Raw genomic sequence first — 57671 nt, forward strand, 5'->3', positions numbered from 1 at the left:
ATTCCATGTATTAACAGACATCACAAGTTTTTCCTTTTCTTCCTGAAGAGATAAAAAAATATTCTTCATCTCTTCATATGAAGTAAATGGGTGAACTACCCCACCAAGAGCATCCAGATGATAACCTTGTGCTGTAACAATTGTTTTTACTCCTGCAGCCAAAGCATCAATAAAACCCATTTGGCCTTCATCCATACCCATGTATAAATAATAGTCCAGCGTAGGAATCATTGTTATGTATTCATCATAGATAAAGCGGTCTGTATACTCCACTTCAAATCCATTTTTAAGAAGTGATGCAACTTGTGGTTCCCAACCACTGCCCATGATTTTGAATTTGAAATATCGACAGTCTATATCCCCAGCCAGCCTATCAAAAAAGTACTCTCTCTTGCGCCCATCATCATGCACGCGTGATGCAATGCCAACTACAATCTTTTTTACAGAAACCACCCCATCGTGAGCTGGATTTATATAGCATAGTTTATTTCGTTCTAATCCTAATTGTGAAAGATTAATCACACTCTCCTTTGACATACAGATAGCTGCTTCTGCAGTTTGAAGTTGTTTTTTGAGAAGCTCCAGTTTATCTATATTGTCAACATGCGTGATCATAAGGGTATCTATGGAATTCTTTTTCCCCTCATAATCCAAAAAGATTATGTGATGATTAATATCCGCAGAACTGTCAGGCTTCTTTGCAATGTCAGTGTCAATGCCCATATTGCAGAGATTTTCACGTAATTTTAATGCAAACTTTCCCAAAATCCAGCCGTCAACATCCTCATAACATACAATTCGAACTTTCATTTTCTGGTTAATTTCTTTTTTTTGTAGCTACACAACATACACCCCAAGTAGAGGCAGAAGGAGTGTTTCCCGACATCCATTCATTAAAATATACAGGATACATACCTGCACGATCCAATAATAATTCAATCTCAGGCTTAAAAAAGTAACGCATTGGATGAGTCTCTTTCACTACACTAAATTGATTATTCGGCTTGTCTTGAATTACCAATTCAAAGTTCACATCAACAATATTCTCATTTATCTTTAAAACAGGCTCAGCAATTCGGGTTACTTTTATTTCATCATCTTCTAGTCGCTTAACTTTAACAGAGGGCTTTTCAGTCAAGACTGCAGGACCATACCAAAAATCAAAAATAAATATTCCTTCCTCATTCAAATGAGCACTGGCATTTTGTATCATATCCAACGCATCTTGTGTAAGAGTTTGATAACTCAATACATGAAACAAAGAAGTTATTATTTCAAACTTTTTATCCAATGAAAAGCTAGTCGCATTTTCTACATGAAAATCTGCATTAGGAATTTTCTTTTCCAAAGCCTGATTAACCATTTCTTGCGCACTATCAATTCCGGTCACCTGATAGCCTAATTGAGCCATATAATAAGCATGTAATCCAGTGCCACAGCCTATATCCAATAAAGTTTTGGCTTGTGTTGGTGCATACTGTTTGATTAATGACTGAACGTAATCAGTTTCAGAATTGTAATCCTTGTCTTTGTAAAGCAGATTGTAGTATTTAGCATAATTATCAAATACCATAAATTATACCCCCCTAAAACTTATAATTTCATTACAAATAAATTCAATGGTTTTCTCTTTTAAATTACTTGCTGACGGCAGATAAAAACCATTGTCTGTGAGCCAGTCTGTAACAGGAAAACTTTCTTGTGTTTCACATCCATAATTTTTCAAAGCAGGCTGCTTATGCATTCCAACAAAAAGCAATCGAGTGTCAATATTCTTAGTTTTAAGATATGACATTAGTTCATCCCTCGTTTTCCCATATTCAACAGGATTGATTACTATAGTATTCATCCAATGAACATGTAGCACATTAGAATCTGTATGCTGAAACCTAATTCCACGTACATCCTTCAAATATTTCCGATACAACATCGCATTGCTTATTCGCATCTCTTTATACTCATCTGCTTTTTCCATTTGAGCCAATCCAATTGCCGCATGAATATTAGTCATACGATAATTAAATCCAATTTCATTATGCAGATAGTTTCTGGGGCCTTCTAAAGGGAAACAAAGGTTTTTAAAATACAGCGCCTGTTTATATAAGTTTTCATCATTGGTAACAACCATTCCGCCTTCACCAGTTGTAATATTTTTATTTGCAAAAAAACTAAAGGTACTAATGTCTGCAAGGTTACCAGTTCGTTTGCCTTTGTATTCTGCGCCATGCGATTCAGCAGCATCCTCAAGTACAAATAAATTGTATTTTTTTGCAAGAGCATTTATTTCATCCATTTGACAAGGGTGACCGAAAATTGAAACAGGCATTATTGCTTTCGTTCTAGAAGTTATTTTCGCTTCTATTTTAGAAACATCAATATTCCAAGTCTCTTTATCGGCATCCACAAAAACTGGCATAGCTCCTGTATAACATACAGCAAAGGCTGAAGCTATCATTGTGAAATTAGGTATGATCACTTCATGCCCCATTCCAATCCCCATAGCTGTCAATGCTAAATGCAACGCTACCGTACCATTACAAACTCCTACAGCATAGCGAGTCCCGCAATAAGAAGCAAAATTTTCTTCGAATTCCTTTACATATTTCCCAGCAGAAGAAATCCACCCCGTTTCCAGACATTCTAAAACGTACTCTTTTTCTCTGCCAGCAAGGTATGGCTCACATACCGGAATAAACTCGCTCATATAAATCTTACTTATTCAATAATATTTTTAACCATTTATTTGATGCGCTTCTACCTTGGGCTCAAACCTTGTTTTGTCTGAATCCCCAGCATAAGGGCCCTGCTTTACTTCAAACATTTCAAGATCTTCTAAAACTTCAAATCCATGTCCACCTTCAGAAAGTAGAATTACATCTCCTTCTTCAAGGATTCTGCTTTCAAGGTAATCGTGGTTATCTGTATAAAAGTCAACCCTTAGCTTGCCCTTTTTTATAATCAAAACCTCCTTTGTATAATGTACTTCCCTCTTTACCGGATTATGAACATGTGGTTGAATAACTTTTCCCTGTGGATGTTTCATATAAGCAAGTTGTTGAGAAAAATCTCCAGGGGTAAAGAAAGATATCCCGTCTTTACGATATTGGTTACTAATGATTATTGCTAATAATTTATCATCAAGTTTTATTTCTTCTACCATTTATTTATTTTTAAAGTATCGAAGTCTACTATACAAAATTTTGGCTGAACGCTTAAAAAGGAAAAAAATATTTTTAGATAGCTTATGTGTAAGCAGAACCGCTTTCAAATATTTAGGCCGGCTATTATAGACAATAGAAATTGGCTTTTGATCGTCTTTTCTTTTATCTACAATATTTAAATAACTGTTTATTATCCCATAAGTTCTGGCAAAAACCTTTTCCTCAGTATAATCAGACATTACTCTCTTCCAGCCATTTGCAGCTATCTCCCTACGTTCATCATCATGCTCTAAATAATAATGGCATAGATCTATACATTCTTCTACGGTGTCAAATCCAACTACTTCCTTGTTTAGCTCAAACAATTTTCCCAAATGACTTTTATTGTCACATATTTGCATTACTCCATTTGCCGGCAAATAAAATGTTCGAAGATTTATTGGACCAGTTGAGTTATGAATATTAGGGCCAATTTTTGTTCTTGCTAACATTCCAATTTCTTTTTCCCTGGGCAATAACCCACGCTTCCACCCCTTTCCATAAAAATGAGCATCGGGAAATGCAGTATCGATTTTGTTCAATCTTTCTTTACGCCACGGTGCAGTTTTATCAATCATCATAAACAAATCGACATCCCGATCTCCGTTCAGTATGCCTTCATATGTAATGCTTTTATTGAAGATTCCATGCATTAGTCCGAGACATGTCCAATCTACATTTTTTACACCCCAACTTTTATATGTATCCACTTCAGCTATATTACCCACTAGAGATAAATCATAGGAAAATGCAGTAGGTTTAGAACGATGTTCAGAACTTTCGGGATCATCGAAGCATTGATAAACGGTAAAAACTGGCAAACGCTCAACAAACCTTGGATGCAAATTGACCCCCGAGGCATTTATAAGTACGTCTTTACCATCAATTTTCCTTTCAAGCTCCTCATACATTTTGAAAAGCGTCGGGTCACCCCATTTCCATTTTCTATCAAGATCTTTAAAGGTTAAAGCATCGTTAGGTGGATCAAGCGTCAGACAAAAACCTTCAACATTAAACCCAGATTTATTGAGATCACTAATGTATTTCTCATTCATTGCACGCACATTACCATACGCTGCAGACCTAAAAACAGTATAGGCGTATACTATTTTTAACTTATTATAACTTTCCATGCGCTACACCCGATAAATTCCTACCCAAGAATCCTTAATATGATAAATACGATCAGTGATTAATCCATCCCGACAAAGTTGATCAACCCCTTTACAAACTGTGTGAATCCAATTAAACTTTTTAACCAAAGAAGGATTGAAATCATGCCAAAGAATAAAACTGCCTTTCTTAGCATGTTTCAATATTTTCTTAGTATCGTTATAGACGAATTTTGTATCATGACAACCATCTATTATTGCAAAATCTATAGTACCAATATTGGGTTCCCAATAGGCTGTGTTAGCATAAATTTGGTGAATGTTTTTGCTAAATGGAGTTTCTTTAAATGCTGAACCGATTTCTTCCCTGTCAGGCGCATAGGTTACCAATTTCCCCCCTTGCTTTATCTCTTCAGGAGGAATATTCACGGTGTATATTTGGGAATCTGGTGAATTTTTAGCAAGCAACAATGTACCCATTCCATCTGCAGTTCCAATTTCCACTGCTGTTTTGGGTTTGGCATTTCGCATAATCGTAGCAATGCTTTCTGTATCTCTCAATTTCCTTTCATTCAAATCCTCTACATAATTACAATTATACATATCGTCCCTATCTAGAATAGGATCATTTTCCCAACGAAACAGCTTTTTCAATTCACGGAAATCATTTACTTCAATAACTTGTCTATCTAAAAATTTAAAAGTTGAGTATTTATAGGACGTTGCTGATAAATAGCGCCTAAGTTTTTCCATAAATGGTGATTTTTTATTTTGAGAAAGCTACTTTCTTCAAAATTATCTTTTGAATATTATAAAAATGTATGCTTGTCTTTGTATAGTAATTCAAGATGATTAAACAACTAACGATCCAAGTAGCATATAGAAAAATATTAAACTCGATTTCACTTTTTAAAAGAAACCAAATTGGTAGATTTAAAATTAGATTTAGGCCATAAATTCGAAATACACACTTTATTATCCCTATTGAATTTATTAACGGCATTCGCAATTGAAACAATAACGGAAATAAGATTATCACACTACATCCTAAGTACGTTGATATAGCTATTGGGTACCCTATTGGGCCTAATAACTGGACAAACAAATACATTAGTAATAAAAAGATGATATTGACAAAAAGAGATGAATAAAAAGCCAATTTCATTTTCTGTAAGGCAATAAATACCCTGCTATAAAAAGCATTCAATGCAATAAAGGGTATACTTATTCCAAAATATTTAAGAAAAAGTGCCGTTGATTTTACAGATGAAACATCAAAACTTCCCCTCATGTAAATGATCTCAACAATTTTCTCGCTATACAAATAAAAAGCAAAGCTAAATGGTACTACTATAAATAATGTTGACGAAACAACCTCCAATAAGATTCTGTTCAACTCATTGTTTTGTTTGTTTACGTTTAGCTCATTCAATTTAATACCCAAAACTGAACTTGTTTGCGAAATAATAAGTTGTTCTGGAATCTGATAGAGTCTTTGGGCGTAATTAAGTGATGTCATAATTCCAGATGAAAAACTACTGATAAGATAAATAGGGAAAAAGCTTCCCAAAAAAGTAGTCACCTGAGATAAGTAAGCATAGGCTATATTCTTACGTACTTTTTTTTGAATCTTAAAATTTACAGAAAGGAAATTCCACCTTAGCTTTTGCAATAAAATATATAGCAGCCAAAGCAAATTGATGATATATCCCACATAAATACCAATAATAGCGCAACTAACTCCAACATACTTATGCAACACAAAAACGGATAAAACAGTCAACAAACTATTTATTGAATTAACAATAAGAGGTAAAGCAAAATATTTTTTTGATGTTAGAATATCTGTAAAATAGGTTGTCAACACTATTAATAGCAATACGGGCATAAATAGCGTCATTGTATGCATTTCGCTTTTCAGAATACTGCTATCTAATTTGGAGAAAGTTTCAAAAAACTGTATTGGGTCACAATAGAAACATATTTCCAACAATGAGACTAAAAAAATAAAAATGTATAAGAAAAAATTTAAGAAGCGCTGCGATGCTATTTCAGACTCTTCACTAGATATTTTCATTGCCTCTGGAATTAATACCAGATAATTCAATGATATAATGTATGAAGCAATTAAAGTAATCGTTGTGTAAACAAAAAAGTATACATCTGTATGAAAGTTAGAACCGAAATAAAAAGCAATTACTACACTTTGAAAAAAAGCAAGCCCCTTTGCAATACCACTGAAGAATATTGAGGTAATAGCCCCCTTTTTATAACTTTCAGATTTAAGAAAACCCATTTTTTATACTTTAGCCTACACCTTAGTTATTCACGTATAATAAATAAATCATCTGTTATATCTGTTTTCTTGTACTCTAAGGAAGTAAAGAAAAATACCAGAAATATAAATTGCGCTAAGTCCCACTAAAAAAGTAGCTACCCAAAATAGCCGCCCTTTTTTCTTATCTACTAACAAATACCCAGGTCTATCCAAAATTTGTATAACAGGCATCTGTTGCGATAACACCAGTTTGCTAGCTTCTAAGTTCTTGGTAACCTCTGTATACAACGTAGCCAGAACAGTCTTATCCCTGGTAGCAATCTCACTTGGCACTACCCCTGTCCGTATTCCCGGATTTATATCCAGCGGCAGACTGGCCGCTGCTGTAAACGATTTCCTATTTAATAACATTAACAATGAATCCGAGCGGCGTTGCAATTGTTGGATATTGGCCTCCGCAGTACCTGTTTTAATATCAAAATATAACTTAGAAGCTTCTTCAACCAAACGTTCTGTCATAAGTCTAGCAAACAGACTGTTTTCAGCAGTGACCTGCACCTTAATAATTGACCCTTGCTTACTAGTACGATCTGTAGCTATATTATTTTTAGTTATTGCTTCATATATGATATTCAACACACTGTCTTGAAGTGGGCTCATTTGCTTCTCAGCACCTACAAAACTGAATTTAGCCAATAAAGGTTCTTCTTGCCATGCCTTTTTAATCCCAGAAAAATCTAAATATAAATCGCTCAAGGTCTGTCCACCGTATGTAGTATCTTCAATCTTGGTTAACAAAACTCTTTGAATAACATTCTTTGACTTCAAGATATTTAGTATGTTATCTCCAGAAAACATACTTCCACCACCACCTAAACCGCCCAAATTAACGCCGAATTGGGAAGCTAATCCAGCCAAACCTCCGCCACCAGAAGATTTTTCTTCCAGAATGAATGTAGTTACAGCTTCATACTTTGGCTTTTGCTTATAATAAAAAACAACGCCTAATCCAGCACCTGCCAACATAACAATTGCCAATAGCCACCATCTTTTAAAAAGATATTGAGAAAAAGATTTTAGTATTTTCAAAATATCAACCAAAGAATATTCCTTATTTACTTCCATGATCGAACTAATTTATTAATCAAGTTTCAATAGTAAAGTTGAATTGTTACCATCGAAAATATTTCGTTAACAGGCAAAGCTTCGCCTCCTGAGTCCCATGTCAAGATTTTTAAGGACTCACTTAATACCAAAATTTCTGGCACCTTCAATTAGTCCGGACTATTCATTGATTCGAATAGTCCGGACCATTCATTGTAAACCACTTTCGAAATGATAAAGAAACGTAATGCCAGCCAGAATGCGATGGTTCATCTAATTGCATTAAAACTATCTGGCCATCAGCGAAATAGCAGTAATCAAAGCAGTGACTCCCGAAATCAAAATACCTGCCTTTCCAGCATCAAACGAATTCTTTTTAGCTACCTGCGGCACAAATATGCTTGATCCAGGTTCCATCTGCGGGTAAATCCGAAATATACCCAGTGCCTTTTTAATTTTTGCAGATCTACCATTTGCATAAATCACAAAGGCCTTATTTCTTTTTCCTAACTGCGTTACTCCTCCAGCATCAGACAAATAATTCTTCATGCTCTTTCCTCTCTCGTACATAATATCAACAGGCTTAAATACTTCACCACTCACACTAACAGTATTGTTGATACGCGGAATAATCAGTTCATCACCTTCTTCTAATGTAATATCGTCTTTGCTACCAGGGTGTCTTAAGATATAATTCAGATCAATAGCTACTTCAGTAGTTTTCTTCGAAGCCAATTCCAGTTTCAACAAGGTAGAATCCTTACCCAAAGCCTTTACATTGTAATCCATCCATTGAGAGCTATACTGGATTGCACCATCTTTCGCAGACAGCTTTGTATCATTTAACTTATCCTCAGCTAAAGGATTTGCTTCCTTATTAAGAGCCTTGAACAAGCGACGGATTTCAGCCGAATCTATAGCCTCAGTCTTCTTCCTTATCAACTTAGCCCCATTAACATTCGCTGTATAAAGCAATCCGCCAGAACGTTGAATTAATGAACTTAAACGCTCTTCTCTGCTTTGCAGGGTATATACTGCAGGCATTAGCACTTCGCCAGATACTTTAACACTGATCTGCTTTTTGTAATAAGGATCTTCTTTGATTGTAACGATATCAAACGGCTTCAACTCAACATCTGTTGAACTGTTGGCGAGCTCCTTATTGTCATCAATTTTGATGATTTCAACAATACTGCTACCAGACCTGCTAACATCTACGTCACGTTTACGGCGAGAAATTTCAATACCCAATCCTGTTGCATGATCTGTATATCCTTCAGCCTTTAGTATTAAAGATTTAAGAGAAAGACCATCTTCATAACGAAATACGCCGGGCTTACGCACAGCACCATTTATAGTGACTGTCGTTGTATCCTTCAAATCAAAAATAGAAGCAACATGTATACTGTCTTCTTTACGTAGTACTAAGCCATCTACATGACCAGCAATTATAGGTTTTAATTCTACAGCAATATATTCTTTACTTAGATCTTCACGTGTACGCACCACTAAAGCACGGCCAGTAAATACATCCTCTTTAAGGCCATGGGCTTTATTGATCAACTGCTTTAAGGTCATTCCACTTTCCAAAGCATATTGGCCTGGCTTAAACACCGCACCATCAATAAGCACACGATTTTGATAACGATTGATAACGGAATCAATGAAAAACTCATCTCCGTTTTTAGGCTTGAAATAGGCCAATGAATCGCCTGAAATATCTACAACCGTTCTGTCATAATCTAAATAACGCTTACCGGTAACCCTTCCTTTGAAGGCTTTACTTTTGAAACCACCTGCAAACTCCACAGCATCTTCCAGCGTTTCATTATTGTGCATTTCAAAAATTCCCGGACGATTCAGTTCTCCATCCAGAGTAATCATCGTCTTGGCATACGGAACACGAATAACATCATTATCTTCTAATCGAACATTGCTACTTTGATTACCTTTTAATAAAAAGTTATACAAGTCAGCCACCTCTACAACCTTATTATTTCGTATCAATTCAATATTTCTGAATGAACCGTTTTCGGCAGGCCCACCACTTACATATAACGCATTAAATAAGCTAGCTAAAGAAGGTAAGGTATAGGTCCCAGGGCGATTAACCGCTCCAATCAATATAACTCGAATACTGCGAATATTACCTAGGGATAATTCCAGTTTTGTTTGCCCACTACTCAAACCTGGATAGTATTTTATTAATCGACTTCTTAAAAGTGCAGAAGCGGCCTCCATAGATAGCCCATTGACTTTAACTACACCTGCATACTTTACATTTACAGTGCCATCAGGCGACACTTTTAAAGTCTGCTGAGATATGTTTAAGCCATAAACGTTTAGGATCAATTCATCTTCAGGGCCAATAACATAGCTCTTAGGCGTAGCCATTTTCATATCGGGTTCAAATGTCAGATTTGAGTTAGAAAATAACTCAGACCCAAAAATCTTTGAACGCCTTCTCAGGCTTTCAAATGATTCCGCATCTAACAGTAGATTTCTATTGTAAGTACGTTTCCCATTTTCTTGTGAAATCCCAGTTGGCATATCAGCCGGTGAATCCCCACTTGCACCAGTTTGGCTAAGTTGCTTCATGCGCAGTTTCAATTCGGCCATTTCACTTTGGGGTAAACCACGGCGCAGCATTTCTGCCTCAAGCTGATCCAATGTAATCCCCTTAGCTTTTGCTTGGGCCAAGTATTGTTGTAATTGAGCATCAGGTATTTGAGAAGCCTTTATGGCACTAAGATCAGAAGGAATTTGCGCGAAAGCAAAAACACTAACAAAACAAAGCAGAAGTACAAATAGGCCCCTAAAGCAGTTCATATGTTATTGGATTTGAACATTCATTATTAGGAAATACAACTACATATTTCTCATAATCAGAAATGTAACCACCGTATCGCTTTGAAAATTAGCTCTACAGCAGGGCGCAAAGGTATAGTTTATGACTAAAAAAACGAGAAATAGATGAGGTTTCCGCTTAAGAAAGTCTTAAATTTTTATTGAGGAAAATCAATTACAACTGAATTCTACCCCATAATAGGTATTGATAAAATTGTACTTGCTATTCTATTGATATCTAAGGAATTGTAAAATGTCTATATTACCATTATATAACCTCACTTAGTTTAATCGTATAATATATCCCTTCCGTTTCCAGAAATACCTCGTTTAATACAAATACTTGCCTTAATGAATATTTATACTGCTTATAAGCAATTAAAACTAGTTTCAGGGATAACTCAAGGATAATCTGAGTATAACCCGAGGATAAAAAGATGATAACCTGAGTCTATATAGATACAGGTTATCAACCGGTTACCTACTCCTTATAAAGAAATTAATTAGAAAAAATATTAGGTATTTAACTTAAGAAAGCATTTAGATGAACCCTAGTAAGTACTTTAAAATGTTACTAGTTTGCTTAAGTCGGCATCTTTAATTAATAGCACGATTCCTATTATTGTTCTTTATAAGTAACCATATTTCAATAGAAACATTATTGTATTTTCGCTGCTGAATTATCAAACTAACTTCATATTAACTAATTCATTTTCAATGTCGAATGTTGCATTACTAACGGGCGTGACGGGTCAGGACGGCGCTTATTTAGCCGAGCTTTTACTGAACAAAGGATACATGGTCCATGGCATCAAACGGCGGGCCTCGCTGTTTAACACCGACCGGATTGATCACCTCTACCAGGATCCCCACGAACGCCACGTGCGCTTTAAACTGCACTACGGGGATTTGACGGATAGCACTAACCTGATCCGCATCATCCAGGAAGTGCAACCCGATGAGATCTATAACCTGGGCGCCATGAGCCACGTAAAGGTGAGTTTTGACACCCCCGAGTATACTGCCAATGCCGATGGCATCGGTACCCTTCGCATCCTGGAGGCCGTGCGTTTGCTGGGCTTAACCCAGAAAACCCGTATCTACCAGGCCTCCACCTCGGAGCTCTACGGGTTGGTACAGGAGATCCCCCAGAAAGAAACGACTCCTTTCTATCCAAGGTCTCCTTATGCGGTGGCCAAGATGTACGCCTACTGGATCACGGTGAACTACCGCGAGGCCTATCAGATGTATGCCTGTAACGGTATCCTCTTTAACCACGAAAGCCCGCTACGGGGCGAGACCTTTGTGACAAGAAAAATCACCCGCGCAGTTGCCCAGTTGGCCTTAGGCCTGCAGGATTGCCTGTACATGGGCAACATCGATGCCCAGCGGGACTGGGGACATGCTAAAGACTACGTGGAAGCCATGTACCTTATTTTACAACAAGACCAGCCGGAGGATTATGTCATTGCCACCGGTATTACCACCCCGGTGCGTGAGTTTATCCGTATGGCCTTTGAACAGGTGGGCGCGGAACTGGAGTTTAAAGGCTCGGGTGTCGACGAAGTCGGGGTGATTAAAAGCTGCACGTCCCAGTTTGCCTTCAAGACGGGCCAACAGGTCCTGAAGATTGACCCCAAGTACTTCCGCCCCACCGAAGTGGACCTGCTCATTGGTGATCCCACCAAGGCACAGACCCAACTGGGCTGGACGCCGAAGTACAGCCTACAGCAACTGGTCACCGAAATGGTGGAAGCCGATCTGCAAACCTTCCAGCGCGAGCAGCTGCTGATTAAAAACGGCTTCCAGGTAGCGCGCCAGTTTGAATAAGGTGAGCTAAGGCACAAGGAACAAGAAGGGAGCGCAGAGAAACCAAGCGGGAAAAGCAAAAAGAAAAGCGAAAGCAACATGAACAAAGACAGTAAAATCTATATAGCCGGTCACCGCGGGATGGTGGGCAGTGCCCTGGTCAGAGCGCTTGAAAAGAGAGGCTTTACCAACCAGCTGACCCGCACCTCTAAAGAGCTGGATTTGAGAAACCAAGCCGCGGTTACCGCTTTCTTTGAAAGGGAAAAACCCGAGTACGTCTTTTTGGCCGCCGCCAAGGTCGGCGGTATTGTAGCCAACAATACGTACCGCGCCGACTTTTTGTATGAAAACCTGCTGATCGAGAGTAACATCATCCACCAGGCTTACCAGGTGGGGGTGAAAAAGTTGTTGTTCCTGGGTTCCTCCTGTATCTACCCCAAGCTGGCCCCGCAACCCCTAAAAGAAGAATACCTTTTAACTGGATTATTAGAACCCACCAATGAACCCTATGCCATTGCCAAGATTGCCGGCATCAAACTCTGTGATGCCTACCGCGACCAATATGGCTGCAATTTTATTTCGGTGATGCCCACCAACCTCTATGGGCCCAACGATAACTATGACCTTAAGAACTCGCATGTCCTGCCGGCCCTGTTGCGGAAGTTCCATGAAGCCAAGGAAAAAGGGGATCAAGAAGTAATGGTCTGGGGATCAGGCACTCCGCTCCGGGAGTTTTTGCATGCCGATGACCTGGCCGACGCTTGTCTGTTTTTAATGGACAACTACAATGAAGCCGGGCTGGTAAACATCGGCGTGGGTGAAGACCTTTCCATCAAAGACCTGGCGTACCTGGTGAAGGATGTCGTGGGCTATGAAGGCCGCATCACTTTTGATACCACCAAACCCGATGGCACGCCTAGAAAGTTAATGGACGTCTCTAAGTTGAACGCGATGGGCTGGAAAGCTTCAATTGGCCTCAAAGAAGGTATACGAAAAGTCTATCAGGACGCGTTTATAGAAAAAGAAGAACTAAAAGCATCCAATTAAGATCTTTCTGTCTAGTGTTGCGTACTATTAAAATACTATTATAGAATAAGGGCTTTAGGTTTTTCGAAGGACAAACGGTAAATTTGGATAGGACTTAACTATGAAACAAATATTTATCCTCTGTATAGGTGCGTTAGTTTTTGCTGCTTGCAACAAAGACAAATTTCAAACCAAGCCTCATATAAAAATAGAATCGCAGAACTATGATTTTGTTCCCCGAAACCAAGATCTAAAAATCGTTTTATCATTCACAGATAAAGAAGGCGATGTTGATGACTCCTTGTATGTTGTAAGAACACGGCTTAACAAAAGAGGACCTTATACCGACATAAAGCCCCAAGGCTTTAAAATCCCTTCATTTCCTGATAATCCCAGTGGAGAAATGACCCTTACACTCACATATGGTTTTGGTCTTACAGCCGGCATCTCTACTATTAGTATACCTGGTTCTACCCAAAAAGAACCAGACACTATGGCTTTGAAAATAGTAGTTCTTGATAAAGCCAAAAACGTAAGTGATACCGCTACTGCCAATGTTATCGTAGAACGATTTTAGAGGTTTGCTTAAATCAATTAAAAAAGGTTTTGATTTTTTACTGTTTACCAGCTTGTATATAGCTGGCTGTACGGTAGTGATGACGTATCAAACCTTCTTACTTTTCGATTATCCGATCAATTTTACCCTATTATTCTTTGTATGGTTTAGTACGCTATGCAGTTACAACTTTCATTGGCTACTGACACCTGCCCCTGCCACCACTGCTATTAAAGCAAACTGGCACTATAAAAATCGGCGCTTACACATCACTTTGGCCGGAATGGGTCTGATTGGCGCCACCTACTATGGCCTTCATTTACTAAACTATTGGCCTTGGCTGTTATCCATTGCCTTTATTACCTTTCTATACTCAGCTCCGAAACTTCCTTTTTCTCCTTTCAACCAATTGCAAAAAATTGCTGTTGCAAAAACTGCATTCTTAACCTTAGTTTGGACTTACGTAACTGCCATTCTACCATTAGTTGTAAATACAAATAACTGGAGTACAGCTCAACACTTGTATATATTTAATCGCTTTTATTTAATTTATTCTATTTGCATTCTCTTTGATAATAGAGATAAAGAAACGGACCGACAACAAGGCATCAGAAGCTTGGTAACAAACATAACAGACAAGGGTATTTCTGTTATATTCTGGATTTCTATATCGGTTACACTGCTGAGTAACTTAGCCCTATTTTATTTCTTGCCATTCAATGTCGCAATAACGTTTTTCGTTCCACTATTGATCTTAGTACTGTTAAACATCCCTATTAATAAAACAGAATCAGATTATTACTATTATTTTCTTTTAGATGGCTTAATGATGCTATCAGGACTGCTATTATTCTTGATTTAGATTTAAGTAAATTTGATATTTAAAGAATAATGACTATGGCGAAAGGAACGAAAAAGATAGAAACGAAAAGCACTTCCATTTTAACGAGCAAGTCTTTAGATTTTTTAAGAAACTATATTAATAACCCCTCTCCTGTTGGATTTGAAACTGCTGGTCAAAAGCTTTGGCTAAATTACATCAGCCCGTTTGTTGATGAAATCATGACAGATCCGTACGGGACAGCGGTAGGTATCATTAATCCCAACCAACCGTTTAAAGTAGTTATTGAAGCACACGCTGATGAGATCAGCTGGTTTGTCAATTATATTACTAATGAAGGATTGATCTATTTAAAACGCAACGGTGGTGTAGATCATCAAATCGCACCTAGCCAGCGTGTTATTATTCATGGAAAAAAAGGGCCCGTAAAAGCTGTATTCGGCTGGCCGGCTATCCATACTCGTATTAATACTCCAGATAAGGAGCCTGCACCTAAAGTTGAAAATGTGTTTTTAGATTGCGGAGCCAGAAGTAAAAAGGATATAGAGGACCTTGGCATTCACGTAGGCTGTGTGGTTACTTATGTTGATGGCTTTGATGAATTAGCCAATGATTTCTTTATTGGAAGAGCCTTTGATAATCGTATCGGAGGCTTTATGATTGCAGAAGTTGCACGACTTTTAAAAGAAAATAAAACAAAGCTCCCCTATAGCTTATACGTAGTTAATGCCGTACAGGAAGAAATTGGTTTACGTGGCGCAGAAATGATTGCACGTCGTATAAAACCAAATGCTGCTATTATTACAGATGTAACGCACGATACAACCACTCCTATGATTAATAAGGTTATTGAGGGAGATACAACATGTGGCAAGGGCCCTTCACTTTCATTTGGGCCTGCAGTACACAACAAACTACTAAATCTAGTTCAGGATGTAGCTGCAAAGAATGGAATTCCGGTACAATTGAGAGCGGTTTCTCGAAGTACTGGAACAGATACTGACTCCTTTGCTTATGCAAACGATGGCTGCCCATCAGTGCTCATTTCTATTCCTCTACGTTATATGCATACAACAGTTGAAATGTTGCACCGTGCAGATATAGAGCAAACAATACAATTAATGTTTAAAACTTTACAAACACTAACACCTAAAACAAGTCTTAGTTATTTCGATTAAAATAAAAAGCCCCTGAATAATCAGGGGCTTTTTATTTATATGGACGATTATAAATCGCTGGATTGTATCAGTGAGTTCAACTTCAGATTGAGACCAAATTGGTTATATGCCCCTGCGCGTTGGAAATACGCACGCGCATATTGAACTTGTAATTTCTTAAATGAGGCTTTAAAACCTGTAGAAAAACCATTTAACCCATTCCCTCCTGTATTGATATTTAATTCAGTTCTCCGTAAGCGGTTATAACCGGCCATTACTTCAAGATTCTTTCCTATATACACGTGGGTTGCTAAAACAAAGTGGTTAAAGAACTTGTTGAACCCTGTTGTTGTCACCAATGAATCTTCATAGCCTACAAACCAGCGGTGCACTTGTTGTAAAGTAGCTGAAAAACCTAAAGGGGCTTTTTCTAACCGTTTCGTTATTCCTAGCTGTAAATCAAAAGGAAGCTCCTCCTTCTCTCCATAATAGGTAGACAGTTGCGTACCCATATTCTTAGCCAAAAAGGCTGCACTGAATAGCTTTGAAGAATCTGAATAATGAACTCCTACATCAAATGCAATTGCAGAAGACTGATAGATGCCATAGTCAGAATGAATAAACTTGCCAGTGACACCATAATGCCATTTCTCTAGATAACTTTTACCAACCGATAACTGAAAAACCATATCTCTTGGGCGTAAGCTACCCGTTACATTCCCTCCGTCGTCAGCTTGGGTTATATTACCGTAATCAATAAAGAATAAGCTACTTCCTATTGTTAGGTCACGCTTTTGATTATAAGCAGCCCCTGCTAATTGATAGGCCTTAATACCAGCAAAAAAAGCATTAAACGATGCACCCAGTTGACTATGCAAGTTACTTGTTAATTGAGAAGGGTTGTTGGTAGCTAAACCTACATCATTATTGTTATAAGAAATGTTTACACCACCTAAAGCAGACAGCGATGGTGAAGCAGGCAAGTTTAAAAAAGAATAAGCCGCTTTTCCTCCTAATGTCTGAGAATTAGAAGATAAAGCGGCTAATGTGAATAGGACTATAAGTAAAAAACGCAATTAGGGTATTGTTTAATCTTGTAAAGCTAAGTCCAATACTTGATTCATCGTCTTTACATAATGAAACTTTACTCCTTTAATATATTCAGGATTTATATCCTGCACATCTTTTTCATTTTGCCAGCATAAGATCAATTCTCTTAGTCCGGCACGTTTTGCTGCCAATACTTTTTCTTTGATTCCCCCTACTGGTAAAACAGCTCCTCTAAGTGTAATCTCTCCAGTCATTCCAACATAAGGGCGAACTTTCCTTCCTGTAAATGCAGATGCTAACGCCGTTAGCATTGTTACACCAGCACTGGGACCATCTTTTGGTGTCGCACCTTCTGGCACATGTATATGCGCCGTTTTCTTCTCAAATACCAGTGGGTCTATTCCTATTTTTTTTCCATTGGCTTGTAAATAAGACAATGCTGTTGCAGCACTTTCCTTCATCACGTTACCTAGGTTACCCGTTAGCTTAAGATCACTCTTTCCGTCACTTAAAGTCGTTTCAATAAATAAAATATCACCGCCCACATAAGTATATGCCAAACCTACAGCTACACCAGGCATATTTACGGTTTTATAGATCTCATTAGAATATCGGGTGCGCCCCAACATCTTTTCTATGTCGGCTGCAGTTAAACTAGTTTTGATTGTACCTTTTAAAGCTAATTGCTTTGCTTGGTAACGCATAATAGACGCTAACTGACGATCTAATTCCCGTACACCACTTTCTCGTGTATAGTCTTCAATGATCTTTTCTAATATCTTATCCGATATTTTAAACTTTGTCTTACCTAAGCCGTGAGCATCTTTTTGCTTAGGCACTAAATGTTGTTTTGCAATTTCTATTTTCTCTTCAACGGCATAACCATTCAATTCAATGATCTCCAAACGGTCACGAAGAGCCGGTTGCAAAGTTTGCAGGTTATTCGCAGTAGCAATAAATAATACTTTACTTAGGTCATATTCTAATTCAAGATAGTTATCATAAAAAGTATGATTCTGCTCCGGATCTAACACCTCCAATAAGGCGCTACTAGGGTCTCCTCTATGATCACTTCCAACTTTATCAATTTCATCAAGTATTACAACCGGATTTGAGGATTTTGTCTTTCGAATGGACTGTACAATCCGGCCTGGCATGGCACCTATATAGGTTTTCCGATGCCCACGAATTTCACTTTCATCATGAATACCCCCCAAGCTTAAACGCACATATTTTCTACCAATAGCATTGGCAATACTTCTTCCCAAAGAAGTTTTACCAATACCGGGAGGACCATAAAAGCATAAAATGGGACTTTTCATATCTCCTTTTAGCTTTAGGACTGCCAGGTATTCTAAAATCCTTTCTTTTATTTTATGCATTCCATAATGCTCTGCATCCAAAACCTGTTTCGCCTTTTTTAGGTCATATTTATCTTCCGTATATTCTTCCCAAGGCAAGTCCAGCATTAAATCCAAATGGTTATACACCACTGAATAGTCTGGCGTACTCGGATGCATTCGCTCAAGTTTCTCTATCCCCTTTTTAAACATCTCCTTTGCTGCATCAGGCCATTTTTTACTTTCTGCCTTTTTCTTCATCTCGGCTAGCTCACGATCATTAGCATCACCTCCTAACTCCTCTTTAATACTTTTTAGCTGCTGCTGCAAAAAATATTCCCGCTGCTGCTTATCTATTTCAGCCTTGGTTTTGTTGGTTACTTTATTTTTTAACTCAGCAAACTGTAATTCCTTTTGCAACAGTTGCATTAACAAGTCCGCACGCTCTCTAATATTATTTAACTGCAACAGACGTTGCTTTTCTACGATTGTCGTATTTAGATTGCTAGCTACAAAATGAATTAAAAAGGAAGGACTTTCTATGTTCTTTAAAATAACCGAAGCTTCAGATGGTAAATTGGGTGACAACTGTATAATTTCTGTTGCCAGGTCTTTAATATTGGAAACATAAGCAGCAAAATCAGGTTCAGTTGAGATCTCCTCGTCATCCAGCAAGTTAATCGTTGCTTTAAAATAGGGTTCTTCTGCGGTTATCTGCTCAATTTCAAATCGTGTTTTGCCCTGTATGATTACGGTAATACCGCCATCCGGCATTTTAATTTGCTTTACAATCTTTGCTACAGTTCCAATCGATTCTAAATCAGCAATGGTTGGATCTTCTACATTGCTATCTTTTTGTGCAATTACCCCAATGTATTTTCCACCTTTATAGGCATCATCTACTGCTTTTATACTTTTATCCCTACCAACAGTAATTGGCAGCACTACACCAGGAAATAATACTGTATTGCGTAGCGGTAATAATGATAATTCAGAAGGAACATCCTTTTTATTAAAACTGTCGGCTTCACTTTCATTAAGTGGAATAATGGGAAGGAAGTCCATTTCATCTTCAGGCTTCAATATAATCTTCAAAATCAAACATTTAATATGTGACAATAAGGCACGTAAGTACAGTCAAACGGCAAAGGTACGTGCGTTAGGTCTAGTGGTCAAGATTAATGCCACCCTGTTTTAATGTCCAAATTGTCAGTCAACGAAAAAACCCTTGCGTTAAAGCAAGGGTTTAAGCTATAAAACAATTTAAATACCTTCTAGAAAATGGTCAAACCTACAGAAAGCTGAATTGCTTGATTCTTCCATTTGTCCTGATTATCAATATCGCTGATATTGTTTAATCCTACAACATAGCGAGCAGAAGCTACAGCTTTCAATATTTTAACCTGTGCACCAGCTGCAAGAGAGAAGTCACCAGACTTAAATGCATTTTGACCATTTTTACCAGCGTCTCATCATTGTTTAACAAGATACCGAATTGTGGACCAGCTTGTAATGCTAAAAAGTTGCCAGCCAATTTATAATTCAGCATTATTGGTATAGAAAGATAGTTGAGCTTTACTTTTTTGTTAGTAATATCAGATCCTGCATCTGCCCAAATATCAGATGGATTGCTACTTGTCTTTGTTTGATATTGACTGAAAAGAACCTCTGGCTGAATACCTAATTTACTACCCAAGCCTATTCTGGCAAATCCTCCTAAAAGATAGCCATAATTGAATTCATCTTTAAACGTTTTCCCTTCAACCTTATTGATGTTTGCACCAGCCTTAATACCCACATCAAATTGAGCTTTTGCCGCATTCATAAAAATCACACAAGCAAAGAGCACAGATAATTTTGTTTTCATAATCCTAAATGATTTTCTATTTGACTCCAAGTTTAATGCCATGTAAAAAAATAAACGTGTTAAAAAAAAACACATGTTTATTGATTTGATGCTAATTCTTTGCTAAAATGTAGCGCCAACGCTTACTGCAAACGCAGTTGTAAAATTGTTCTGTTTAGCTGGCAGATAGTAGTCAAATCCTATTTGCGGTTGAATGTAGAATTTATCCCAACTAGCCTCCGATTTGAAAAAAGCGGTTACAGATAATGGTTGAAATCCATGTCGACTATCCAACTGTACATTCTCGGTATTGTACAAAATATTATTACTGGACTTTTGAGGTAGCAAATAAGAATTGCTTGTTTGATTAAAACCAAAGCGCTGCGTACCAGATGTAAATACAAGCAGTGGTGTAAAACGTAATGATGTTCTTGGCCCCAATTTATCCAGCCAGTAAAAGTCATGGCGAACAGATGCAGAAACAGTAAAGTCATTGACCTTTTCAACAGTCTCTACTACTGTATAACCTGCGTTTGTACGTTTACGCAGTAGTTTGATCATTTTCTCTTGCTGTTCATAAGCAGTTCTACTACCCCATCCATAAATAGCGGTAATGGATGGTTTAACCCATGCTTTTTTATAGGTAAAATAAACGGAGGCCTCATTTTCTAATGGAGAAGTATAAAAGGACAATGAGTCCTTAGTAAAATAATGCGTTAAGCTAGCCCCAGTAAAAAAATCCTTATTCCTTAAATAATCATATGAACCGCTGATTAAATATTGAAAAGCATTCCATTTATCACCATCATTAGCAATGACTGTAGAAGCACTTAAACCTAAACCGCTTTTATGGTAGTATCCCAAAGATGGTGTCAAGCTCATCTTTCTATCTACCGCCATTAACGTACTACTCGTATTGGTAAAATTGAAGTAGTTATTAGCAATAGTAGCATTTACTATAAAAAATGTTCGGGGAGCAGTTAAGGAATCTAAAAAGTTATCCAACTCATTAAACAGATCGTTATAATATTCAGTACTATCTATAGGGGTAGCTTTCTTTTGCGCAATACTACTGTTACTGAGCAGTAGAAAACTTAAAGCACAAAAAAATGTTTTATACATAGTATTATTTATAGCGTTAAGGATGCTAGATTCTAGAATTTATATTCACCTAAATAAATATAGACGGCGCAAATATCCATTTAGTTTGCCAATTAATTAAGTTCAAATAAAGTAATTTCTGGCAAAATCCCCACACGCCCAGGATAGCCCAAAAACCCAAACCCCCTGTTTACATACAGGTGCTGCTGATGGTTTTTATATAAACCTGCCCACTGTTTATAAACATACTGAACCGGGCTCCATTTTAACCACGGAATCTCTACGCCAAATTGCATGCCGTGTGTATGTCCGGATAACATCAAATCAATATCCTTATACTTTTCAAGCACTTCTGCCTCCCAATGAGAAGGGTCATGACTCATTAACACTTTAAAAGGTATGCCATCGGTGCCGGCATGAGCAAGATTCATTTTACCATATTTAGGGAAACGAGCTTTTGCACTCCAGTTTTCAATGCCTAATAAGGCTATTTTTTGCCCTTCGCGCTCCAATATCACATGTTCATTCATAAGTAAACGCCATCCCATTTCAGCATGTGTGCTTTTTAGTCTTTCCAGGTTTTGTTCTTTTAGTTTCCGGCTTTCCCATTGTACGTAATCGCCATAATCGTGATTCCCTAATATAGAAAATACCCCCATTGGAGCCTTTAACTGGCTAAAAATGTCTTTATAATCATTCATTTCTTCCGCACGATTGTTCACAAGATCACCTGTAAAGAGGATAAGATCGGGGTTTAACTTCTGGATCATTCTAATACCATGGTGAACAGCTTCCTTATTTGTAAAGCTCCCGCTATGAATATCTGATATTTGAACAACGCGCATGCCTTTAAATGAAGCTGGTAAGTTTTTAAAGCTGATAGGAATTCTTTTTATCCGGTAATTGTATTTATTAGAAAATCCATAGATCAAAGAACTAAATAAACCACCGCCGGCAGCTATCCCTAACCAGTTTAAAAATACCGATCGGGAAATATGCTCCCCAGATTCTATATCTTCTCCCTCCGTATTTGGAAAGAATAGCTTCCCCGAAGCCCATTGAAATAGCCGGCGTATGTCATCGATCAACAGGAATAATGCAGTTATTAATTTGGCAAAGAATAACCCAATCAAAACCGCAAATAAAACACTACATACTTGACCATGAAACCTTTCCAAGTTTAAATACGGCAAAAACACATACGTTAAGAGCGCTAATACAGAAATAGTCCAATAAATAATGGTTACTGCAAAACGCACCTTAGGCGATGCCCCCTGTGCTACAAATCGCACTGCCTGGTACACATAAATGTCCAGCAATAGCATTAAAATCGCTAAAACAAGCCCAAAAGAGGAATTCCGCATAGTATGGTATAATAAGAGTGCAAATAAGTAAAGTTTTGGAAATCATAGGTGTTAACTTCTATTTCTGCTATTTTGCATAAGTAAAATGTATTTTTGCGAGGCTTTATCCTTAAATCTGCTATTTTATGAAGTTGACTTATTATGGACATGCTTGTTTTGCAGTAGAGGCTGGCGGTAAAAACTTGTTATTTGATCCCTTTATTACGCCAAATGAGTTGGCTAAACACGTGGATATCAATAACATAAAAGCCGACTATATTCTAATTTCACATGGCCATGGGGATCATGTGGCAGACTGTACAGCTATTGCTAAAAATAACGATTCCACAGTAATAGGTGCTTTTGAAGTGGCAGAATGGGCAGGCAAACAAGGTATTACCAATACCCATCCTATGAATACTGGAGGTAAAAGGGCATTTGATTTTGGTACAGTTAAGTGTGTTAATGCCATTCATTCCTCAGTTATGCCTGACGGCAGTTATGGGGCTAATCCTATGGGCTTTGTAATTACCACTAATGATAAAAACTTTTATTACAGTGGCGATACAGCTTTAACTATGGATATGCAACTCATACCTCGCTGGGCCAAACTAGACTTTGCAGTCCTTTGCATCGGTGATAACTTCACGATGGGTTATGAGGATGCTATCGAAGCGGCACGTATGGTTCAGTGTACAAAAGTGATAGGAGTTCATTACGACACATTTGGGTATATTAAAATAGACCGTGATAAAGTAAAACGGGCATTTACAGATGCAGGAATCATTTTATACCTTCCAGAGATAGGCGAAAGCGTAGATCTCTGATCTATGGATATCCAACCACTGAAAGCCTCAATTTTGCGGTTGAAGTCGCAATACTAAAGAAAAACAAACACAATACAAGACACAAAAACCCCCTTCTGGGATAGGATTTAATATGGCAAGAATTATTGGTGTAGCCAATCAAAAAGGCGGTGTAGGTAAAACCACCACAGCAATTAACCTGGCAGCTTCTTTTGGCGTTTTGGAATACAAAACTTTGTTGGTAGATGCTGACCCTCAGGCAAACAGTACAACAGGGGTTGGTTTTGACCTCCAAAACGTTACGCAAAGCCTGTACGACTGCATGGTCAATGAAGCTACAGCAAAAGATGTCATCTTGAAAACGGATATCCCCAATCTAGACCTCATCCCTTCTCATATTGATCTGGTAGGTGCGGAAATTGAAATGATCAATTATCCTAACCGGGAAGCTGTTTTAAAGCAACTGCTTCAGCCCATTAAGGACGACTACGATTTCATTGTTATTGATTGTTCTCCGTCCCTTGGCTTGATCACGGTAAACGCTTTAACCGCGTCAGACTCTGTTATAGTACCTGTACAGTGTGAATTCTTTGCCTTAGAAGGTCTCGGTAAGCTATTGAACACGATCAAGATTGTACAAAGCCGCTTGAATACCGACTTGATTATTGAAGGTATTTTAATGACGATGTACGACGGTCGTCTACGCTTATGTAACCAGGTTGTAGGCGAAGTACGACGTCACTTTGAAGAGCTGGTTTTTAGTACAATCGTTCATAGAAACGCCCGTCTAAGTGAAGCTCCAAGCGTGGGCAAGCCTGTCATTCTATATGATGCACATAGCAAGGGTTCTGCTAATTACCTTAACCTGGCAAAAGAAATTCTTCAAAAGAACAATTTAACCAAGATCAGCCAGGAAGAACGTACACTGGAACTATAGATTTATGATTTCAGATGGAAATTTCTAACGGCTGAATCTTATACTAAAACTAATTTTGCATGCATTTCAGTATTCTTTTTGATACTGAAATATAGAAATCTGATTATAATAATGAGTACTCCCAAACAAAATAAAGAGGCATTAGGCAAAGGCATTCGCTCGCTTTTGCAAAGCATCGACTCCGATCTTAAAACAACTGCAGGCAGCTTAAAAGCCAAGGTAGTAGAAGAAGCTACAGGAGTTATCCGCATTCCCATTGAAAACATAGAGGCCAACCCAAAGCAGCCTCGTCGTGATTTTGATGAGCAAGCTTTGCAGGAATTAGCCAGCTCTATTAAGCTGCACGATATCATTCAGCCAATTACTGTTTCAAGAATTGCTGGTAATAAATACCGCTTGATCTCTGGTGAACGTCGCTGGAGAGCTTCTAAAATAGCTGGTCTAAAAGACATCCCTGCCTATATCCGTCAAGCTAACGATCAGGAATTACTGGAGTTGGCATTATTGGAGAACTTACAGCGTGAAGACTTAAATGCAATGGAAATTGCATTAAGCTATAAGCGTATGATGGAAGAATTAACCCATACCCAGGAACAAGTGGCTGAGCGTATGGGGAAAGATAGAAGTACGGTTACCAACTACATCCGCCTTTTAAAACTGCCACCAGATATTCAGGTTGCTGTTAGAAACGGTGAAATAAGCATGGGCCATGCGCGCGCATTGATTAATGTTGATACGATCGATAAGCAACTTTATATTTTTGATGAGATCAAATCAAAAGGACTCTCTGTACGCCAAACTGAGAACTTGGTGCGTAACCTTTATAAAGAGGGTGAAGAAAAGAAACCCGCTACTACTAATAGCCTACCTGTAGTTTATCAAAAGATTGAAGATAAGTTGGCTTCACATTTTAGTACTAGAGTAAAACTTCGTCATAGTAAAAATGGTAGTGGACAAATCACTTTCGATTATTACTCGCTGGAAGAAATGAATAAGCTGTTGGATTTAATGCAAATTACCATTGACTAAAAAAATCCTACATAGCTTTTTTCTGATAGGCCTACTTCTTATTGTATTTAACAACAGAGCTAGGGGGCAAGTTATTCGCGATTCTGCTGGAAGGCGGATTGAAGTGGGTACAACACCTGATCAAAAAATAGATTCTGTTTTAAACACGCATTCGCCCAGAAAGGCAGCCATCCGCTCTGCTATCATTCCAGGGTGGGGACAAGCATACAATAAAAAATATTGGAAGATTCCAATCGTTTATGCAGCATTGGGTACATCTGCCTATGTTTTCTACTACAACTTAACTTGGTACAAAAGATGTCGATATGCGTATACAGTGGCTGTAACCGATGATGTTGCTCATTATGACGATGTATATATTAAGCTACAGCCTTTTGTTAAAAACCCCAATGGAGAAGGTACACTCAAAATTTATAGAAACGATTATCGTCGCTATATCGATTACTCAGTAGTAGCTTTTGTTTTGCTATGGGGTCTTAATGTAGTAGACGCCACTGTTGACGCACATCTAAAAAGCTTTGATGTCAGTCCGGACCTTAGCTTCCAAATCAAACCAGGCTATAGCGAATTAGGAAACACCCACGGCATCAGTTTAGTTTTAGCATTTAAATAAACCTCATTATATATGCGCATTGCACTGATTGGCTATGGAAAAATGGGCCAACTAATTGAAGAAATTGCTTTAGAAAAAGGGCACACAATAACATTACGTATCTCTGAAGATAACTTAAACGACTTTACTGCCGCTAACCTTGCCGATACAGATGTAGCTATAGAGTTTACAGCCCCACACGCTGCATATGATAACGTAAAGAAGTGTATCGACTTTGGTGTTCCAGTCGTTTGCGGATCTACAGGATGGAATGCGCAGCTTCCAGAAATGAAAGAATATTGCCAGTCAAAAGGAGGTGCTTTCTTACACTCCTCAAACTTCAGCATTGGCGTTAATATTTTCTTTGAAGTCAACTCGCTGTTAGCAAAACTAATGGCCAAACAGCCTTCTTATGAGGTAGCAGTAAAAGAAATCCATCACACACATAAAAAGGATGCTCCAAGCGGTACTGCCGTAACAATTGCTGAGCAAATTCTGCAACACATTACTCGAAAACAAAACTGGGTAAATACTGCAGAAGCCGCATCGAATGAACTATCGATCGTTAGCGAACGTATTGATCCTGCCCCCGGTACTCATGAAGTAAAATATACTTCTGAAATCGATGATATTGAAATCATCCATACCGCCCACAACCGTAAAGGTTTCGCTTCTGGCGCTGTTCTTGCCGCAGAGTTTCTGAAAGGCAAAAAGGGTGTATTTAATATGAAAGATGTATTGTCTGAGTTATAAAACAGAACAAGGATTATCTTGATCCTACAGGATCTTGTAGGAATAGAACAAGATCACTATAAAAGAAAAGCTGGCCCTAAAAGCCAGCTTTTCTTTTATAGTTCAGTATTCACTTTTTCTCTTTTCCTCCTTCCCCTCTTTTAACCTCTTAACTTCCTTGTTAACCTATCAACTTAAATCAGCCATCTTCAAATCGGCCATTTCTCCCTAATCCGCCAATCTCCTCAAATCCCGGTTCAGACTACCCCTGACTCTTCAAGTTTGTCAACATATCCGCCGTCATCTTATCCAAGTTATATTCAGGCGCCCAGCCCCAATCTGCACGCGCTACACTATCATCAATACTCTGTGGCCAACTGTCAGCTATAGACTGACGATAATCAGGCTCATAACTCATCGTAAATTCTGGAATATGCTTTTGAATCGAAGCCGCAATTTCTTCTGGAGAGAAACTCATAGCGGACAGGTTATAAGAGGTACGCACTTTAATTTTTTCAATCGGAGCTTCCATCAATTCTATCGTAGCACGAATAGCATCTGGCATATACATCATTGGCAAATAGGTACCTTTTTCCAGGAAAGAAGTATATGATTTTTCGGCTAATGCTTCATGATAGATTTCCACAGCATAATCGGTTGTGCCCCCACCTGGTGCTGACTTATAAGAGATCAAACCTGGATAACGTAAACTACGTACGTCTACGCCAAACTTATGAAAGTAGTAATTACACCAAAACTCTCCTGCATACTTGCTGATACCATAAACTGTTGTAGGCTCAATAATGGTTTGTTGAGGACAGTTCTGCTTTGGCGAAGTAGGACCAAAAACAGCAATGGAACTTGGCCAATATACTTTGGTCAACTTTTCTTCACGGGCTATATCCAGCACGTTTAGTAAGCCTTGCATATTCAAGTGCCAGGCAAGATTTGGATTCTTCTCCCCGGTTGCTGATAGAATTGCTGCCAGCAAATAGATCTGTGTCACATTTTGACGGATCACTTGCACATGCAACATTTCTTTATTCATTACGTCCATGCTCACATAGGGGCCAGTTCCTTCCAATAATGGGTTTTGCTCTCTTAGATCAGAAGCAATTACATTCTGAGCACCATAAATTTTACGTAGGGCTAACGTCAGTTCTACACCTATTTGTCCTGAAGCACCAATAACAAGTATTTTTTCCTGTTTCATACAGCAATAAAATCAATTAAAGGGTGTAAAAGTAAGCATTGGCACTCAACCAAAAACCAGAAACCTAGATGAGCTGAAAGATGAGACAACAAGCTGCAAACTTAAAAATGTAGGCTGTACGCTGATAGTCAAAAATGAAAGGTGAAAAGGATTACAGACAAAGCCAACAATCTACAATAAGCAATGTTTTTTTGCCAAGTGTCAACTCTTAACTGCCAACTACCAACTTACTCACCATTCCCTACCTTTGCGCCATGAATTCGTTTTTAGAGCCTTTATTTAGTAATCAAGAGTATGATAAGCAATCTTTCTTTTTGATTGCTGGCCCCTGTGTAGTAGAAAGTAAAGAATTGGTTCACCAGGTGGGCGAACAGGTAAGCGCTATTTGCAAAAAACATGGTATCCCATACATATTAAAAGCTTCATACCGTAAAGCTAATCGTACAAGCGCTTCTTCGTTTACCGGCTTAGGCGACGAATTAGGCTTGCAGATTTTACACGATGCAGGTAAAGCGTTAGGACTACCTACTACTACAGATATCCACACAGAAAAAGAAGCTGAGTTGGCAGCTAAGTATGTAGATGTGCTTCAAATACCCGCCTTCCTTTGCCGCCAAACGGACTTATTGGTAGCTGCTGCAAATACGGGTAAAATTGTCAACGTAAAAAAGGGACAGTTTGTAAGTGGTGAAGCCATGAAGTTTGCTGTAGAAAAGATTAAAAACGCTGGTAATGATAAAGTGATGCTAACCGAAAGAGGCACCACCTTTGGATATCAGGATCTGGTGGTTGATTACCGCAATATTCCTTTAATGCAACAAGCGGGCACTCCTGTAATTATGGACTGCACACACAGCCTCCAACAGCCTAATCAAACCAGCGGTGTTACAGGTGGCAATCCTCAATTGATTGGTACTATAGCCAAGGCGGCCATTGCTGCTGGGGCCGATGGTCTCTTTATTGAAACCCATCCAGACCCTGCTTGTGCCAAGAGTGATGGTGCCAACATGCTTCGTTTAGAACTTTTAGAAGACCTATTGATCCAATTAAAGAAAATTCGCGCCGCCGTAACAGCCTAAGCTCAAAACAACTATTTAAAAGCTTGTTTGAGCCCTGAAATATCAGCAACATTACTTCCCCTATAATATTACTTTTTAGATATTCCATATCTATGAGATATGGAATATCTATTCCCCAATTAGAATAACTTATAGCTCTCACATAATTTCTCCGGCAGCCCTAATCTAAAATTCCCTATTTTCCCTAATCCCTAAATCTCCCCAAATCATGGTTCAGACCATCCCTCACTTCCACGGTCAATCCAATCCGCCATCCTAAAATCAGCCATCAGCCATGCTACCTTCCCTGCCATTTCCCTCTACCTTCAGTACTCCTCCTCTGTCCCTTCATGGTTACTCCGTATAGAATACTAGGTTACTCCGTATGGAAGCCTACTTAACTCCGTATCTCACCCGTACCCCGGCCGATCCTTCGGCCCTTCCACACCCCTACCTAGACCGTATCAGGCTATCTATTCACCGTTATAAACTCATAAAAAATAGTAAAGAAAAGTATAACACGAAAGGCTGAAAACACCCTAAAAGAGAAGACCCTAAAGATACAAACCAGCCCCTGTAGAGCAAGTCCTTTCTTTCCCCTGTACCTTGTATCTTGTGCCTTGTACCTTGAACATTCCCTTCCTTCTTCCTTCATCCTTCCTTGTTCCTTGTTCAATATTCCCTTTTTCCTTTCTTCTGTGCGAAACCCTTCCCATCATACTAATCCTAGTTCTCCCTAATCCCTGAATCTCCCCAAATCCCGGTTCCGACAATTTCCGCTGTGCCCCTCCGTGTACTTTGTGCCTTTGTAGTTCAAACACGCCATCGGCGCTATCTGCAGGGCACCAATATCAAATTTCAAATTGCCCAATTCTTAGGTACGAATTCTGTATAGATCATAAAGGCTTAGATTTTAAGAGTTTATAAAACAACAAAATAGCATTGGATGAAATTAACCTTTCACGGAGCCGCCCGTACAGTAACGGGAAGCAAACATTTGATTAGCTTAGATAATGGTACCAATATCCTTTTAGACTGTGGAATGTTTCAGGGAATGGGACAAAAAACTGACGACCTGAATGAACATTTTGGTTTTGACCCGAAATCCATCACATACTTATTACTTTCGCATGCTCATATCGATCACACCGGTCTAATCCCCAAACTGGTGAAAGAAGGATTCACAGGCAAGATCTATTGTACGCCAGCCACACGCGATCTCACAGAAATACTACTCTTTGATAGCGCTGAAATTCAAACCTACGAGGTGGACAATATCAATAAAAGGAGAGCAAAGAAGAACTTACAGCCTTATGAACCTCTATATACGTCCAATGACGTGGCCGCTACGCTTCCACTCTTTGAATTAGTTGATTATGATACTTGGTTCGATCTTTCAGAAGAAGTGTCGTTTATATTTACCAATACAGGGCATTTGATTGGCAGTGCTGCCATTACCTTAAAAATCAAAGATGAGGGCAAAGAAAGGATTATCGCTTTCAGTGGCGATGTCGGTCGCCAACGTAGTGTTCTTCTTCCCTCTCCTGTTCCTCTGCCTCAAGCTGACTATCTCATTTTAGAAAGCACCTATGGTGATAGCCGCCATGATATCAGTTTTAATATCGTAAAAACATTAAGGCAATGGGTAGAGAAAACCTGTGTTGAACGCGGAGGAAAATTAGTTATACCGGCTTTTAGTGTCGGACGCACACAAGAAATATTATATGGCTTAAATCAACTGAGCTTGGAGAAGCGCCTACCTGAACTAAATTATTATATTGATAGTCCTTTAAGCTTAAAGGCTACAGAAACCATAAAAAAATATACCGATTTATTCAATGAGCGGCTACAACAAGTGTTGCGCATTGATGATGACCCGTTCCATTTTGAAGGTTTAAAATATGTGGAGTCCGTAGAAGATAGCCGGCGCCTGGTTGACCATCAGGAACCCTGCGTAATTATATCAGCAAGCGGCACAGCTGACGCCGGGCGCGTACGCCATCATATCAATAGCATTATCAATGATGAAAAGAACAGTGTTTTATTTGTTGGCTATTGTAGTGAACAGTCATTAGGAGGGCAACTACTTACGGGGTATAACGAGGTTGAAATCTTTGGTGATCCTAGCCCTGTTAAAGCTGAAATTGGACGTATGGCAGGCATGAGTGCACATGGCGACTGCGATGAATTAAGCCAATTTTTAAGTGAGCAAGATCCGGGAAAAGTTAAACGCCTTTTCTTAGTGCACGGAGAATACACTGTACAAAAAGAGTTTGCCGCTAAACTGGAACGCAAAGGCTACCAAAATGTAGAAATACCATCCCCTCACCAATCTTTTGAAGTATAAGATAGGGCCTTAGCATTCACTAAGGCTTAATGGAATATTGATGGCCAATCCACCTTCAGCTGTCTCTTTATACTTGCTGTTCATGTCCTGTGCTGTCTCCCACATGGTTTCTACAACTACATCCAGGGATACTTTAGCAAAGTCTGGTGTGCTTTGAAGAGCTAATTGTGAGGCTGTAATTGCTTTAATAGCCCCCATGGTATTTCGTTCTATACAAGGAACCTGAACCAATCCTCCTATAGGATCGCACGTCATCCCCAGGTGATGCTCCATAGCTATTTCAGCTGCCATTAAAGCCTGACGCTGGCTTCCACCCAGTGCTTCTGTTAAAGCAGCTGCGGCCATGGCCGAGGACACACCTATTTCAGCCTGACACCCACCCATTGCAGCGGAAATAGTGGCACCTTTCTTAAAGATACTTCCTACCTCTGAAGCAGTAAGTAAGAATTGAATAATCTTATCTTCCGTTACATCGGGGAAAAATACCATGTAGTAATGTAATACTGCTGGTATAACGCCCGCGGCACCATTTGTCGGCGCTGTTACCACACGACTGAAAGAAGCATTTTCTTCATTAACTGCTAATGCAAAACAACTTACCCAGTCAAGTATATATTGAAAATGTTGGCCGCCACTACGAATAGCCTCCAACCACTCAGTATAAGTAGAATAGGTTTTGTTTTTAAGCAAGCGCTTGTTTAAATCAACGGCTCTCCTTTTTACATTTAAGCCGCCAGGAAGAATTCCACTTGTATGACAACCTCGGTAGGTACATTCTTTCATTACCTCCCAGATCTTCAATACGCCTTCTCTGGTAGCCTGCTCTGGACGCCAGGCGTTTTCATTTTCCAACACAACTTCATTGATTAAAAGTCCTGTTTTACGGCACCAATGCAATAAATCTTCTGCAGTATTAATTGGAAATGGAATGCTTACCTGTACACCAGATTGCGTTTCACCCTCTTTAACAACAAAGCCTCCACCAATAGAATAATAGGTTTCAGCAAATTGCTCCCCTTTATTGGTTGTTACCAAAAATGAAAGCGCATTGGGATGAAAGGGCAGGGATTCTGTCATAAGAAACTGTAAATCCACAGATGGATCAAAGGCTAACGTCCTCTTTCCACCAAGGTGTAGTTGCTTATTATCAGAAATGTCAGCGATCTTTTGTTGCAATGATTCCACGGCAAACGTGACCGGATCATAACCACTTAGCCCCAAAAGCACGGCCACATCTGTACCATGTCCTTTGCCGGTTTTAGCCAGCGAGCCATACAATAAGACCTTGAGCTCCTTTACATCTTCTAGCGAAGTTTGCTGCTCCAATGACTGTAAAAAGCGTTGCGCAGCACGCCATGGGCCTAAAGTATGCGAACTAGATGGGCCAATGCCGATCTTAAAAATATCAAATACGGAAATTGCTTCGTGTGCCAAGGAAACGCGTTTAAACAAATTTACAATGCTTTATGAAGCAGTGCTGCTTAATATACCTGTTTTAACTCAACATCAAAAACAAGTATGGAACCGGCAGGGATCCCTGAATAGCCTGGTCTGGCAGACATTTCGCGGTTACCATAGCCTAAAGAAGGAGGAATAAATAAACGAATATGGCCTCCTTCTTTAATCAAAGGAATACCACTTTTCCAACCCAAAATAACTTGGTTCAAATTAAATGTCACACCAGCTGACGATGTTGTTTCATCAAATTTGTTTCCATTGGTTAAGGTACCTACATAATTTACAGTTACATCATTACACACACCTGGAGTTTTACCTGTACCAGGCGCATCAATTACATAGTACATACCGCTGCAGTGTTTTACTGCCCCCTGTATACCATTATTGGTTAAATAAGTTTGAATAGCCAGTTCTTCGTTTGCAGTTGCTTTAACAGCACAAGGATCATAATTGCACACACCCTCACCATTAGAACCTTTTAAACAGCTGGAAAGAACAAGGGAAGCTAAAACGATCAGAACAAAGTTTCTTAACATAGGATAAGTATTATATGTTTAGAGAATTATGGTTATAAGACTTCAATTTATATTAGTTAGCTGCACTATCTGACTTTTTTTGTTTTTGAAGTAGCTCCTGGTAGCGTATTTCATTTTGATCCCACTCATGATTCTTAGTAAAAATCGTCATAAATACAACAATGGCTATGGCAGCGATCATAATAACGATGATCAGGGAGGAATTATTCTGTATCACCATCGCTGCCCGTTTATGCCAGCCACTGATAAGATTTACAAACAGTGCCAGTACGATCATTACACCAAGAGGAAGTCCAACGGTAAACTGACGCAATGACTTTTTCTTTTCCGTACGCCGTACGGCCCAAAATTCTATAAAAGCTTTTTCGTCTGGAGTCAACATACAAATAAAACAAAATCCCGCTAAGCGGGATTTGGGAGAGGTACCGAGCAGATTCGAACTGCTGTAGGAGCTTTTGCAGAGCTCAGCCTAGCCCCTCGGCCACGGTACCATTTGTGCTCATTTCCCGATGGGTTTTGAACGGGTGTGCGAAAATAAGGTATTTTTACCAAGTTAATCCAAACCCAAACAAACCTTTTTAAAATACTTATACCCTAATGCAACGAATTGCTGAATCAGAGTTAATCATAAATGACCGTGGCGCCATTTATCACTTGAATCTATTACCTGAAGAATTGGCCACCACAGTTATTACAGTTGGCGATCCTGATCGTGTAGAATTGGTTAGTCGCCATTTTGATTCCATCGAAGTAAAACGACAACACCGCGAGTTTGTTTCCCATACAGGCAGAATTGGCAACAAGCGTTTAACCGTTATTTCTACAGGTATTGGCCCCGATAATATTGATATTGTTTTAAATGAGTTAGATGCATTGGTAAACATTGACATGACTACCAGAATCATTAAAGAAACGCTAACGCCTTTAAATATCATTCGTATTGGCACCTCTGGATCACTGCAAGCCTCCATCCCTGTAGATAGCTTTGTAGCATCAACACATGGACTTGGACTTGATAATTTGTTAAACTTTTACAGACTGGAACATACCGAGGAAGAAAACCAGCTACTGCAATCGTTTATAACGCATACACAATTAACTACTCAAATCACATTTCCCTATATCAGTAGAGCCAGCGCTTCTTTATTAAAACACTTTGTTACCAATTTTCACCATGGTATTACTGTAACTTGCCCTGGTTTTTATGGTCCACAAGGCCGCCTATTACGTCTGGGAGTTAAAAACCCTGATTTGATTAACCGATTAACAAGTTTTTCATTTGGTCAGCACCAGATTACGAACTTTGAAATGGAAACCTCTTCCATCTTTGGATTGGGTCGCCTATTGGGTCATAATTGTATGTCTTTAAACGCTATTGTTGCTAACCGCATTCAAAAACAGTTTTCAAAAGATAGTGGTGCGTTAGTTGATAGGCTGATAAAGCATTCTTTAGAAATTATAAGCACATTACCATAATAATAGTATGAAACTTACTTTTTATAAATACCAGGGCACAGGGAACGATTTTGTGATACTGGACAATCGAAATAACGGATACGCTTCTCTTACAAAAAATCAAATCAATTTTCTTTGTGACAGACGCTTTGGCATTGGCGCCGACGGCCTGATGTTGCTTAATTCACATCCTTCCTACGACTTTGAAATGAAGTATTATAATGCAGATGGAGGAGAAAGCACTATGTGTGGTAATGGTGGACGTTGCCTCGTAAAGTTTGCTAACGATATAGGTATTCTGAAAGAGTCATATCACTTTATAGCAATTGATGGGGAACATGAAGCCAGTGTTGATCTGGATGGCACGGTTTCTCTAAAAATGAATGATGTAAATGAAATACAATATAAAGGCGATCATTTTATCTTAAACACAGGTTCGCCTCATTATGTACAAAGCAAGTCAGACGTTCAGCAGCTAGATGTTTACAAAGAGGGTCATAAAATCCGCTACAGCCCTTCATTTGAAAAAGAAGGCATCAATGTAAATTTCGTTGAGCAATTAGAGGCAGCCGACAAGATCTTTGTTCGAACATATGAACGTGGTGTTGAAGACGAGACCTATTCCTGCGGCACTGGGGTAACAGCCGCCGCCCTTGTTTCTTACCACAATGAAAATGGATTTAACCATGTAGATGTACTAACAAAGGGTGGTCAGCTAAGTGTTGAGTTTGATAAGATTGGCGACAGCTTTAAAAACATCTGGTTAACTGGACCAGCAGAAAAAGTTTTTGAAGGAACAATTGCATTAAATACTGTATAATGCACCCCTATTTGTAGCAGATGATCCAGTACTTTAAAAATATCAACCAGCAAACAGTTAAGATTGATAGTGCAGAAAATGGTGCATGGATCAATGTGTTACCGCCACTAAAACAGGAAGAGTTTACACAACTTTCTGAACAACTCTCAATCCCCATTGACTTCTTAACGGACTCGTTGGACATAGATGAGCGTACTCGATTTGAAGAGGAAGATAACGTAAGGCTGATCGTTATAAAAACACCTGTAGAAAATAATTCGTTTAACGATAGTGATGCTTTTTATATTACTATCCCTATTTGTATTATTCTTACGCACAACCAGATTGTTACTGTAAATTCTTTTGAGAACCCTGCTATCAAAAAGTTCCTGAACACTTTTCAAAACCGTCATCCCGACAAACGAAACATGATGGTATTAAAAGTGTTTGAAAAAGTAGTACAGGACTTCATGGCGCATTTGAAAGAGATCAATCAACGAAGAAATATCATTGAACAGAAGCTTTACATTGCTAACCGTAATGAACATTTGCTTCAATTAATGCGTATACAAAAAAGCCTGGTATACTTTGTTACAGCACTACGCTCAAACGAATTGCTGTTTATGAAGTTGGAACGCACTAACTTCCTGGGACTAAATGAAGACGAGAAAGAATATTTAGAGGATTTGATAGTAGATAATTCACAGGCGTTAGAAATGGCCAACATCTACACCAATATCTTAAGCAGCACATTGGACGCTTTTGCTTCTATAATTGCCAACAATCAAAATGAAGTTTTGAAAAGATTGGCTGTTATCACCATTGTATTAACCTTTCCCGTATTAATTGCCAGTCTATTTGGAATGAACGTCCCCAGTGGCTTTGAGCATTCTTCTTATGCATTTTATATTGTGGCTTTTTTATCGTTCTTCGCTTCTATAGTAGTTGGCTGGTATTTTCTCCGTAAAAAAATATTCTAATGAAGCGGTTCAATATCCGGGTATACGGCGTTCTGATCAATGAGCAACAACAAGTATTGGTATGCGATGAACTGATACGTGGCCAAAACTATACAAAGTTTCCTGGCGGCGGTTTGGAATTAGGAGAAGGTACTCGCGACTGCCTGAAACGGGAGTTCATGGAAGAAATGGATCTGGCAATAGAAGTAACAGATCACCTCTATACAACTGATTTTTATCAGCCATCAGCATTCAATCCTGACGATCAAATCATTTCGATTTATTACTTAGTAAAGCCACTTGAAGAAATTACAGCCAAGCTCAGTACCACGCCCTTTGATTTTAATGCGGAACAATTAGATCGCTACCGGCCAGAAAATGATATTGAGGCTTTTCGCTTTATTGACTGGAACGATTTGACCGAAGAATGCGTTACCCTGCCGATTGACAAAGTAGTTATCCGGTTATTAAAATCGTCTACTCATTCACTTTAGACATAGCTGAATTCTTTATTTCTGCTGCCAGCGATTTACCAAAATATCGCTCTATCCAGCCATGAACCAGGTAAATGACGGGCGTCATCAACAATGCCACTACAAACTTATATATGTAGTTACCTGTACCTGTTACCATAACCTGGCTAAAAGTCCACTGCTTATCAACGGCACCCTGTAAGCGTGGACCAACATAGAAGGCAATAAAAAGGACCACAAAACTATCGATCAGTTGAGAGACTAAGGTTGATCCTGTAGACCGCAACCAGATTTGCTTTTCCCCTGTCACTTTCTTAATGCGGTGAAAAATCACAACATCTAAAATCTGGCCGATCAAAAAAGCTGTTAATGAGCCTATAATAATCCATAATCCCTGACCAAATACACCCCGGAATGCGGCATTAGCATCAGGCACATCAGATCCTAACCTAAAGAAATCAGACGGTGAAAGCTGAATAGTGATAGAGACCATCAAAAAAGCAAAAGCAATAAGCCCTGCCGTCAAAAACGATAAAAACCGAACACCTTTGGGTCCATAATACTCATTTATAATATCCGTCATAATAAATACCACTGGCCACAAAACAACACCTGCACTTAAATGAAAGCTGAAGGCTTGACCAAAAATGGGAATATTGGCCCTACTAATGCCCAAAGTATCTTCCAATGAAAAGATTTTAACTCCAATGAACTCAGCTAAAAGTGCATTTGTTATAAAAAAACCCCCTAATAGTAAAAACAATTTTGTGGATCGGTCCTTAATAATTGAATGTATCATTCTGTAAAAAAATGTATAGAGCCTGCAATAATAAAAAAAGAAAATTAGCTACCATTAACCAGCCAGGTATTACGGCCAATGCGGAGCGTTTAAAAAGGAAAAATAGAGCATACAATAGGTTTACTAAGGGATTAAACACAATTGCCAATACATATCCCATAATGCCAATAGTACCTACCAGAGCTTGCAGCTGAATAATATTTTTCCATAGAATTAAGAGTGTAAGTACAGAAAAAAGGTTACAGATGAATGCGACACGAGATAAAAAAAGCAGCCAGCGCATGCCGAAAGTTAGTTTAAAATAGTCTTATTTTGTCAGCTATCTAAAAAACCGGTATATGAACAAAGGGTTGTTTCAAAAACTACTCCCCCATTTAATTGCTTTTGTTGTGTTTTTGGTTGTTGCTGTCATTTATTGTAAACCCGCTTTACAAGGTGAAGTAGTAAACCAATCAGATGTTACCCACTGGAAAGGATCTATTCAGCAATCAATTGAATACAAAGAAACGCATGGTCAGTACCCTTTATGGACCAATGCGCTCTTCAGCGGTATGCCGGCTTTTCAAATAGGATATCCTGCTAACAACCACATTCCCTGGTATACGCATGCCATCTTAACATTAGGCTTACCTAAGCCCATTCAGTTTTTCTTTCTGGCATGTATCTGCTTTTATTTCTTATGCCAGGCCATTCGCATAAATCCTTATTTATCCATTTTCGGGGCCTTATCGTTTGCGTATGCAACTTATAATCCTATCATTATAGCTGTAGGACACGAAACCAAGATGTGGTCGATTGCTTATATGCCTGCATTATTAGGAAGTATACTCCTCATTTATGATCGAAAATATTGGATTGGCGCAGGGCTAACCGCTTTATTTACATCGGTGTTATTAGCCATGAACCATCCCCAGATAGACTACTATTTCTTTTTAGTGGTAGCCATTATGACCATATTTTTTATTGTTAGATGGATTCGTCAAAAAGAAATGGGGCATTTGCTTAAGGCGTTAAGCTTTACCCTGGTTGCCGGTATCATTGGCGTATTAGTTAATGCTGTTACTATATTCTCTACCTATGAGTATCAAAAAGAAACCATCCGTGGCGGCCACTCCGATTTAGTAAAAGCGGAAAAAGGAGATGCTGAAACTGGGTTAGCTAAAGATTATGCTTTTGATTACAGCATGGAAAAAGCTGAGCCCCTTGTAATGCTGTTTCCTCGTATGTATGGTGGCAGCAGTGATAAAAATGAAAAAGCAGAAGATTCAAAAGCCGTTGAAGCCATTCAAAGCCTACCACCACAGTTACAGCAACAATTACCGTTAACCTTTTATTGGGGCGGTATCGGATATACATCTGGTCCTCCTTACGTTGGTGCCATAGTTTGCTTTTTAGCCATTCTAGGTATGTTTGTTTTAGACAGCAAGCATAAATGGTGGATATTTACGGCTATTGTTCTATCTATATTGATGTCATGGGGAAAATTCTTTGAAAGTTTCAATACAGTACTGTACAATGTACTGCCATTATATAATAAGTTCAGAGCGCCCTCTATGATACTGGTCATACCGCAATTGCTATTACCAGTATTAGCTGTACTATCCCTGGAGAAAATTGCTTTCACTGAAAATCAGAAAGAGTTATGGCTGAACATTAAGAAAGGGTTAATTGCTACGGGGGCAATTGTAGTACTTGCTTTATTGCTTTATATGTCATTTGACTTTTTAAGCAACAATGACAAAGAAATATTGAAGCAAGTTGCTGCTTCTAACCAGCCCCAAATATCGCAGTACTTACATACTTTCTTTGACGGTTTAAAAGAAGATCGGAAATCATTGATGTTAGGTGATATTTTCCGTTCACTAGGCTTTATGGCGGTTGCTTTTGGGTTGATCTATTTATTGCTTAAAAAGAGCATTAAACCAGTAATGGCCTTTGCAGGTTTTGCAGTTTTAGGTTTAATTGATTTGATGCCAATCGATTCAAAATATTTAAATGCCGATAATTATCAGGAGCCTACTGAAAATGAAAGTGCTTTCCAAAAGACCCAGATAGATGAAACCATTCTGGCAGACAAATCTTACTACCGGGTGTTTAATGTGGCCGGTAATGCTTTCACGGAAAACATCACCTCTTACCACTATAATTCAATAGGTGGCTATCACGCCGTAAAGCTTCGCATTTATCAGGATCTGATCGAGAAACAGCTATCAAAGCAGCAATTGAATTTACCTGTACTGAATATGCTCAATACAAAGTACCTGATTCAAAAAGACGCTAATGGCTTAACACAAAACTATCAGCGTAATGACAGTGCCATGGGAGCTGCTTGGTTTGTAAAAAATATCCGCTACGTTCCTTCCCCAATGGAAGAGATGAATGCACTGGACAACTTTAATCCTAAAGACACAGCTGTTATTCAAGAGCAATACAAAAGCCGTGTTGGAAATACGCCAACAACATTTGCTGGAGATGGAACAATTAATCTCCTCAAAAATGATAATGATGTAATTACTTACGAGTCAAATAGTTCTAGCAATGGATTTGGCGTATTCAGTGAGATCTTCTACGATGCAGGCTGGAAAGCCTATATTGATGATAAGGAAACGCCAATTGCCAAAGTAAACTATGTGTTAAGGGGAATCACAATACCTGCAGGCAAACATAATATCCGGTTTAGCTTTGAACCACCTGCCTATCTTATGGGCCATAAGATTACTAGCATTTTCTCCATTTTGATGATATTGCTTTTGGCCTCAGGCATATTTATGGAGTGGAAAAACCGCAAACCCAATCCTAAAGTGAGTTAAAATGGACAACTTTTGTCAAATATGTAATTATACTCAAAATTTAATAGCCCCCAATTATGGAACCGGCAGTTAGTTATATACTGCCGGTTTATAATGGTGGCAAGTTTCTAAGAAAAGCCATTCAGAGTGTTCTAGGGCAAACTTTTCCAGACCTTGTATTAATAATTATTGACGATTGTTCAACTGACAACAGTAGTGAGATCATACAATCCTTTAATGACCACAGGATCCTTTATCACAAGCACGAACGAAATAAAGGTGTAGTAGCGGCCATGAATACAGGTTTATCGTTAGTTCAAACACCCTATGTGGCTGTTATGCACGCCGATGATATTTGTTTACCCGATAGAACGTCATTGCAAAAAGAATGGTTGGATAAACATCCTGATACTGCAGTAATTGCGGGTAAAATAAAATTCATCAATTCCAATGATGAAGAAACAGGTGTATGGCCACTAGATCGAGAGAAAGTTAGCCGCCAGGCTATAAAAAATGCAATGATATTTGAAAATTGTATTGCTCACTCATCTGTTATGATGCGAACAGCCATTACAAAAAGTTATGGTTACGAAACAGCGCATCAGAATTACGGTTTTGCCGTTGAGGATTATCCCCTTTGGCTAAATATTCTCTCTGATGGTTATTGGATAGATAAGCTGCAAAATGATGTACTACTTTATCGTACTCACCCGGCTTCAGCTACAGGCATGTACCTACGCAAAAACAATCCTTTCTGGATCAACTATTATACAAAAAGAACATACCTAGAACAACGTAAAAAGAACGCACGCTTAACAAACTATGATCGCCTCATTAATGTCACCATGTATTTGGACTACATTAAAGCCAAGCTAAAAGAGATAAAAGCCAAATTGATTAAGTAGATGTACAGGTTGCTTCTGATAAAACGTGTAATGGAAAACATTTTGATGTTTCCTTTTATCCTACTGGGTAGAATAATCAGCTATTTTTCACCTTTAGAGAAAGAGTATGAGATATATTTCTTTTTCCCGTTTTATCATACCGGTGGCGCTGAAAAAGTCCATGCTCAAATAGCTAAAGCCTGCGGCAACAAAAACTGCATCATTTTCTTTACAAGGAAATCTCAAAACGATACTTTTTACGCACTCTTCCAAGAAACGCAGTGTACAATAAAAGACATATCAATATTTACTGACAACAAATTCCAATACTTCAACAACATCATATTTAGAGGTATAATTACAGGATATATCAATCGTCAAAAAGCCAAACCAATTGTATTTAATGGTCAATGCAATTTTGGATACAAGATCTCGCCATGGGTAAAAAAGACTGTTCCTCAAATTGAACTCATTCATTCGCTGAATTCTTTTTCTTATATACGTATTCCGTTTATTCCCTTCTATTGCAAGACAGTGATGATAAGTAAGAAGCGCATTGAAGATCATTTTGCACTTTATGAACGAATGAAAATTCCTTCCTATTTTAAAGAACGCATAGTCTATATCTCAAATGCAGTAAAATTTAATCCTATAGATATCCAAAGAAAGCCTTTTAATCCGATAAGAGTTTTATTTAGTGGCAGAGGAAGTTCCGAAAAACGATTGCACCTGTTCACTGACATTGCTACTGGTGTACACAAGCAAAATCAAAGTATAGTTTTTGAGATTATGGGTGATGTAGCGGAATTTGTTGAGCCCCCAAAATATCCATTTATTATTTTTTATGGAGAGCAAAAAGAAGCTACTGTAATAAATAGAATATATCAACAAGCTACTATCTTACTTTTAACATCATCAACAGAAGGTTTTCCTATGGTTATAATTGAAGCCATGGCGAACGCTTGTGCTATTTTATCAACACCTGTGGGAGACATCCCCTACCATATAAAGCCTGAAGTAAATGGCTTTCTCTTTACAGATGTAGACGATGAACAAAAAATAATAACAGAAGGAGTCAATTACATTTTAACCTTGGCTAAAAACAATGAACTTTTAAAAACTATGGCTGAAAACAATAGTCAGTATGCTGAAAGCCATTTTTCAATACAAAAGTTCAACCAGGCTTACCGACAATTATTTGATCAAGTAAAAATCAATCCTTGAAACCTTTAGCTTTTATACTGATTACCTATAATAGGCCAGATGACATGCTGGAGCTGTTGAAGAATATTGCTGGTTTAGATAAAGCCACAGATCTCCTGCAGGAAATCATTATCGTCAATAATGCTTCAACAGCCGATTATTCAGCAGTTAACCAATATATCAATACACAACAGCAATTACCAATAAAATATATTTACTCAGAAATCAATTTAGGAGTAGCAAAAGGCCGAAATTATGCTATCCAACAAAGTACAGCTCCTATCTTAATCATGCTAGATGACGATGCAGTTTTACAAAACAAAGATTGTCTTGTACAGCTTGTTACAGAATTTGAGCAACCGGAAACTGCACGTCATAAAGCAATCATCTCGTTCAAAGTATTGTATTATGATACACTAACAATGCAGAAGAACGCCCTGCCTCATAAACGTTTCGAAGAGTATAAGGATCTGGCTTTTTTTGAAACTTATTATTATGCAGGTGGTGCTCATGCCATAAAACGAACCGTAATAGATAAAGTAGGACTCTATCCGGAAGACTTTTTTTATGGGATGGAAGAATATGACATGAGCTACCGGATTTTAGATGCAGGTTATAGCATAGTATATTCAGATAAGGTCATTATGCTACACAAAGAGTCTCCTTTAGGCCGAAAACCCAAAAGTGACAAATTAAGAATGATGTGGGTGAATAAAAGCAAAGTTGCCTGGCGCTACCTACCGAAGTTTTACTTCTATTCAACCGCTGCTATGTGGTCCTTATTTTACCTCAAGGAAACAGGGTTTCATTTAAAAGGTTTACTAAAAGGCTTCCGTGAGATACAACAAATCAAACATAATGAACAAAGAAAACCCATTTCAAAAGAAACGCTTTTATATATTAAAACCCTAAACGCTAGACTATATTATTAAAACACTCCTTTACAGTTTATAAACTAATAATAAAGGCTTTGATGTTAGAGATCAAAGCCTTTATTATTACTTAATTAGATTTATATGTCCCTTTATATAGATAGGGCCTTCACTGCAAGATGATGTTGCTTTGATTTGATAAATATAAGTTCCAAGTGGCTGCATCTTTCCATTAAAAGTTCCATCCCAACAATGACCCGATTCCTTGGTATAGAATACCCTTTTACCCCACCTATCAAAAACCGTTAATTCAAAATCTTTTACAAATGACCAGTAGGTGACACCAAAGCAGTCATTTTTGCCGTCTCCATTAGGCGAAAACGCATTGGGGACAAAGAATTTTCCTCCACCAGTTGCTAAATTTGAATGAACCAATACGGAATCTTCCTTTATACAGCTGTTTGCATCTGCAACCTTTACTTTATACCATGTATCTTCTAAAGGATTAACTATAGGATTAGAACTTAAATTATTATCTATAAATGTATTCGGCGACCACTGATAAGAAACTCCTCCGGATACCTTTAATTGAGCGGTTGTTCTTTGGCAATCAATATCATTCGATTTTAAAACTGTAACATTTGGTAAGTCTTTTACTCTGATTAATCCACCGAGTGTATCTTTTAGCTGGCAAGTAGAAGATGTAATCACAACAAAAATAGAGTCTGTGATTGCGGGTTTATAAGAATACTGCTGACTTATTGAAACAATTTCGGAGTTACTCTTTGTAAACCATTCATACAACTCACCACCGTCAGCATTCATCAAAATGGCATCTTCTTTACATATATCCTTTTCTAAAGGAAAGAGTGAAAAACTGGGTTTCGGTTTTACTGTTACATTAATTGGTTTTTCGGAAGTACAACCATTAGTTCCCGTAGCTTTAATATAGTAAATACCAGACCCTACCGATTTAGGATTTGCCAATGGCAAAGTCTGTGTGTTATTTAAATAATAATTGTAACTCAAACTTGGATCTGAACCCGTTTTTAATGATGGATCTGTTAGATCAACAAAATAAGGCTCGCAAACTGGCAAGGGATTAGAAACCATTAAAACGGGTTGTGATTTAATAGTAACCTGTACAGGTTCTACCACAGAACAAGCTCCATTTTCTACTTTTATATAGTACTGCCCTGAATTTGCAATAGATGCAGCATCTGCTTTACTCAATGAAATTGATGTTGCCGCATCCTTCCAATAGGTAATCGTTAAACCAGTAGTTGAAGATGTAAACGTAGAACTTAAGTCTATCGTAGAGGGAGCACAAATGGCTTGAGGATCGACAACTTTTAATTGAGGCTTCGAATCAAGTGAAACAATTACTGCCTTTGTTCTAGAACAACCAAAAGAATTTGTTGCACTTATATAATACGCCCCGCTGGCATTTATAGCTTTAGCTTGGCTTAAAGGAATAGAAATTGAACCTGCGGCATCATTCCAGTATGAATAGCTAAGACCAGCATCACTTCCTGTAGTAATAGAAGCGTCTGTTAAATCTATTGTATTAGGAATACATGCTTTAGGGTTTGTTATAATTAAACTCGGCGTTTTTAAAACATCAACTGTAACTGTGTCTTTCCCTACACAACCTGGCACATCATATCCAGAAACAATGTATTGGGTTTTAGTTGTTGGCGTTGCTGTTGGATTTGCAATAGTAGCATCAGAAACACTAGTTGCCGGCGACCATGAATAAACTGTAGCGCCGCTCGCTCCTAACTGCACAGACTGGCCTTCACAAACTGACATATCATTTCCAACTTTTACATTTGGACGGGAGGCCACATTAATAATAACTGAATCATAGTTGAAATCAACTTTAGAAAAAGAAATATCATCAATGGCAAAATCATTACCATCAGAAATTGTATTATTATTTACTATGGTGATTATTGCTGAGGTAGCGTTCCCAGAGTTCCAAACGGTATAGTATTGTTTCCATTCGCACGCAGTATTTCCAGCAATTATATCATCTCCTAAAACATTATTATTTATGGAGAACTTTAGACGTGCTGGATTCAATGCCGCCAAAGATTGAATCCAAACTGAAAAAGAATAGTTTGTATTAGGAAGAACTGAAACTGTTTGTGACCATACTTTAGCTCCTGAAATAGATGATCCATTAACCATCATCATTTTTCCATTTCCGGAAGTATGCTCCTTACAGTCATTAAAATTTATATTCCATGCCTTAGAATTGTTATCTACCCAATATTGAGCTTCCAACTTATTAGGAAAAGCTTCAGTATATTGAGAAGAAAAGCCTGTATTTCCTAAAGAAAAGTCTCCATTGGTCACTAGATTTGTACCTTGCACTTTTGAATAGAGATAATAGGTAGTATTCTTGTCTGGAGCCACTTTGGGGCGTAAGGTGTTTACATTTACCATTGAAGACTGAGGCTGCCAGCAAAACCCTAACCCTTCTGAAGTAGCCATTAACTCAATTGAATCGCCCAAACATATGGTCGTGTTAGTTGTACTTACTAGGTTATTGTTTAAAAGAGATTGTATAGGTATTAATTTGGAAGCAACGCCTTTACAACCATTCAAAAACTCCACAGAAAGCTCAACTTTATAAGTTCCGTCTTTTGCATACGCGTGATTGGCAATAGATCCATTTGCAGAAGCACCATCACCAAAAGTCCAGACTGCTGATTTTACATTTTTAAGATCATGCTTAAATGTTACAGACTTAGTATTACAGAGGTTTTGCTCAAAAACAAAATCAGGATCAGAAGCAGCATTAAAATTAACCGAAACTGGTTTGATGACAGAACAATTAATTCCAGCATTTGCCTTTATATAATAAGTTCCAGCAGTAGTAATGGAAGTTGGCGTTGAAACACTTTGCGTTGCAGCAGCGTCCCTCCAATAAGTGTAACTTAATCCAGCATCACTTCCAGCCGTTACAGTTGGTAATGTTAAATCTGCAGATCCACCACCACAGGGCACACTAACATCCGTAACTTTTAAAACGGGATTCGTTGAAGGAAAGCCGTCAAACAATGCGTCAACTTCCTCTTTGTTCAATGCACGGTTATACCACCGTATATCATCCATAACACCTTTGAAAGTTATAAGCTCTGCCTGGAACCAATTTCCAAAACGTAGCTCCGATTTACAGGATAACAAACCCGTAAAACCAGTCAATTCATCTCTTTTCAGTTCACCATTAATATACATTTTGTGTCTACTGCCATCGAATGTAATCACACAACAAATCCATTTATTGCTACAAACATTATTGCCTGTATTTAAATAACTCGAAGTGGTAATGCTGTTACATGTAGAGTTATTGCCTACTATATTTGAACCAATACCTGGATAAGGAGGGTAATTTATGAACATTTGATATTGTGCACCGCCTGTCCCTGCCAGTGTAGCGTAATCACGCTTAGCAATCAAATTCTGGAGTGCGTTAGACTCAGATTGAAACCATACGACCATGCTAAATTGAGGAGTAGAGAATGCCCCATCATCTGCAATTTTTATATAATCATCTATTCCATCAAAATGATAAGCACTATTTGCATTTCCAAACCGATCTGCAGTTAGTGTTATACCATTTACCAATGTTCCATGATGATTATTCCCACTAGCATCATTAGCATTTCCATTAAATGGATAGGATGCTACCAATCCCAGATTTAAGTTAACCTGGCTCTTTCCCGGAATAGATAGAAAAAAATAAAGAATGGCAAATAAGAGTGGGACTCTTTTTAACATGTTCATTAAGCAGTTAGATGTCTTGATAATAAAATTAAGGCGGCCCAATTATAAACAATTATACTGATATGTTATTTGTTGTAACTAAATAATTGTTTTAAATCGAAACATAAAAATTAGACTATAATTTCGTTAATTGCTTCGATAAGGCAGCTTAATTAAATTAAACAATATTTTCGATAACTGTGTAGATGCAAAGCATTAAGATAAATGATGCTTTTAAAGAAAAAGAATGGGACAAATAAGAAAACAAGCTATTTTTTCCTCGATCGTTACTTATATAGGCTTCCTTATTGGATTTATCAACACTTACTTTTTCATAAAAGAGGGCACTTTTACCCCCGAACAGTATGGCTTAACCCGATTGATAACTGATATTGGCGCCACCTTTGCTACTTTTGCTACGCTTGGAGTACTTAGCTACATTTACCGCTTTTTTCCCTATTATAAGGCACACTTGCGTAATGAAGAAAACGACCAGTTTGCCTGGAGTTTTACGATTTCCTTATTTGGCTTTTTACTAGTAGCCATTGTTTCTGTTGCTTTTCAGCCTTTAATTATCCGAAAATTTTCAGCCAGGTCACCATTACTGGTAGATTACTTCTATTGGATACTCCCCTACACATTTGGACTTTTAATGTTTACATTATTAGAAAGCTTTGCCTGGTACAATCATAAAAGTGTCACCTCCAGTCTTTTACGAGAAACTGGGGTGCGGGTTTTCCAATCGCTCCTTATTGTTTTTTTTCTTTTTCAATGGATCCAATTCGACCTGTTTGTCAAACTGTTTACTTTAAGCTTTGTTATAGTAGCGTTGATACTCCTATTTAGTTTGCGAAAATCAACAAAACTGCCCTTTCACTTTAAAGTCAGCACAGTAAGTAGACGGCTTTCTGGAAGAATTGTCCCTTATATGATGTTTATTTATGGTAGTCAACTTATTACTACCATTGCTCAATATATTGACAGTATTTTCATTGCAGGTCTAAGCCCCAAGGGCCTTGCTGATGCTGGCGTTTACACTTTAGCTACTTTTATAACCAACACCATACAGGTACCACAACGAAGTATAATAGCAGCTACTATTCCTGTTTTAGCAGCCTCTTGGCGAGAGAAAAACTATTCTGAAATACGGCGTATTTATACACGCAGCAGTATCAATTTATTATTGTTATCACTACTTATCTTTTTTATCATTTGGCTGAATATTGACGACTTTTTCAGTTTATTAAACATTAATGCTGACTACGAAGCAGGAAAAACAGTTATTCTCATTTTAGGTATTAGTAAAATAATTGACGCAGGCACAGGAGTAAATAGCCAAATTATAGCTACCTCACGCTTATGGAAGTTCGACGTGCTAACTAGTATTGTTTTACTGATTTTCACCATTCCTCTAAACTATATTTTAGTAAAGAATATTGGCATAAATGGTTCCGCTATTGCAAATCTTGTCTCCTTTACCATATACAATTCCTTACGTCTATATTTTATCCAGAAGAAATTCTCTATGCAGCCATTTACATGGAGAACCTTTTATTCCTTGATAATAGCTATTGGCTTGTACTTTATTTGTAATTATCTGTTTGCAGATATGCATGGTTGGGCGGGAATCATTTTGAGAAGTAGTGTTTTTGGCGTCCTGATGATTTTGGCCATATTTGGCTTTAAGCTAACACCAGATGCACAACAACTGGCAAAACTCACTCTAGAAAGAACTCAGGCAGTCAAAAAGAGTAAGTAAAGCATTAACCTAATTCCTCTTTTATCCAAATAGAGGAATTAGGTTAATTCAAGGTAAAAAACTGCTATAACATCTCTTTTCCTTGTTAGTACAATTGGCCATAGTTATATCTTTGACGCAATGTACCTCAAGAGTTATTTTATACAATTAGCAAAAGATATACTGATTCGATTTCCTAAAAAGGTTTTCCGTTTTTTTGAATACTTAGGCGAGTTTTCTAAGTTTCGCTCACAAACCGGAAAGCGCTTTTCCGTTAATTACAAAGATGCCTATCCTTGCTTAAAAGATAAGCTTAGTACGACCCCTTTCGATCAACATTACACTTATCATCCCGCTTGGGCAGCTCGCAAGCTCATGCAAATCAAGCCATCAGAACATGTTGACATTTCCTCAAAACTGTATTTTGGAACCATTATGTCGGCAGTTTTGCCAATTCGCTTTTATGACTATAGGCCAGCAGACATTCATCTTTCTAACTATACATCAGGCTCAGCAGATCTAAATAAGCTACCATTTGAAGACGACTCAATTGAAAGCCTTTCTTGCATGCATACCATTGAACACATTGGTTTAGGTCGTTATGGAGATGTTATTGATGGAGATGGCGATTTAAAAGCTATTGCGGAATTAAAAAGGGTTGTAAAACAAGGAGGGGATCTTTTATTTGTTACTCCAGTTGGCCAACCAAAAGTAGAATACAACGCCCACCGCATCTATAGTTTTGAGCAGATCATGGAATATTTTGCTCCATTAACTTTAAAAGAATTTACTTTAATACCAGACGCCGGAGGCATAATCGAAAATGCTGATCCTAATTTAGTGAAACAGCAACAATATGGTTGTGGCTGTTTCTGGTTTAAAAAGTCATAATCATGAAAAATCATTGGCGGCAGCTTGGAAAACTCTTACCGTCTTCTTTGGAAAGAAAGATGTATGAGAGCTATTTTCAAAAAGAGCATGAGACATGGGAGGCCCAAGGACTCGGTTTTCCTCCCTCTCACTTAGCAAAACAAAAGGTATTACGTCATTTTGCCAACCAGTATCACATCCACACTTTAATTGAAACGGGCACCTATTTAGGTGATATGGTTTATGCTATGCAACCGTTCTTTAAAGAGATCTATTCTATTGAACTAAGTGAATTCTATCACAACAAAGCAAAACAACGGTTTAGTAATACCAAAAATGTACACTTAGTACTAGGTGACAGTGCTGAAAAGCTGAACGAACTGGTACTACAATTAAAAGAACCTGCCCTTTTTTGGCTGGATGGTCATTACTCCGGAGGAAAAACAGCACTAGGATCAAAGGAATGCCCCGTTTATGAAGAATTAGATGCCATTTTTCAATCACCAATACCACATGTCATTATAATTGATGATGCACGTTTGTTTATCGGCGAAAATGATTACCCCACTATTGAAGCATTAAGCCATTATGTAAAACAACACTGGCCAGATGCTTTAATTAATGTAGAAAACGATAGCATCCGAATTACAAAAACAAATTAGATGATGTTTAAGTTTTGCTTGTAATAAAAGGAGACAAAGCCTAACACCCAAAAACTACATGAATTAGTCGGCGCGTTATGATCATTATTAGAGTTATAGGAGGATTAGGGAACCAGCTATTTCAATACGCTGCGGCTAGATGTTTAGCAGAAATCAGAAGGACAGAAGTAAAGCTGGATGTAACAGGCTTTCAGGATTACCAGTTGCGCAATTTTGATTTAAATGAACTAGGCATAAAGGCAACAGTTGCCAGTAGTGAAGAAATAGAAGAACTTAAGGCAAAAGGAACGCTTCAACGAATCCAATCCCGCTTAACACCATATAAAAGGAGAAAGTTTTACAAACAACCTTTCTTTCACTTTGATCCACATTTTTACCATTTAGGCAGCAAAGTATACCTGCAAGGCTTTTTTCAAAGCGAGCGCTATTTTCAGCCTATTCAACCAATTATAAGACAAGAGTTTGGCTTTAAAGACGAATTAGTAAAGGACGTGAGAACTTTTGGCAAGTATTTACCAACGCAACCCTCCGTTGCTTTACATATCCGGCGTGGTGATTATAAGGATGAGGAAACGCTACGATATCATGGTATTTTACCCTTCGACTACTACCAACGAGCTATCACGCTTATCAAACAAAAGCTTTCAAACCCACAGTTTTTTATCTTTTCAGATGATGGTGCTTGGGTAAAAGAGAACCTGCAATTGGATAGCGTTACTATTGTTTCAGGTACTTATTCTAAAACCCATTTTGAAGACTTGTACCTGATGAGCCAATGTAAACACAACATCATTGCCAACAGTAGTTTTAGCTGGTGGGGAGCCCGGCTGAATGAAAACCCAGACAAAATAGTCATTGCTCCCAAGCAATGGTTTAATGAAGGGCCCAAGGACACACAGGACCTCTGCCCTTCTAACTGGATTCGCTTATAATTCTTATTGAGCTGTTAACTTGCTTAAAAATAACTGCAAGGCCTGCTTCTTTGGTAAATCCAACGTATAACTGATATTCTCTGTATAGTAGGTCTTCAGGTCATATACATCGTAAGGGTTCTCAGCCACCACTGTATCAATATTCAGTAAGCCTATTGCATTCGCCTCATTAAAAGCCCTGATAAATTCTATTGGTAAAGATTTATTACTTACCCATGCTGCAAACAAGAAAGGCAAGCCTGTATAAGCTTCCCACGCTTCACCTAAATCATAGATATACTTAGATTTCAAACGCTGTTGTAATGCTCTGTCACCTATAACCAAACCCGCTGTAGTGCCCTTGATCTCATTCCGATATGTTTCACCTGGCGCTTCAATCAATTCTGCTTTACTTTTCCAGTACTCCTTTAAGAGCACTTTGGCTAACTGTACCGATGTACGAGACTGGTAGTCCAGATATACCTTTTCCACTTGCTCAATAGGTACTTCACTAAACAAACAAACAGAAGCAACTGCACCCTCACAACCAATACCATACTCCGAAATTATATGATGCTCTTTCAGTTTTGGAATAACCGCTACAGGTACTAAAGCCACATCTACTTCATCATTGATCAACCATTCTGCCACTTGGGCTGGATACGCTTCTACCAATTCTATTTGCTTACTCACTTCATGGTTACGGAAACCATACAACAACGGCTTTGTATTCAGGTAGTTAACCGCTGCTACTTTAATCTTCCTCAAATGCTTTACTTTTGGCCGCAAAGATAACCACAGATTACGCGGTTTAAAAAGGATTTGAAGTTTTAACACTGATTAATTATTGATCTTTTGTTTAAAGTCATCGCCGCTTTTAATATCTGCTAATACATTTTTATGGAACTGCATTCACTAACAGCCATCTCGGCTATTGACGGACGTTACCGCAAACAAGTACATCACCTAGACGAGTATTTTTCGGAGTTTGCCCTTATTAAATACCGTGTATTGGTAGAAATTGAATACCTGTTCTTCCTGGCTAGCAAAGGTTTTTTTAAACTCCCTGCAAAGGCAGTAAAGCAACTGAATGAAATAAAGGAAAATTTTAGCCTGGAAGATGCGCAAGAGATCAAGAAAACAGAAAGCATCACCAACCACGACGTAAAAGCCGTTGAATACTTTATCAAAGGAGCATTGGAGAAAGCAGGCGCTGCCGATGCTAAAGAGTGGGTGCATTTTGGATTAACCTCTCAAGATGTTAACAATACAGCTATTCCTTTATTGTGGAAACAAGTGCTAGAGTTTGAATATATCCCTGCGCTTCTGAATCTTACCACACAACTACGCTTACTAGCTACACAATGGAAGGACATTCCCATGCTGGCACGTACACACGGACAGCCGGCCTCTCCTACCCGCTTGGGTAAAGAAATCATGGTGTTTGTAGAGCGTATTCAAGGTCAGGTAGACCAGCTGATTATGATTCCAAACTCTGCAAAATTTGGTGGGGCAACAGGTAATTTTAATGCCCACTTTATTGCCTTCCCTAAAAAGGATTGGATTACCCTGGCAAATCAATTTGTAGAAGACGTATTGGGCTTGCAGCGCTCACAGTTCACAACCCAGATTGAACACTATGATAATCTGGCCGCCCATTTCGACTGCATCAAACGTATCAACAATATCCTTATCGACTTCTGTCGGGACGTCTGGACCTATATCTCCATGGATTACTTTAAGCAAAAAGTAAAGAAAGGTGAAGTAGGTTCATCAGCCATGCCACATAAAGTAAACCCCATTGATTTTGAGAATGCAGAAGGAAACCTGGGCATTGCCAATGCTATTTATGAACACTTAGCCGCTAAACTGCCGGTTTCTCGCCTGCAGCGCGACCTGACAGATTCTACGGTACTTCGCAATATTGGTTCACCAATGGCGCATAGTGTTCTGGCTATTAAAGCCATTGAAAAAGGTTTGGGCAAATTGGTGTTGAACCAAGCTAAGATTGAACAAGATCTGGAAGATAATTGGGCAGTTGTGGCTGAAGCTATTCAAACCATCTTACGCCGGGAAAATTATCCAAATCCTTATGAAGCTTTAAAAGACCTAACGCGCGGCAATAATAAGATCACCAAAGAAAGCATGCATCGCTTTATTGAAAGTTTAAAAGTTAATGCTACTTTGAAAAAAGAATTAAAGCGTATAACGCCACAAAATTATACAGGTATCAATCCTGAGTGGTAGAACGGATTTCAACTTTTATGTACTACAACGTACTTCCAAATAAGGAATTAGCGTCGCATTTAAAAGAGAAAACAAGTTTATAAATAAGAAGCACTCCACTTGGAGTGCTTCTTATTTATACAAAAGCTTTTTCCAGCTATATTGCAATACAAACCACAAATCCAAACTAATGAAAGCTCTCTTTACTGCCCTACTAATTACCATTACTTTTTTTGTACATGGTCAGGCTCAAAAAACATTGCAATTTGGCAAAAACACACTAACAGGAACAGTCATCTTAAAAACATTGATACACCCCATAACAGAGAAGCCCATTAAAGATGCCATGGTTCTCAAGCTTCCTTACAAGGTAAAATTTACAGCAACAGATGAACTTGCAGATGATGTGATCACGGATGAAATCAGGATCTACGGTGATGTGCAGAAAGTAAAAGATCCTAATACAGTCTACAAAGCCCTTATCAACAAGCAAGTAGAAATTAAGGCCAGTATTGTTTATGCACCTTCCGGAAACTATCCTTTATTAGCTAATATTATTGAAGATTTTAGCTATACAATAATCAAATAAGTTGAAGTCGTTCAAGTTATCAGAATAAAAAAGAGCCTTTAAAGGCTCTTTTTAGTTATTGCTTTTTTATTGCAAAAGGTCTACTGGTGACGTATCTGACTTTTCTCCCCCTTGATCCTTTCCTAAATAGTTAGGTAAATCCATTCCCGCCATATTAAAGATGTCTTTTAATGGTGGCACCGCTTTATAGAGGCCAGATACAAAGCTGGCTGTTGAGCTTTTACCATCTCCATTTTGTCCACCATTTTCCCAAACAGTAACCTTATCGATCTTAATATTCTTAATAGCTTCAGTTTGCATTTTCACCAGCTCTGGCAGTTTATCTGAGATCAATAACAACACTGCATCTTTAGGGTTATTACCAGCCGCTTTAACGATCTGATCCAAACCTTGAGCTTGCTTAGTTAAGATCTCATACATACCCCGTGCTTCAGCTTCCAGCTTTGCATAAATAGCATCGGCCTCACCCTTGGCTTTTTCACGAATACGCTCAGCTTCTGCTTGCGCTTCAATAATGGCCTTTTGTTTTTCAATCTCTGCGGAAACCACAATATTGGCATTCTGGTAAGCACGCTCTCTATCAGCGCGAGCTTCTTCTGCTTTCTTTTCTGCTAGATAGGCTTCCTCCAATGCTTTAGCCGATTGCACTTTTTCTGCTGCAGTTGCACGCTTTAATGCCTCGGCTTCTTTCTCCCTTCTTTCAGCATCTGAATTGGCAATCTGGATCTTAGCCTGGTTTTCGCCTTGCATGGCCACGGCGTTGGCTTCTGCCGTTTTAATACGAGTGTCTCTTTCCGCCTCTACCTTACCAATTTGCTCATCACGTTTAGCAGCTGCGATTAAGACCTCTTTATCTTTCGTTGCTAATGCAATTTCTGTATCTCTATCGCGCTGTGTTTGCGTAATTCGCACATCACGCTCTTTTAGTGTTTCCTGGATACTGATATCGCGAGAGCGTTCTGCATCCGTCTTACCTACTTCACCAATGCGCTCTTGCTCAGCCACACTCTTCTTGGCTTCGTTTATAGCTTTAGCAGCTGCTTCTTTACCCAACGCTTCAATGTAACCGCTTTCATCTTTAATATCCGTAATATTTACATTAATTAGCTTTAAGCCAATCTTTTTCAGTTCTGCCTCAACGTTAGTAGCTACGTTTGTTAAAAACTTATCACGGTTGTTATTGATTTCTTCAATATCCATCATAGCTACCACCAAACGCATCTGACCTAGAATTATATCGTTGGCCAAAGAATGGATATCCTGTTGCTGCAAACCTAATAAACGTTCAGCCGCATTCTCCATGATACCAGGCTCTGTTGAAATACCCACTGTAAATTTAGAAGGCACATCTACACGAATATTTTGCTTGCTAAGTGCATTGGTAAGGTTAACGACAATAGACATGGGAGTTAGATCCAGGAAAGAATAATCCTGTATAATAGGCCAAATAAAGGCCGCACCGCCATGAATACATTTTGCACTGAGATTTCCCTCTGCGTTACTACCTACTTTACCATACACTACTAATATTTTGTCAGAAGGACAACGTTTGTAACGACTAAAAAGAGAAAAAACTAAAATGAAAATAAAGACCACTGCCACTGCAATGGCAATGAGAACATAACCAGCCATAGTTTTGATTGTTTTAGATTAGGCAACAAGATTTGAAGTAACTAATAGAATTTGATTATTAAGAATATTGACAACCCGAATAGGCTTTCCAGTAGCGATATCAGTTTCATCATCGGTCATAGCATCCAGCTCCATAAAACGCCCTTGTACCTGTACTTGCACTTTGCCAATACCACCTCTCTGTGCAGGAATGCGTAAATAGGTTTCACCTACTTTATCAATAGCATTCTTCATTTGTAACGTTCCATTGTGCTTAAGCCTGGATGTATTCTTCATTAGCAAGAACATAATGTATACCATGATACATCCTGCAAGAAGAGCAATAACCAATACAACACTGTTACTAAGGTTTGCTTTATAGGCTGCTAGTCCCGCCCAGCCAAACATGGTAAAGAAAGCGATCAGGTTTTTAATGGTAAAAAACTGGTGCCCGAAATCACCATCGCCATCCAAATCAAGATCTCCGTGATCTCCACCGGTAAAAAACGAAACGATCGTTTGAAGAATAAAGAAGAAGGAAAAAAACAGTGTTATACACCATAAGATTAGTTCAAAGCCTTCAAGGCTTTGAAACCAATTAAATATACCTATAAGCATTAGTTTCTAGTTTGCATGCCGAATGTATATATTTTATGGAAGAAGCTAAGTAAAACATATAAACAAAAAAGTTACACTATCATAGTATCACAAATTATTATCAAAAATCAACCGGAACCAGGTACTTCAATTAGAAATGATAAATGCCACTACCCCTAATTGGGAAGTCACTCCTACTAAGTATAGCACATCCACTTACGATTTATAAGGCGAGTTTTTCCATCGAGCCATTTTGCAAAGAATATTAACCCGCTAGAGACACCAAGCCACCGCTTGCCAGAATTATGGAGCCCACTCAGTAATTTATCCGCTGCCGAAATGGCAACCCTCCCTTTACTTAACTCTGAGTTATTTAAAGGATAATCCCTAGATAATCTGTATATAAAGAGAGGATAACCTGTTCTATATAGACTCAGGTTATCCTCTCTTTATCCTCGGGTTATCCTAGCTAAGCACAGAAATAGAATCGGGCGAAAAGGAGAAGTAGGTTCAGTGAAGAATTACTATTTATAGGGATATTTAAAGAAGCAGGCAAGAAGTTTTCCTAGATTTTTCTAAAACAAAAATGGCTCTGTAACTAAGATAGTTACAGAGCCATTCGTTTATGAAGTCAACAAACTGCTATTAAACTGACAGTTGGATTATTTATGTACTTCCGAAGTAAAATGGAATTCAATATCCGGATTGTTATTACGCTCGGTATTCAGGAACCATTCGCTTTGTGCCAGGTATACCATTTGACCATCTTTATCTTCAGCTATATTTCCCTGTTTGAAGCGGGCAAAGTCTTCCAACTTTTTCGCATCCTTACTGGTTAACCAGCAGGCCTTGTAAAATGGTAAGGAGTTAAATACAACAGATGCACCGTATTCATGCAACAAACGGTATTGAATTACTTCAAATTGCAGTTCACCCACACAGCCAATGATCTTTTTATTACCACCAAATTGTGTAAACAATTGGGCTACACCTTCATCTGTTAATTGTAACAGCCCCTTCTCCAACTGCTTTGTCTTCATTGGGTCTTTGTTCACTACTTCTTTAAAGATCTCAGGGGAGAAAGTAGGAATACCGGTGAAGAATAGATCTTCCCCTTCTGTTAAGGTATCCCCGATCTTAAA

The 57671-nt window shown here is 38.3% G+C and carries 51 protein-coding genes and 1 tRNA gene (2 of these 52 running past the window's edge); 26 read left to right on the forward strand and 26 right to left on the reverse strand.

Translation table 11 applies throughout. The features are described from left to right. From SY85_RS05445 to SY85_RS05485, 9 genes are all read right to left on the reverse strand, one after another. Positions 1-810: the 5' portion of a hypothetical protein gene (locus SY85_RS05445; protein ID WP_066402211.1), read on the reverse strand. It extends 318 nt beyond the left edge of the window; 810 of the gene's 1128 nt are visible here — the first part of the coding sequence; it begins with the start codon at positions 808-810; its stop codon lies off the left edge, out of view. A gap of 7 nt (positions 811-817) precedes the next feature. Beyond that, positions 818-1573, reverse strand: a complete 756-nt coding sequence (locus SY85_RS05450) for a class I SAM-dependent DNA methyltransferase (protein ID WP_066402213.1) — start codon at positions 1571-1573, stop codon at positions 818-820. Between the two features lie 3 nt (positions 1574-1576). Then, entirely contained in the window at positions 1577-2704 is a 1128-nt protein-coding gene (locus SY85_RS05455) for a DegT/DnrJ/EryC1/StrS family aminotransferase (RefSeq protein WP_066402215.1), read from the reverse strand. Positions 2705-2731: 27 nt separating this feature from the next. After that, the gene (locus tag SY85_RS05460) at positions 2732-3160 is read right to left on the reverse strand and encodes a cupin domain-containing protein (protein ID WP_066402217.1); all 429 of its coding nucleotides are present in this window, start codon (positions 3158-3160) and stop codon (positions 2732-2734) included. Beyond that, positions 3161-4333 (reverse strand): glycosyltransferase family protein, encoded by a 1173-nt coding sequence (locus tag SY85_RS05465; protein ID WP_066402221.1) that lies wholly within the window; start codon positions 4331-4333, stop codon positions 3161-3163. It lies immediately after the preceding gene. A gap of 3 nt (positions 4334-4336) precedes the next feature. Further along, positions 4337-5065 (reverse strand): class I SAM-dependent methyltransferase, encoded by a 729-nt coding sequence (locus tag SY85_RS05470; RefSeq protein ID WP_066402227.1) that lies wholly within the window; start codon positions 5063-5065, stop codon positions 4337-4339. A gap of 13 nt (positions 5066-5078) precedes the next feature. After that, a complete protein-coding gene (locus SY85_RS05475; protein WP_066402229.1) occupies positions 5079-6608 on the reverse strand; it encodes a lipid II flippase MurJ in 1530 nt (509 codons plus the stop codon). A gap of 48 nt (positions 6609-6656) precedes the next feature. Next, positions 6657-7715, reverse strand: coding sequence for a Wzz/FepE/Etk N-terminal domain-containing protein (locus tag SY85_RS05480; RefSeq protein WP_066402231.1), 1059 nt, complete (start codon positions 7713-7715; stop codon positions 6657-6659). Positions 7716-7982: 267 nt separating this feature from the next. Next, entirely contained in the window at positions 7983-10523 is a 2541-nt protein-coding gene (locus SY85_RS05485; protein ID WP_066402233.1) for an SLBB domain-containing protein, read from the reverse strand. A 735-nt stretch (positions 10524-11258) separates the two neighbouring features. Here SY85_RS05485 and gmd point away from each other — a divergent pair. From gmd to SY85_RS05510, 5 genes are all read left to right on the forward strand, one after another. After that, positions 11259-12371, forward strand: coding sequence for a GDP-mannose 4,6-dehydratase (gmd, locus tag SY85_RS05490; protein WP_066402235.1), 1113 nt, complete (start codon positions 11259-11261; stop codon positions 12369-12371). A 78-nt stretch (positions 12372-12449) separates the two neighbouring features. Then, positions 12450-13397 (forward strand): GDP-L-fucose synthase, encoded by a 948-nt coding sequence (gene fcl, locus SY85_RS05495; protein ID WP_066402237.1) that lies wholly within the window; start codon positions 12450-12452, stop codon positions 13395-13397. A gap of 100 nt (positions 13398-13497) precedes the next feature. Next, a complete protein-coding gene (locus tag SY85_RS05500) occupies positions 13498-13953 on the forward strand; it encodes a hypothetical protein (protein WP_066402240.1) in 456 nt (151 codons plus the stop codon). Between the two features lie 4 nt (positions 13954-13957). Continuing rightward, positions 13958-14794 (forward strand): UbiA prenyltransferase family protein, encoded by an 837-nt coding sequence (locus SY85_RS05505; RefSeq protein ID WP_066402241.1) that lies wholly within the window; start codon positions 13958-13960, stop codon positions 14792-14794. 35 nt (positions 14795-14829) lie between these two features. Next, positions 14830-15951, forward strand: a complete 1122-nt coding sequence (locus SY85_RS05510; protein WP_066402244.1) for a M42 family metallopeptidase — start codon at positions 14830-14832, stop codon at positions 15949-15951. 47 nt (positions 15952-15998) lie between these two features. Here SY85_RS05510 and porQ read toward each other — a convergent pair whose 3' ends face one another. The 5 genes from porQ to SY85_RS05535 all read right to left on the reverse strand — a co-directional run bounded on the left by porQ (position 15999) and on the right by SY85_RS05535 (position 22631). Then, on the reverse strand, positions 15999-17006 hold the full coding sequence (gene porQ / locus SY85_RS05515; protein WP_066402246.1) for a type IX secretion system protein PorQ: 1008 nt from the start codon (positions 17004-17006) through the stop codon (positions 15999-16001). Between the two features lie 12 nt (positions 17007-17018). Continuing rightward, positions 17019-19415: an endopeptidase La gene (gene lon / locus SY85_RS05520; RefSeq protein ID WP_226999017.1), complete on the reverse strand. Its 2397-nt coding sequence runs from the start codon at positions 19413-19415 to the stop codon at positions 17019-17021. A gap of 295 nt (positions 19416-19710) precedes the next feature. Beyond that, a complete protein-coding gene (locus SY85_RS05525; protein WP_158512935.1) occupies positions 19711-20187 on the reverse strand; it encodes a porin family protein in 477 nt (158 codons plus the stop codon). 102 nt (positions 20188-20289) lie between these two features. After that, positions 20290-21288 (reverse strand): hypothetical protein, encoded by a 999-nt coding sequence (locus tag SY85_RS05530; protein WP_066402254.1) that lies wholly within the window; start codon positions 21286-21288, stop codon positions 20290-20292. 92 nt (positions 21289-21380) lie between these two features. Next, the gene (locus SY85_RS05535; RefSeq protein ID WP_066402255.1) at positions 21381-22631 is read right to left on the reverse strand and encodes a metallophosphoesterase; all 1251 of its coding nucleotides are present in this window, start codon (positions 22629-22631) and stop codon (positions 21381-21383) included. A 125-nt stretch (positions 22632-22756) separates the two neighbouring features. On the opposite strand from SY85_RS05535, the gene SY85_RS05540 reads away from it, so the two are divergent. From SY85_RS05540 to dapB, 5 genes are all read left to right on the forward strand, one after another. Continuing rightward, positions 22757-23437, forward strand: a complete 681-nt coding sequence (locus SY85_RS05540; RefSeq protein WP_066402256.1) for a metal-dependent hydrolase — start codon at positions 22757-22759, stop codon at positions 23435-23437. Positions 23438-23549: 112 nt separating this feature from the next. Continuing rightward, on the forward strand, positions 23550-24353 hold the full coding sequence (locus SY85_RS05545) for a ParA family protein (RefSeq protein ID WP_066402257.1): 804 nt from the start codon (positions 23550-23552) through the stop codon (positions 24351-24353). Positions 24354-24464: 111 nt separating this feature from the next. Further along, a complete protein-coding gene (locus SY85_RS05550) occupies positions 24465-25382 on the forward strand; it encodes a ParB/RepB/Spo0J family partition protein (RefSeq protein WP_066402258.1) in 918 nt (305 codons plus the stop codon). Then, positions 25375-25995, forward strand: coding sequence for a DUF5683 domain-containing protein (locus SY85_RS05555; protein ID WP_066402259.1), 621 nt, complete (start codon positions 25375-25377; stop codon positions 25993-25995). The genes SY85_RS05550 and SY85_RS05555 overlap by 8 nt, the downstream gene beginning before the upstream one ends. Before the next feature lie 12 nt (positions 25996-26007). After that, a complete protein-coding gene (gene dapB, locus SY85_RS05560) occupies positions 26008-26727 on the forward strand; it encodes a 4-hydroxy-tetrahydrodipicolinate reductase (protein WP_066402261.1) in 720 nt (239 codons plus the stop codon). Between the two features lie 241 nt (positions 26728-26968). Here dapB and SY85_RS05565 read toward each other — a convergent pair whose 3' ends face one another. Further along, positions 26969-27919 (reverse strand): NAD-dependent epimerase/dehydratase family protein, encoded by a 951-nt coding sequence (locus tag SY85_RS05565; protein ID WP_066402264.1) that lies wholly within the window; start codon positions 27917-27919, stop codon positions 26969-26971. 254 nt (positions 27920-28173) lie between these two features. Here SY85_RS05565 and kdsA point away from each other — a divergent pair, with 254 nt between their 5' ends. Both kdsA and SY85_RS05580 read left to right on the forward strand, forming a co-directional pair. Beyond that, positions 28174-28998 (forward strand): 3-deoxy-8-phosphooctulonate synthase, encoded by an 825-nt coding sequence (gene kdsA / locus SY85_RS05570; protein WP_066402265.1) that lies wholly within the window; start codon positions 28174-28176, stop codon positions 28996-28998. A 925-nt stretch (positions 28999-29923) separates the two neighbouring features. Then, the gene (locus SY85_RS05580; RefSeq protein ID WP_066402270.1) at positions 29924-31324 is read left to right on the forward strand and encodes an MBL fold metallo-hydrolase; all 1401 of its coding nucleotides are present in this window, start codon (positions 29924-29926) and stop codon (positions 31322-31324) included. A gap of 9 nt (positions 31325-31333) precedes the next feature. Here the strand turns inward: SY85_RS05580 and SY85_RS05585 are convergent, their stop codons facing one another. The 4 genes from SY85_RS05585 to SY85_RS25410 form a co-directional block, all read right to left on the reverse strand. Then, complete coding sequence (locus SY85_RS05585) at positions 31334-32758, reverse strand: L-serine ammonia-lyase (protein ID WP_066402272.1); 1425 nt, start codon at positions 32756-32758, stop codon at positions 31334-31336. A gap of 47 nt (positions 32759-32805) precedes the next feature. Next, entirely contained in the window at positions 32806-33318 is a 513-nt protein-coding gene (locus SY85_RS05590; RefSeq protein WP_066402273.1) for an FKBP-type peptidyl-prolyl cis-trans isomerase, read from the reverse strand. A 52-nt stretch (positions 33319-33370) separates the two neighbouring features. Further along, the gene (locus SY85_RS05595) at positions 33371-33700 is read right to left on the reverse strand and encodes a hypothetical protein (protein ID WP_066402277.1); all 330 of its coding nucleotides are present in this window, start codon (positions 33698-33700) and stop codon (positions 33371-33373) included. Positions 33701-33738: 38 nt separating this feature from the next. Then, positions 33739-33809: transfer RNA gene (locus tag SY85_RS25410), tRNA-Cys, on the reverse strand. A gap of 106 nt (positions 33810-33915) precedes the next feature. Here SY85_RS25410 and SY85_RS05600 point away from each other — a divergent pair. From SY85_RS05600 to SY85_RS05615, 4 genes are read left to right on the forward strand one after another with little or no spacing between them, the layout of a single operon-like run. Beyond that, the gene (locus SY85_RS05600) at positions 33916-34794 is read left to right on the forward strand and encodes a nucleoside phosphorylase (protein ID WP_066402279.1); all 879 of its coding nucleotides are present in this window, start codon (positions 33916-33918) and stop codon (positions 34792-34794) included. Positions 34795-34801: 7 nt separating this feature from the next. After that, positions 34802-35593, forward strand: a complete 792-nt coding sequence (gene dapF, locus SY85_RS05605; protein ID WP_066402280.1) for a diaminopimelate epimerase — start codon at positions 34802-34804, stop codon at positions 35591-35593. Between the two features lie 20 nt (positions 35594-35613). Beyond that, positions 35614-36552, forward strand: coding sequence for a magnesium transporter CorA family protein (locus SY85_RS05610; RefSeq protein ID WP_066402281.1), 939 nt, complete (start codon positions 35614-35616; stop codon positions 36550-36552). Further along, positions 36552-37025, forward strand: a complete 474-nt coding sequence (locus SY85_RS05615) for an NUDIX domain-containing protein (protein ID WP_066402282.1) — start codon at positions 36552-36554, stop codon at positions 37023-37025. Before SY85_RS05610 ends, SY85_RS05615 begins: the two co-directional genes overlap by 1 nt. Here the strand turns inward: SY85_RS05615 and SY85_RS05620 are convergent. Beyond that, on the reverse strand, positions 37009-37692 hold the full coding sequence (locus tag SY85_RS05620; RefSeq protein WP_226999018.1) for a queuosine precursor transporter: 684 nt from the start codon (positions 37690-37692) through the stop codon (positions 37009-37011). The genes SY85_RS05615 and SY85_RS05620 overlap by 17 nt on opposite strands. Before the next feature lie 91 nt (positions 37693-37783). Beyond that, on the reverse strand, positions 37784-38086 hold the full coding sequence (locus SY85_RS05625; protein ID WP_066402292.1) for a hypothetical protein: 303 nt from the start codon (positions 38084-38086) through the stop codon (positions 37784-37786). A gap of 55 nt (positions 38087-38141) precedes the next feature. Here SY85_RS05625 and SY85_RS05630 point away from each other — a divergent pair, with 55 nt between their 5' ends. From SY85_RS05630 to SY85_RS05645, 4 genes are read left to right on the forward strand one after another with little or no spacing between them, the layout of a single operon-like run. Then, on the forward strand, positions 38142-40613 hold the full coding sequence (locus SY85_RS05630) for a YfhO family protein (RefSeq protein ID WP_066402294.1): 2472 nt from the start codon (positions 38142-38144) through the stop codon (positions 40611-40613). A 56-nt stretch (positions 40614-40669) separates the two neighbouring features. Continuing rightward, positions 40670-41497, forward strand: coding sequence for a glycosyltransferase (locus SY85_RS05635; RefSeq protein WP_066402296.1), 828 nt, complete (start codon positions 40670-40672; stop codon positions 41495-41497). A 30-nt stretch (positions 41498-41527) separates the two neighbouring features. Beyond that, positions 41528-42700 carry a glycosyltransferase family 4 protein gene (locus SY85_RS05640; protein ID WP_158512936.1) on the forward strand — a complete coding sequence of 391 codons (1173 nt, stop codon included), beginning with the start codon at positions 41528-41530 and terminating at the stop codon, positions 42698-42700. After that, positions 42697-43611, forward strand: coding sequence for a glycosyltransferase family 2 protein (locus SY85_RS05645; RefSeq protein WP_066402300.1), 915 nt, complete (start codon positions 42697-42699; stop codon positions 43609-43611). Before SY85_RS05640 ends, SY85_RS05645 begins: the two co-directional genes overlap by 4 nt. 66 nt (positions 43612-43677) lie before the next feature. Here the strand turns inward: SY85_RS05645 and SY85_RS05650 are convergent, their stop codons facing one another. After that, on the reverse strand, positions 43678-47340 hold the full coding sequence (locus SY85_RS05650; protein WP_158512937.1) for a T9SS type B sorting domain-containing protein: 3663 nt from the start codon (positions 47338-47340) through the stop codon (positions 43678-43680). Positions 47341-47572: 232 nt separating this feature from the next. Between SY85_RS05650 and SY85_RS05655 the strand changes: the two genes are divergently transcribed. From SY85_RS05655 to SY85_RS05670, 4 genes are all read left to right on the forward strand, one after another. Next, entirely contained in the window at positions 47573-49084 is a 1512-nt protein-coding gene (locus SY85_RS05655; RefSeq protein WP_066402304.1) for a lipopolysaccharide biosynthesis protein, read from the forward strand. Between the two features lie 120 nt (positions 49085-49204). After that, the gene (locus SY85_RS05660; RefSeq protein WP_066402306.1) at positions 49205-49954 is read left to right on the forward strand and encodes a DUF268 domain-containing protein; all 750 of its coding nucleotides are present in this window, start codon (positions 49205-49207) and stop codon (positions 49952-49954) included. 2 nt (positions 49955-49956) lie between these two features. Beyond that, the gene (locus SY85_RS05665) at positions 49957-50595 is read left to right on the forward strand and encodes a hypothetical protein (RefSeq protein ID WP_066402308.1); all 639 of its coding nucleotides are present in this window, start codon (positions 49957-49959) and stop codon (positions 50593-50595) included. Positions 50596-50672: 77 nt separating this feature from the next. Further along, complete coding sequence (locus SY85_RS05670; RefSeq protein WP_066402310.1) at positions 50673-51527, forward strand: alpha-1,2-fucosyltransferase; 855 nt, start codon at positions 50673-50675, stop codon at positions 51525-51527. Between the two features lie 3 nt (positions 51528-51530). Here the strand turns inward: SY85_RS05670 and SY85_RS05675 are convergent, their stop codons facing one another. After that, positions 51531-52274, reverse strand: a complete 744-nt coding sequence (locus tag SY85_RS05675) for a menaquinone biosynthetic enzyme MqnA/MqnD family protein (protein ID WP_066409407.1) — start codon at positions 52272-52274, stop codon at positions 51531-51533. A gap of 132 nt (positions 52275-52406) precedes the next feature. On the opposite strand from SY85_RS05675, the gene purB reads away from it, so the two are divergent. Next, positions 52407-53753: an adenylosuccinate lyase gene (gene purB / locus SY85_RS05680; RefSeq protein ID WP_066402314.1), complete on the forward strand. Its 1347-nt coding sequence runs from the start codon at positions 52407-52409 to the stop codon at positions 53751-53753. A gap of 169 nt (positions 53754-53922) precedes the next feature. Continuing rightward, complete coding sequence (locus SY85_RS05685) at positions 53923-54321, forward strand: hypothetical protein (RefSeq protein WP_066402317.1); 399 nt, start codon at positions 53923-53925, stop codon at positions 54319-54321. 66 nt (positions 54322-54387) lie between these two features. Here the strand turns inward: SY85_RS05685 and SY85_RS05690 are convergent, their stop codons facing one another. The 3 genes from SY85_RS05690 to SY85_RS05700 form a co-directional block, all read right to left on the reverse strand. Next, on the reverse strand, positions 54388-55953 hold the full coding sequence (locus SY85_RS05690) for a flotillin family protein (protein ID WP_066402319.1): 1566 nt from the start codon (positions 55951-55953) through the stop codon (positions 54388-54390). Positions 55954-55971: 18 nt separating this feature from the next. Then, entirely contained in the window at positions 55972-56550 is a 579-nt protein-coding gene (locus SY85_RS05695; protein WP_066402320.1) for a hypothetical protein, read from the reverse strand. 641 nt (positions 56551-57191) lie between these two features. Continuing rightward, positions 57192-57671 carry the 3' end of a peptide chain release factor 3 gene (locus SY85_RS05700; protein WP_066402322.1) on the reverse strand. Its footprint extends 1107 nt past the window's final position, so the window shows 480 of its 1587 coding nt (coding positions 1108-1587); its start codon lies beyond the right edge, outside the window; its stop codon occupies positions 57192-57194.

The sequence above is a fragment of the Flavisolibacter tropicus genome, assembly GCF_001644645.1.
Classification (GTDB): Bacteria; Bacteroidota; Bacteroidia; order Chitinophagales; family Chitinophagaceae; genus Flavisolibacter; species Flavisolibacter tropicus.

Bases quoted from the DNA above. Each gene is read 5' to 3' on its own strand.
- SY85_RS05480 (WP_066402231.1), bottom strand. From the start codon at position 7,715: ATGGAAGTAAATAAGGAATATTCTTTGGTTGATATTTTGAAAATACTA.
- SY85_RS05660 (WP_066402306.1), top strand. From the start codon at position 49,205: ATGTACCTCAAGAGTTATTTTATACAATTAGCAAAAGATATACTGATT.
- dapF (WP_066402280.1), top strand. From the start codon at position 34,802: ATGAAACTTACTTTTTATAAATACCAGGGCACAGGGAACGATTTTGTG.
- SY85_RS05670 (WP_066402310.1), top strand. From the start codon at position 50,673: ATGATCATTATTAGAGTTATAGGAGGATTAGGGAACCAGCTATTTCAA.
- dapB (WP_066402261.1), top strand. From the start codon at position 26,008: ATGCGCATTGCACTGATTGGCTATGGAAAAATGGGCCAACTAATTGAA.
- kdsA (WP_066402265.1), top strand. From the start codon at position 28,174: ATGAATTCGTTTTTAGAGCCTTTATTTAGTAATCAAGAGTATGATAAG.
- SY85_RS05545 (WP_066402257.1), top strand. From the start codon at position 23,550: ATGGCAAGAATTATTGGTGTAGCCAATCAAAAAGGCGGTGTAGGTAAA.
- SY85_RS05475 (WP_066402229.1), bottom strand. From the start codon at position 6,608: ATGGGTTTTCTTAAATCTGAAAGTTATAAAAAGGGGGCTATTACCTCA.
- SY85_RS05540 (WP_066402256.1), top strand. From the start codon at position 22,757: ATGAAGTTGACTTATTATGGACATGCTTGTTTTGCAGTAGAGGCTGGC.
- SY85_RS05550 (WP_066402258.1), top strand. From the start codon at position 24,465: ATGAGTACTCCCAAACAAAATAAAGAGGCATTAGGCAAAGGCATTCGC.
- SY85_RS05685 (WP_066402317.1), top strand. From the start codon at position 53,923: ATGAAAGCTCTCTTTACTGCCCTACTAATTACCATTACTTTTTTTGTA.
- SY85_RS05630 (WP_066402294.1), top strand. From the start codon at position 38,142: ATGAACAAAGGGTTGTTTCAAAAACTACTCCCCCATTTAATTGCTTTT.
- SY85_RS05650 (WP_158512937.1), bottom strand. From the start codon at position 47,340: ATGTTAAAAAGAGTCCCACTCTTATTTGCCATTCTTTATTTTTTTCTA.
- SY85_RS05565 (WP_066402264.1), bottom strand. From the start codon at position 27,919: ATGAAACAGGAAAAAATACTTGTTATTGGTGCTTCAGGACAAATAGGT.
- SY85_RS05530 (WP_066402254.1), bottom strand. From the start codon at position 21,288: ATGTATAAAACATTTTTTTGTGCTTTAAGTTTTCTACTGCTCAGTAAC.
- fcl (WP_066402237.1), top strand. From the start codon at position 12,450: ATGAACAAAGACAGTAAAATCTATATAGCCGGTCACCGCGGGATGGTG.
- SY85_RS05525 (WP_158512935.1), bottom strand. From the start codon at position 20,187: ATGAAAACAAAATTATCTGTGCTCTTTGCTTGTGTGATTTTTATGAAT.
- SY85_RS05500 (WP_066402240.1), top strand. From the start codon at position 13,498: ATGAAACAAATATTTATCCTCTGTATAGGTGCGTTAGTTTTTGCTGCT.
- SY85_RS05580 (WP_066402270.1), top strand. From the start codon at position 29,924: ATGAAATTAACCTTTCACGGAGCCGCCCGTACAGTAACGGGAAGCAAA.
- purB (WP_066402314.1), top strand. From the start codon at position 52,407: ATGGAACTGCATTCACTAACAGCCATCTCGGCTATTGACGGACGTTAC.
- SY85_RS05695 (WP_066402320.1), bottom strand. From the start codon at position 56,550: ATGCTTATAGGTATATTTAATTGGTTTCAAAGCCTTGAAGGCTTTGAA.
- SY85_RS05635 (WP_066402296.1), top strand. From the start codon at position 40,670: ATGGAACCGGCAGTTAGTTATATACTGCCGGTTTATAATGGTGGCAAG.
- SY85_RS05485 (WP_066402233.1), bottom strand. From the start codon at position 10,523: ATGAACTGCTTTAGGGGCCTATTTGTACTTCTGCTTTGTTTTGTTAGT.
- SY85_RS05460 (WP_066402217.1), bottom strand. From the start codon at position 3,160: ATGGTAGAAGAAATAAAACTTGATGATAAATTATTAGCAATAATCATT.
- SY85_RS05600 (WP_066402279.1), top strand. From the start codon at position 33,916: ATGCAACGAATTGCTGAATCAGAGTTAATCATAAATGACCGTGGCGCC.
- SY85_RS05655 (WP_066402304.1), top strand. From the start codon at position 47,573: ATGGGACAAATAAGAAAACAAGCTATTTTTTCCTCGATCGTTACTTAT.
- SY85_RS05455 (WP_066402215.1), bottom strand. From the start codon at position 2,704: ATGAGCGAGTTTATTCCGGTATGTGAGCCATACCTTGCTGGCAGAGAA.
- SY85_RS05470 (WP_066402227.1), bottom strand. From the start codon at position 5,065: ATGGAAAAACTTAGGCGCTATTTATCAGCAACGTCCTATAAATACTCA.
- SY85_RS05690 (WP_066402319.1), bottom strand. From the start codon at position 55,953: ATGGCTGGTTATGTTCTCATTGCCATTGCAGTGGCAGTGGTCTTTATT.
- SY85_RS05625 (WP_066402292.1), bottom strand. From the start codon at position 38,086: ATGCGCTGGCTGCTTTTTTTATCTCGTGTCGCATTCATCTGTAACCTT.
- SY85_RS05640 (WP_158512936.1), top strand. From the start codon at position 41,528: ATGGAAAACATTTTGATGTTTCCTTTTATCCTACTGGGTAGAATAATC.
- gmd (WP_066402235.1), top strand. From the start codon at position 11,259: ATGTCGAATGTTGCATTACTAACGGGCGTGACGGGTCAGGACGGCGCT.
- SY85_RS05510 (WP_066402244.1), top strand. From the start codon at position 14,830: ATGGCGAAAGGAACGAAAAAGATAGAAACGAAAAGCACTTCCATTTTA.
- SY85_RS05615 (WP_066402282.1), top strand. From the start codon at position 36,552: ATGAAGCGGTTCAATATCCGGGTATACGGCGTTCTGATCAATGAGCAA.
- SY85_RS05590 (WP_066402273.1), bottom strand. From the start codon at position 33,318: ATGTTAAGAAACTTTGTTCTGATCGTTTTAGCTTCCCTTGTTCTTTCC.
- SY85_RS05665 (WP_066402308.1), top strand. From the start codon at position 49,957: ATGAAAAATCATTGGCGGCAGCTTGGAAAACTCTTACCGTCTTCTTTG.
- SY85_RS05610 (WP_066402281.1), top strand. From the start codon at position 35,614: ATGATCCAGTACTTTAAAAATATCAACCAGCAAACAGTTAAGATTGAT.
- SY85_RS05595 (WP_066402277.1), bottom strand. From the start codon at position 33,700: ATGTTGACTCCAGACGAAAAAGCTTTTATAGAATTTTGGGCCGTACGG.
- SY85_RS05465 (WP_066402221.1), bottom strand. From the start codon at position 4,333: ATGGAAAGTTATAATAAGTTAAAAATAGTATACGCCTATACTGTTTTT.
- SY85_RS05535 (WP_066402255.1), bottom strand. From the start codon at position 22,631: ATGCGGAATTCCTCTTTTGGGCTTGTTTTAGCGATTTTAATGCTATTG.
- SY85_RS05450 (WP_066402213.1), bottom strand. From the start codon at position 1,573: ATGGTATTTGATAATTATGCTAAATACTACAATCTGCTTTACAAAGAC.